Source organism: Mycobacterium sp. E3339, assembly GCF_001666915.1.
Classification (GTDB): Bacteria; Actinomycetota; Actinomycetes; order Mycobacteriales; family Mycobacteriaceae; genus Mycobacterium.
Window position 1 is genome coordinate 1 of record NZ_LZIZ01000244.1, and the last position, 57,671, is coordinate 57,671.

Genomic DNA, 57,671 nt, shown 5'->3' on the forward strand with positions numbered 1-57,671 from the left:
CGAATTGGCCTACCACTACTTCGAATGCGCGTGGGCGGGCAACGCGGCAAAGGCGGTCGAATACTGCCGGCGCGCGGCCGACCAGGCGATGGCGCGCCTCGCCTACGAAGGCGCCGCCGACCTTTACGACCGCGCGCTGCACGCGCTGGAAGAGATCGACGACGAGCTGCCCGACCGCGACGAACAGGTTGCCGCGCTGCTGATCACGCGCTGCGAAGCCCTGCTGGCCGCCGGCGACGTGACTTCGGCGGCCAACGCCGTCACCCAATTACAAACGGACACAGTCGGTTCACCCCACCTTGCGGCCTGGGCGACATGCTTCGACGGCCAACTCTCGATGCTGATCCATCCGGAACGACTCGACGAGGTCGAGGCGGCGGTTGGCGCCGCCGCCGACAAACTGGCGGAACTGGGCGACGCGGCCGGAGAAGCCAAGGCGCACACCGTTCGTGCCGGATGCCTCGCCCGGCTCGGGCGAATCGGCGACTGCGAGATCGCCCTCGACGAGGCCCTCACGGCCGCGCGGCGCGCGCGTGAACACCGCCGGGTGAACGCGGTGCTGGCTAACGCACCCCTGGCCGCGTTGTGGGGCCCGAACCCCGTACCGCGCGCGGGCGGCCGGTGTCTGGACGTGGTGCGGCTGCTCCGGATCACCACCGACTCGCCGGCGGTCGAGGCGACGTCGACGCGCTGCCAGGCGGTGCTGGAGGCTTTCCGGGGACGGGCCGCGGCCGCGCGACGAATGATCGACTCGGCCCGTCGCACCGTGAGCGAGCTCGGGCTGCGCCATGCCCTGATGGAGGTCGAGCAGTTCGCCGGGATCGTGGAGTTGGTCGTAGACGAGCCGCCGGCGGCCGAGCCCCATTTGCGCAAGGCCTACAACGGCTTTCGCCGCATGGGCCTCGACGCCGACACCGCCGAAACCGCGGCGCTGCTGGGCCGCACGTGCCTCGCGCTCGGCAACGATGACGAGGCGGCCGAATTGTGCGCCGAGAGTGAGCGTCTCGCCGGCCACGCGCTGAAGGCGTCGATCGCCTGGCGCACGCTTCGGGCGCGGCTGCTGTCGCGGCGGGGCGATCACGACGCCGCACGGCGGGTCGCCGAGGAGGCCGTGGCGCTGGCCGAGCGCACCGACGCGTTGGTGGATCACGGCGACGCGTGCCTTTCGCTGGCAACGGTTTTGAGCGCGGTCGGCGACGTTGCGGGTGCGCGGGCCGCCGCCGAGCGCGCCGTCGAGTTGTACGAACGGAAAGGTGCCGGCGCGCTGGCGGAGAGGGCGCGGTTGGTTCTGGGGGCCGGACCACCCGCCGAGGCGGCTCGGTCCGAACCCGCGGTTGTCGAGCCCGAAAATGCTTGCGTGCGAGTGGGTCAACGCGTGATGGCCGCCGTCGATAGCGGGGCCTGGGAGGAGTTCGAGCAGCTTTTTGCACCGGATGCGCGTCTCGAGAGCCGCCGGAAGATCGTGGGTTTCACACCGACCGACCTTCCGCCGGACTGGGTGCATCAGAACAGGCTCAATCTCGAGATGACCGGCATGCGCGTCACCGCACAGGTTCTCGCGGTGCGGGGCGATAACCTGGCGCTCAGTCGGTTGGTGTCGGGCACTTCCGACGCGAGCCCTGGGGCGCCGCGCGACGAATTGCTCCAGGTCTACGGGATCAACGAGTCGGGTCTGATCGCGCTGCAGATATGGTTCGACGTCGACGACCTCGACGCAGCAATGGCCGAGCTTGACGCCCAATTCGAGGCGAAGGCCCCGATTCCGCGGCGATTGGAAAACACGGCAACGCGCGTATTCGAGGACGAGTGGAAGCACTTCGCGGCCCGCGACTGGCGCGCCATGGCTGAACTCGTGGCCGATGACTATGTCGGCATAGATCACCGACGGGTCGTCAGTGCCGAGACACAACACAGTCGCGATGAGGTGGTCAGAGACTTGCAGGCGGCCGCCGAAGTCGGTTTCACGATCTCGATGGTGGGAGCCGTCGCGATCCGCGGCAACCGACTTGTGCTCGCCCGCGTTCGCGCTTCCGGCCGCGACCCCGGGGCCATTGAAAACGACGCCCTCAACGTCGTCGAGATCGACGACGACAACCGGATCGCAAACGTCGTCACGTTCGACCTCGAAGACATCGAGTCCGCGGTCAACGAGCTCGACGCGCGCTTTGTTGCCGGTGAAGGCGCCGCGTACGCCCGCACGTGGTCGGTAGTAACCGGGGCTCTCACGGCCCACAATCGACGCGAACTGCCGGCCGCAACACCGGATGCGGTGACTATCGACCACCGTCGGGTGGCGACATTTGCGCCCGGTGAGGGTCTGGAATACATCCGTGCAGGCTGGGATCTCGACCAACAGCTCGACATCTATGTCGAAACAGAGCATCGCCTCAACGACCGCGGCGCCGTTTTCACGTGGGCGGGACATGGAACGTCACGCGACGGCTTCACGGCGGAATGGCGCGGGGTCGACCTGATGCTGGTCGACGACGAAATGATCAGTCGAGTAGAGGTTTTCGAAGAGACGGACCTCGACGCCGCGATCGAAAAGTTCGACAAGCTCAGTCGGTCTGCACCACGGCTGGAAAACGCCGCCAGCCAAACCTACGAGCGCCTGATGCGTTTGTTGGCGGCCCACGACTGGGACGCTATCACCGCAATAGTGGCCGACGATTTGTTCTACAACGACCGCAGGCGCGTGGTGAACGCCGGTTTGCGACATGGGCGCCGTGCGGGGATCGAAGACGTGCGGGCGTTGGTCGACGTCGGCTTCTCGCTGACGATCGTCCAGGTTCCAGCGACCCGGGGCGCGTTCCTCGCGCTCTTGCGTATGCGCGCGTCGGGCAGCGACCCCGAGACGATCCAAAACGACGCCTTCAATATCATCGAGGTCGACGCTGAAGGGCGGATCGCGGCGGTCATTGTGTTGGACCTCGAGGACTTCGACGCCGCCATCGCAGAGCTCGACGCGCGCTACCTCGCAGGCGAAGCCGCCGCCCAGGGGAACGTCTTGCGGTCCGTAATGGACACGATTGGGGAGCTCAATCGTCACGAGCCGGGACCGATGCTTGGGCGACTTGCGTTCACCGATCATCGACGCGTCCCGTTTGGGTCGGCGGAACACTACGGGCGAGCGATCCAGGAGCTATGGACACTTGTGCCCGACGCCCGTTATTGGATGAAGGCCATACATGCGCTCGAGGCCCACGGTCTCGTCGCCACCCTCGTCATCGAAGGCACCGACGCACACGGGAACGAATTGCAGTGGGGTCGAACCTTTTTGTTCCTTTCCGACGGTCCCCGGGTGGAGGTTTACGAAGAAGACGATGTCGACGCCGCGCTTGCTAGCTTCGACCAGCTGAGCCAACCGGCATTGGAGCTCGAGAATGCGGCAAGCCAAATGCACAAGCGCCTGGAATCCGTCTTTGCGGCCCGTGATTGGGACACGATGTCCGCCGTTATGGCCGACGAAATCCGCCTTGACGACCGTCGCCGAACGGTGAATTCCGGTATACGAGAGGGCCGTGCGGCCATTCTTGAAGAGATGTCGGCAACGGTCCGGATCGGCGTCAAGACCATGACGTCTGATGTCATCGCCGTCCGAGGTGACCGCCTGGCACTGTGCCGTAGCCAAACCTGGGGTCGCGACACGGGGCCGGAGGCATTCCACACCGATGTCTTCGACGTCTTCGAGCTCAACGCCGCCGGGAAGGTGTCGGCGCGAATCGTGTTTGACCTTGACGACTTTGACGCCGCCATTGCGGAGCTCGACGCGCGCTATCTCGCCGGCGACGCGGCCGCCCACGCACACACCTGGTCCCTGCTCACCGAGGCCTTCGCGGTGCTGAACCGGCGGGAAATCCCGCCCGTGACGCCAGACTGGACGAGCATCGACCACCGACGACTCGCCTCAATCGGTTCGGGTGATCTGGGCGCATATTTGGTTGCTAGCTGGGAACTCTCGCCACAGTCCCGAATCTACATGGCGGCCGTGCACCGGTTGAGCAACCTTGGTGCGGTGGTTACACACGTGGCCATTGGCACCTCGCCGGAGGGTTTCGACGCGGAGTGGCAGGTCGTTGACGTTGTAATGTTTGACGGCGACCGGATCAGCCGCACAGAGCTTTTCGACGAAACCGACGTCGATGCCGCGATCGCGCGGTTCGAACAATTGCACTCTAAGGCGGCACGGCTCGCAAATGCGGCCAGCCAAGCGGACCAACAATTCTGGGTCTGCTTCGCAGCCCGCAACTGGACTGCCATGGCAGAGTTGCTCACCAGCGACGTGCGCACGGAAGATCGCCGGCGAATCGTGAACGCGGGGGTCTTGCACGGCCGAGAAGTCCATATCGAAAACATGCGCGCCCTCGCCCAAATCGGTGCATACATCACGTCAGTCGGCATCGCGACCCGCGGGAAGCGGCTCACCCTTCGTCATATTCGGTCCGCGAACCAGGACCTGCGTCACGGAGAGTTTGGCAGCGAACTGCTGTACCTCATCGAGGTCAATGCGGAAGATCAGATAGCGGCGGGGGTCTTCTTCGACCCCGACGACTTTGACGCCGCAATCGCCGAACTCGACGCGCGGTACCTCGCCAGCGAAGCGGCGGCACACGCGCAGATCTGGTCGGCCATCACGCGCAGCTTTGAATCGATCAATCGGCGCGAAATGCCCGCGACGACATCGGATTGGGTGAACATCGACCACCGGCGCGGTACGTCGATAGCACCCGGTGAAATGGCTGCGTTGATGGGCGCCGCATGGAGTTCGGAGTCTGATCTGAGGTGCTTCATCGAATGGGTGCACCGTCTGAACGATCGCGGTGTCGTCATCACGCACGTCGCACATGAGACCTCGCGAGAAGGATTCCACGCCGAATGGCGGGTGATCAGCGTGATCACGGTCGAGGGCGACCTGATCAACCGCACCGAAGTATTCGACGAGGCAAGCCTGGCCGCCGCGATCGCGAGGTTCGATCAGCTGAACCGACCCACGCCCCGGTTGGAGAACGCGGCTAGCCGCGTCGGTAAGCGGTACCTGGCCCGCTTCGCGGCGGCCGATTGGGACGCCATGGCCGAGATGCTGGCCGAAGACTTCACCAACGACGATCGCCGTCGGGTGGTGGGCTCGGGAATCCAACAGGGTCGCGATGCCCAAATCGCGGACATGCAGACGGTCGGCGACCTGTGGACGCGAAACGTGACGCCGATTGTAATGGCGATACGCGGAGAGCGCCTTGCGCTCATGCGTCTGTGCTTTGCGGACCAGAAGCAAGGGCCGGATGCGTTCCTCACGGAGGCGCTCGGGGTCCTTGAGATCAATGCCGACGACCGAATCGTCGCGGCCGTCTTCTTCGACGACGTCACGGCCGCCTTCGAGGAGCTCGAAACTCGCTATCTCGCCGGTGAGGCGGCCGCCCATGCCAGCGCGTGGTCGGTGATCACCGCGATTTACCGGATGTTCAACCACCATGAACTGCCCACGGCGGATTGGGCGATCGTCGACCACCGGCGGGGCACGCCATTCGCGTCCGGCGAGCTGACCCCGGCTCTGCAGAACTTCTTCGATCTCACGCCGGAATTCCGGGTCGACATCGAAACAGTGCACCGACTCGACACCGTCGGAGCAGTGGTCACCATCGATTCGCAAGGATCGTCACACGACGGCCTGGCCGTCGAGTGGCGCATGATTCAACTTCTCACCGTTGAAGGAGATCGACTCACCCGGTGTGAACTCTTCGACGAGACAGACTTGGACGCCGCGATCGAGAGATTCGAACAACTTCACCGTCCGACGGTGCGGCGGGAGAATAAGGCGACACGAGTTGCTGACCGCTTCTTCGCAAATGTCCAGGCCCGCGATTGGACAGCGATAGCCCAGACCATGGCCGACGACGCCTGCGTCGACGATCGCCGTCGCGTGGTTAATGGCGGGCGTTGGGATGGTCGCGATGTCGTGATCGCAAATATCCGCGCGATCGGCGTAGGTGGGGCCAACATCGCATGGTCCGTGATCGCGATCCGCGGTGAGCGCCTGGCCCTGACCCGTATCAGTTCCTCCAACCTCGGCCTGACGCATGGAGAGTTCGAGAACGCAATGCTCGGCATCGCAGAGATCGATGCTGACGACCGAATGAAGGCTCAGGTCCTGTTCGACGCCCACGACGTCGAGGCGGCTTTTGCCGAGCTCGAGGCGCGGTACATCGTCGGAGAGGCAGCTGGGTCTTCCCGCGCTTGGTCGGTCATCGCAGAGGCGTATGCCGCGGTCAATCGTGGCGAGCTACCGTCGACGACGCCGGACTGGACCAACATCGACCACCGACGGGGAATAGCGTTCCCACCGGGCAATTTGGAGGCGTACCTCGAAGCCTCACGGGACCTGCTCGCTCCGGGGCTCAACGCCTACATCGAAATCGTGCATCGGTTGACTGACATCGGTGCGGTAGTCACTCGGATGATAGAAGGGACGTCGAGCGACGGCTTCCAGGCCGAGTGGCGAGAGATCGGCATCTCAATTGTCGAGGGTGATTTGATCAGCCGCTCCGAGATCTTCGATGAAACCGACCTCGACGCCGCACTCGCCCGGTTCGAAGAACTGCAACCGCGGGCGCGGCGCCTGGACAATGCGGCAACCCAAGTGAGTGAACGGTTTTGGAGCTCCCTAAAGACGCGAGATTGGGCAGCGATGGCCGAGATACTCGCCGAGAACGTCGTATCGCATGACAACCGCCGGGTTGTCAACTCCGGTGAACTGCGCGGGCGAGATCTGAACCTCGCAAACGTGCGGGCCGTCGCCGAGGTCGGTTTCGAGGGTGTTGACTCGACCCTCCTCGCGATTCGTGGGCAACGGCTTGCCCTCTTCCGCATTCGGTCCTCCGCCCACGGGCTCGAGCCCGGTGAGATCAGTGCGGACATGATCGGCGTCGTGGAGATCGACGGGGACAACCGGATGATCGTTCACTCCATATTCGACGCCGACGACTTCGACGCCGCTTTCGCGGAACTCGAAGCCCGGTACATCGCCGGCGAAGCGGCTACCCATGCGCGCGTGTGGTCGCTGGTCACGCAAGGACACGCCCAATTCAATCGGCACGAGCCTCCCGCAATGACGCCGGACGTGGTTTACGTCGACCACCGTCGGGGCGTGACAATCGAGGGTGCCGACCTTGCCGCATCCGTTCGCGCCGGGTGGGACCTTCTCCCGCAGGTGCACGCCTACGTAGAAACCGTGCATCGAGTGACCGAATTGGGGGCCGTCGCAACCCAAGTGGTCACAGCGACCTCAAAAGAGGGCTTCGACGCCGAGTGGCAGATGATCACCATTTTCACCTTCGAAGGCGACCGGCTCAGCCGATACGAAGTCTTTGACGAGACGGAGCTCGAAGCCGCACTCGCCCGCTTCGACGAGCTCAGCCGGCAGACTCGGCGGCTTGAGAACAAAGCAACCCGTGCGGAAGACCGCTTCTTTGCGTACTACAAGGCTCGCGACTGGGCGGCGCTCGCCGATACCCTGACCGCGGCCAGTGTCATCGAGAATCGAGTGCGCGTAGTTAACACTGGGCTCTGGAAGGGGCGCGATGTCGTGATCGCGAACTTGCAGGCCCTGGCCGATGCCGTGGCGAACGCTACGTCGGCAGTGGTGGCGGTCCGCGGGGAACGCCTCGGCCTCAGTCTCCTGCGTTATCCGAACAGCGATTCCCGGTACGGGGAGTTTGACTCTGAACAGCTCATCATCACTGAGCTCGGCGCCTCCGATAGGATTGCGGCGCAAATCGTATTTGATCCCGGCGAAATCGACGCCGCCTTTGTCGAACTCGAAAGTCGTTACCTCGCAGGCGAAGCGGCCGACCACGCGCACACTTGGTCGCTGATGGTCGAGGCCTATGCCACCCTCAACCGGCACGAGATACCCACTATCTCAACGGACTTCGTCAACATGGACCACCGACGCGGGATCACGTTCGAACCAGGCAACATCGTCAGGTACGTCCAGGCCACCTGGGAGATCGCGCCCGACCTCAAAATGTATATCGAGACGGTGCATCGGCTGACGAACGTCGGAGCGGTCATTACGCACAGCGGATATGGGACCTCTCACGAGGGTTTCGACGCGGAGTGGCGCGAGACCATTTTGTACACGTTCAACGACGGCCTGATGAACCGCTGCGAGATGTTCGACGAAGAAGACCTCGACGCCGCGCTCGCGCGCTTCGAGGAGCTGCAACCCGATGCTCGGCGGCTGGAAAACGCGGCAACCCTTGCCGATCAACAGTTCTGGGGGTACATCGCGGCAGGTGACTGGACCGCCCTGGGGACTATCCTGGCTGATGACGTGGCCAATGACGACCGCCGGCGGACCGTGAACGCCGGCATTCGGCGAGGTCGAGATTCCGATGTCGCCAACATGCGAAGCCTTTCCGAGATCGGGGTCACCCACGTCACATCGACCGTCATTGCGACCCGCGGCGAACGACTTCTCCTCAGACGTACGCGATTCTCTCTGGACGAAGGGCCCGAAGACTTCAACGTCGAGCTGCTCTGCGTCGTCGAACTCGACGCCGCAAATCGGATTGCGACCCGCGTCCTGTTCGACCCCGATGACATGGACGCCGCCTTCGAAGAACTCGATGCGCGGTACCTCGCCGGTGAGGCGGCCGCCCACGGGCGGACGTGGGAGATCATCGCGGGTTCTTATGCTTCGATGAACCGGCGCGAGCTGTTTCCGACGACACCGGATTGGGTGAACGTCGATCACCGACGACCCGGGATGTTCGAGGAAGGTGGCCTAAACGCATCCCTGCGTTCGCTGTGGCAGTTGACCTCAGACCTGACCTTCCGGATAGTGGCCGTGCATCGCTTGACTGATGCGGGCATGGTTTGCTCCCATGTGGCCCAGGGTGTTTCACACGACGGCTTTGACGCCGAGTGGCGAGGGATTGAGGTCCAGACCATCGAGGGTGATCGGATTAATCGCTGCGAAATCTTCGACCAAGACGACCTCGACACTGCGCTGGCGCGGTTCGACGAGATCACCGCGGCCAGGCCCGTCGGTGACTGATACAGTCCCGCAACAACAACCGCTCTATCTCTTGGCGGACAGCCAGCTGCTCTTCTGGAGACGGCGGGACCGGCTGATCCTCGATGCAGCCCTCGATGGACTATCCTGCGGCACAACGGTTACCGCGGCCTACATCGGTGCCTCCAACGGAGATCGTCCGGAGTACTACGAAATCTTCGAGGCGGCGATGGATGCCGTCGGCATCACCGACCGGCGCATGATCACCTCGTCATTCGGCCCGCAAGACCGCGCCTACCTCGAGAACGCCGCGTTGATCGTCCTCGCTGGCGGCGACGTGCGTCTCGGCTGGAACACCATCGAAAAGACGGGGATGAAGGAGGTGATTCTGGACCGGCACGCCAAAGGGGCAGTCCTGGTGGGCATTTCGGCCGGAGCGGTCCAGCTCGGACGCTACGCAATTGTCGATCCGCCGGAATCCGCCGTGCCCGAGCGGCTCGATGGGTTCGACCTCGTCCCCATGGCCATCGACGTGCACGACGAGCGGGCCGGGTGGGGACGGCTGTCGCGGACCATTGAACACCTGAACGGGGCGGCCGCCGGGCTCGGCATCCCGTCCGGCGGCGGCGTCATCGCTCACGCGGACGGCACCATCGAGCCACTGCGCCGTCCCGCGCGCAAATTCGTCTTCGACGGCGCTAGCGTCGTGGCCTCAACCGAGCCCGCCGCCTAGGCGGTCACCGATCATCGCCGTCTCGGGCGGTGCGCCGCCAGCACGTCGGCGTTGGCCAACGACTGGGCCTCAGCGGCCAGCGTCGAAGCCCTGTTGGCGTACGCAATCGCGTCGGCGGCGTTGCTTGCCTCATGGGCGTGCGCCGCCGCCAAATGCCCTTTGGCTTCCTCTAATCGGGCCTGCGCCTTGGCGCCGATGCTCTGGCGATGGCTGGCGACGTAGTCGGAGATCTGGCGCATTCTGGCATCCGCGGTGCCCAAGGCCTGCGCCAACGACTGCCCCTCAATACTCCCCTGCCCAGCGCTGACCGCGGTGCGCCGGCGCTGCCGGCGCGCCACATACAACAGGAAAAGTGCCGCGACGACGACCACGGCGACACCGACGATGACGATCGGCAGCCACGGCCGCTTCGATGAGCTTGCCGGCTCAGGCAAGTTCGCCGATTTGTCCAGCCCGTCGGCCGCGGCGACGGCGGCACCCGCCCAATTTTTCGTGGCCACCGCGGGGTCAATTTTGCTGCGCTGCAGGTCGCTTAATTCGGTTGCGGTGAGACTGCGTGGCGGCACGGTGAACGTGTACAGCTTGGTGTTGGTGGCCACGGCGAGCAGCGCGTCGTGGTCGCCCAGCCGGCTTTCGCTACGGGTGCGTTCGGCCCAGTTATCGGGCTTATATCGGTTGAAGTTATCGACGTAGACGACCCACAGCCAAATGCGCTGATCGTGGTAGAGCCGCTCGATCGCCGAGCTGACCGCGGCCCGGTCTGAGGCGGTCAGCGCCCCGGTGTTGTCGGTGATGTGATCCGCGAGCTTGGACGGGGGTTGCGCGGCGGCGGGGTTCGCCACCGGCAGCCCCACCGCGAGGATCGTCAGAATCACACCGACCAGGCGAACGACGCGCATACCGGTAATTTAGCCGTGATTCACGCATGCGGAGTGACGAGGAACTTTTCTCCGGTGGCTCGCTTGAGGTATGCGTTGAACGCCTCGGGTTTGAGCATGCCCGCGAGCGATACCTCGCGGGTATAGCTACTCGCGAACGTCGTGGTGAGCTCCGCGGCGACCCGGGCACGCAGCCGGCGGATCGTCTCGGCGCCCGCGCTCTGCAGAAACGGGGTGAGCAGCCACCCGCCCACACCCCAAGCCATTCCGAAGTTTCTGTTGAGCACGGTGGGGCCGGTGTCGAGGGCGCCGTAGATGTACACCTGCTTGTGAACGCTCGACCCGTAGCGCGAGTACTGGGCCGCGGTCGAATTGGCCGCCTCCTCCATGCCATTGAGGATCTGGCTCGCCAGCGTTCCGCCACCCGTGGCGTCGAACGCGAGCGTGGCCGATGTCGCCTTGAGCGCCTCGACGAGATCGGTCGCGAACGACGGCGACGTCGAGTTGAGCACATGGGTCGCGCCGAGAGACTTCAGCAGCTCTTCTTGTTCGGGCTTGCGGACGATGTTGACCAGCGGTATCCCGTCCTGCTGGCACAGCTTGACCAGCATCTGGCCGAGGTTCGAGGCCGCGGCGGTGTGCACGAGAGCGGAATGCCCTTCGCGACGCATGGTTTCGGTCATGCCCAGCGCCGTCATCGGGTTGACGAAGGACGACGCCCCGTCCCGGGCCGTAGCACCATCGGGCAGCACTAGACAGGCGGATGCGTCGACCGCTCGGTATTGCGAATACATCGCGCCGCCCGCGATTGCCACCGTCTTTCCAACCAACGCCTGGGCGGCTTCGGACGACCCCGCGGCCACCACCGTGCCCGCGCCCTCGTTGCCGACGGGAAGCGACTTGTCCAGGCGAGCCGACAGCCCCTTGAGGCTGGCATCGCCGACAGGCGCGGTGACGACGGGACGCTCCGGTGTGCCCGCGACCGTCGCCTTGGTCATGTCCGCCCCGGCAATCAGCAGGCCCAGGTCCGACGGGTTGATGGGCGAGGCTTCCACACGCACCACCACCTCGTTGGCACCGGGGGCTGGTACCGGCACCTCGTGCAGCGAGAGTTCGAGCGTGCCCTCCGACGTCACCAACGAACGCAGTTCCAGGGCGGTGTCGGGCAGATCTGCGGACATGGGCTCTTCCTCGTTCCTGTCAGGGGCTTCTGTCGTCCTCAACGTCACACCCGGCTACACATCTTCCGCCGCGGCGTCGAGGTAAAACCAGCGGCCGGCGCGGCGCTCGAAGCGGCTGCGCTCGTGCAGAGCGCCCATGCGGCCGCCCGACTCGAACCGGGCCGCGAACTCCACCTCGCCAGAATCGTCGTTCGGGCCGCCGGCGACGACGTCAAGCACGTCGAGGCCGGTCCAGGTGATGTTGGGGTCGACGGCCACGTCGGCCGGCCGGGTGCGCGGGTGCCAGGTGCGAAACAGGTAGTCGGCGTTGCGGTGCGCGAACGCCGAATACCTCGACCGCATCAATTCCTCGGCCGTTCGGGCCTGGACCTCGCCATCGTGCAGCGGTCCGCAACACGCGGGATAGTCGTCGCCACTGCCGCAGGGACACGGTTCGTTCATGTCACGAGTCGGCGCGCCACCGCAGCGGCACATGAACCGGGTACCAACCGTCGAAGATTTGGCTCGGAGCAGGACTGTAGGGTCTGGGATGCCACGCCTTGGGGACGTCCCCGGCGTCCCAGTCGAACCAGAAGAACGGGACCTCGGCAAGCCACACTTCGAAAAACAGGCTCAGCAGGTCGCGGACGAGGTGCGACGCCGGGCACCGGTGCGGTCCTCCCCCGAAGCTCCAATTCCGTTGCGGTCCATCCAATTTGAAGGCGTGGCCCGACATTTCATCGGCCTCGTCGCGGTGAACGAGTCCGACGCACAGATGAACGGGGGTGCCGGCCGGAATGGTCGTTTCGCCGATCGTCACGCTGCGACTCGTGATTCGTGAAACGGTCTTGGCGCCGCCATCCAACCGCAGCAACTCCTCGATGAAGCTGCGTAGCTTATCGGGGTTTTCGCGTAGCTCCCGCTGAAGCGTGGGCCTCCGCGCCAGCACCGCCAGTCCGGCCTTCATCGCGAACGACGCGAAGATCAAACCGCGCAGCACCGACCCGATCATTCCGAGCACTTCTTCGTCGGTGAGCGCTTCGCCGGCGAGGCGGCTGATCACATCGGCGCCACCGCGCGGCTTACGGCGGCCGGCGCCCACCAGCTGCGGGCTGAGCGCTTCGAGACTGACGTCCGCCGGCAGCCCAGAAATCGCGAAGAACGCCGCGCGCCAGGCAAAGTCAGCGGCATTGGCGCCGTCGCAGTGGTCCAGTTGCGTCACGACGTCGCGGATGCCGTTTTCGATGATTGCGCGCACGGGCTTGAGCATTTCCCGCGAATTGCCCGGATTGAACAGCAGGTCGACCATGATTTTGCGGTACGGCCCGAACGGCGGATTGCCGGGCATCAGTTCGCTTTGGCGGCTGGCGAATAACTCGCCATCACGGACCGCGGCCAGGACGTCGTCCCGCCGCCACAACACGTAGGTGCCGTCCGGCTCCCGCAGTACCCTTTGACCCGTCCGCTGCGCGGCGGCCAGCCACTCCCGGAAACCCGCTGCGGCAACCTCGTCGGACCGCATGACTTCCGCCGTGGCGGAGGCGGCCTCGCCCGCAGACTCGGTCACGGCGCACCACCCATACAGGTTAATTTAGCCGGAATCAGCTCTCACCGATCTGGAAGGTGAACTCGTGGCCGCAGATGCGAATGCGGTCACCGTCGGCCAGCGTCGCGCTGGTACGGATCCGCTGCTCCGCGACCTCGACTCCGTTGGCCGACTGGAGATCGGTGATCACGAAGCTGTTGCCGGTGTCGACGAGCACCGCGTGAAAGCGGCTCACGGTGTCGTCGTCGAGGACGATGTCGTTGTCAGCGAGGCGCCCGATCCTGGTGGCCGCCCCTCGCAGGGGGTAACGCCGTCCGGTGGCGTCACGCAGGTGGGCAACGGCGGACGCCCGGGCCTCGGTACGCCACTGGAACGTGCTGGCGGCACGCTTCGCGGTCGCGCGTGCCGCGTGCTTGACGTCCAGCGGCTCTTGGCTCAAAACCCTTTGGTGAAGGCTTCGCAACGTTGGGCCAGGGTCGATGCCGAGGTCCTCGGCGAGCGCACTCTTGAGCCGACCGTATGCGTCGAGTGCATCGTATTGGCGGTCCGCGACGTAGTAGCCGGTTATCAATTGCGCCCACAGCGGTTCTCGATAGGGGTGCTCGGCCACCAGCGCCTCCAATTCGGGAATTATGGAGTGTGTTCGCCCGCAAGCGATTTCGGCTTCGGCCCGCGCCGTCAGGGTCACCAACCTGTCCTCCGCGAGGGCGGCCGCGAATGGCCCGACGAACTCGAAGTCGCGCAGATCTTCGAGAACCGGTCCGCGCCACTCGGCCAGCGCGTCCGATAGGTGGCCGCTGGCCTGTTCGAACCGGCCTGCGGCGGCGGCCTGGATCCCCGCCTTCTGTGCGGTTGCGAAGCGGCCGAGGTCGCAGTCCGCATCGGGCACGTTGAGCCGATATCCCGGTGGGGCACTGACCAGAACGTCCGCCGGATCCACCCCGGCGCCGCTCACCAGTCGGCGGAGCCTGGACACGTGCGCGTGCAGGCTCGCCCGGGCCTCGGGAGGCGGGCGCTCCTGCCACGCCGCGTCGATCAATGAGTCGATGGAGACGGTGCGGTTCCGGTTGATCAGCAGTGCCGCCAGCACCGCGCGCTGCTTGGCCGGTCCGAGCGGAAGGTCGGTGCCGTCGGCGCGCATCTGCAACGGCCCCAACACGCCAAACTGGAGAGCGTTCTGGGCCATCGCGGTGGCAATCCCTTCAGCCGGCGTTAAACCCCATTCTGGGGTGTGGTCTGCGCCGTCACCACAGGTAGACGCGCGCGCTGCTGCCCCCGACGCAGGTGATCCAGCTTTCCCCGGGGTGCTGCTGACAGTGCATGAGGAAGTTCGATCCGTTGCACAGCGCTCCGGGCACCGTTTTGCAGTCGACAGCCCCCGGCGCGGAAACGGCGCGTGGCAGCGGGCTGGCATCGCCGTATTCGGCCCAATACGACGTCAGCACGCTGTTGGCGAAAAGGCATGAGGTTTCGGGTGTCCCGCGTCCGGCGCGGCTGCCGAAGCCGGTGGCCGTCGGCAACGAGAAGCCTTGGTCGCAGGACTGATGCAGGCTGCTCATGTCGGGCCCTGTGATCAATGGGGGCTGGACGGCGCGCGCGGGCGGGTCCTGTTGCTGGCCCGTCGGCGGGTGGACGAGAACACCGACGGCGACTGCGATTCCCGCGAGGATCAGGGCGGCCGCGGCCGCGATCACGGTCGGTAGCACCCAGCGCCGCCGGCGCCTTTCCGACCGGGGCTCGCGATGTTCGGCAGCGGCGAGCTGGTCCGTCGGGCCGCCGGAGGCCATGGTGGCGGCGGTGAACGGTCGCGTGCGGTCACCCTCGGCCGATGGGCTTCCCAACGCGCGCTGCGCGGCGCGGGCGAGGCCGCCCGCCGTCGCGTACCGGTCGTCGGGGTGCTTGGCCATCCCGCGGGCGACGACGTCGTCGAACGCCGGGGGAACGCGCCGATTCACCGCGCTCGGCCGGGGCGGCGGCAAGGCGAGATGCCCCGCCACCAGATGCTCGAGGCTGTCGCCGTCGAACGGAGCGTCCCCGGTCAGCGACTCGTACAACACGCACGCCAGCGAGTAGACGTCGACGGCGGGCGTGGCCACCTTGCCGTTAAATCGTTCGGGCGCCATGTAATTCAACGTGCCGATCTGGGTGCCGACCGTGGTCAGCCGGGGATCGGCCGTGGTCTGCGCGATTCCGAAGTCGACGAGATACACGAAATCCGCGGGCGTGACGAGGATGTTCTGCGGCTTGACGTCGCGGTGAATCAATCCTTCGGCGTGTGCGGCGTCGAGCGCGTCGGCGACCTGGCTGACGATGGCCACCGCCCGTGCGGGCGCCAGCGGCCCCTCCGCGATGAGGTCGAAGAGCGTCTGTCCCTGCACCAAACGCATGTCGATGTAGAGGTTGCCGTCGATCTCCCCCCAGTCGTGGATGGGAATGACATGCGGTTCTTGCAGCATCGCCGCCGCCTGGGACTCCCGCTGGAATCTGGTCCGGAAGGTGGTGTTGGCTGAGAGCTCTTCGGCGAGCACCTTGAGAGCGACGGTCCGCCTCTTGCCGGTGTCGTAGGCCTCGTAGACCACCCCGCCGCCGCCCTTGCCGATCCGGCGGGTGATGTCGTATTTGCCGAACGTCGTGCCGACGCGCGAGTCCACCGCCATCGCCCTCGATTCCTCGGGTACCGACGCAGTATCTCCCCTGCCGGCCGAGCGACGCACCTGTTTGCCGCAAAGCCGTCGCGAGTGGTTCGGCGGCCCCGCAAGGTTCGCGCAAGAAACACGCAAGGCGTCCGCCGCAACCTTTCCGTGACCGGGCATCGAGGCCCAGCGCAACGACAAACTCTCCTACCGAAGGAACCGAAGATGGCAACACTGTCACACCCCCGGAGTCGGCGCACCGGGCTCCGCCGCAAGCTGGCGTCCGCCCTGGTAGCCATGATTGCGGGCTCGGCAACAATCAGCCTGGCGACTACGGCCCACGCCGAGCCCGAGGCGATGGCGGCGCACGGCGTCGAGGCGCCGCTATCGGCCGTCCCATGGTCACAGGTCGGCCCGGGCTGGTTGCTCGCCATGTGGAGCCCCGCCCCCGGGCTGCACCCCGGCGAGTCCGCTCCCCCCGGCGCCCCGTCGTGGCAGACGGCCGTCACGACTCTGTACCTGGTCGACCCGGCGGGTGGCCGCTACCCGATCACCACCTTCCCGCCACCCGGTAACGGTCCGAGCCCGGACCTGATCGACTGGTCGGGCGACGGCACCCGCGCCTTGTTTTCCACCGGGGGGAAGGCCGGGACCGTCATCACGGAGGTCGACCTGCGCAGCGGCACCAAAACGTCGTTCACGGTCGACGGCACCCACCCCTCGGTTCGCTATACGCGTCCCGACGGCAAAGCGCTGCTGTTGTACCGGGCCATGGCCTCGCAGACCCGCTCACTCGAACGAGTGGACCTCGCCGGCAACCACCAGCTGACGTACCCGATCGGGCAGGACTTCGAGGGTTATCTGTCCACGCCGGACGGCACCCAACTAGTGGTGGGCACGGCCTCGGGCGTGGCCCTGATGGGCAACGACGGGGCGGCCGGCAGGGCCCTGCCAATCGCCGGTGATAAGGACTGCACGCCGATGCGGTGGTGGGACCCGGACTCGACGGTCGCGCTCACCCGCTGCGCGTCGCGGCTGTGGCTGGTGCCCATCGACGGCGGCGCCCCGACCGCCCTCACCGCGCCGACCAACGGCAAAGGTCCCGATTACGGCGACCTGAACGCCTGGCAACTCCCGGCCGGGACGTTTGTGCAGGCAGCGGGCGCGTGCGGGGTGATCTATCTCGCCAAGCTCAACGGCGACGGAACGACGGCACCCGTCGCGGTGGCGGGCGTGAAGGGCCGCAGCGTCGTCGTGGTCGGCGTCAACGGTGGCGACCTCAACCTGCAAGGGAGGGCTGGATGCGGAAGCGGCCAGTCGCTGATCGACTACAACCCCGCGGCCGGGACCTCAACCGTTCTGCTCGGGCCGACGGTCAACGGCGGCGGCGTCATCAGCGCGGTGCCCTACCCGGGCCAGCGGTGAGGGCACCTGGCATGACGAAAGTTGCTCGGGGCCACAGACGCACCGCGTCGATCGCTCTCGCGGTCGGGATCGCCACGGCCGCAGTGGTATCCGGCGGATGCTCCACAACGATCCCCGGGGCGCCCGTGGCCGCCAGCGCCGCTCACGCGGTGACCTATGGCCCGCAAGTCGAGCTGCCGTTCGGTAAGTTGATCAACCACCTCGCCGGCGTGGCGGTGGACGCCGCGGACAACGTGTACGTGCTCGACTTGCACTACGGGCAGGTGTGGGAGATGCCCGCGGGCACCAATCACCCAGCGCCGCTGCCGTTCCGGGATCTCGGTCAGGCCCTGCACGCGGCGATCGACGCTGCCGGCAACCTCTACGTCACCGACGGTCACCACAAGCGGGTGCTCAAGCTGACGCCCGGCAGCGCGACGCCCACCGTCCTGCCGTTCACGGGTCTCGACGTGATCGTGGGCCTCGCGGTGGACACCGCCGGCACCGTCTACGTCAGCGACTCGGGCACCCAGCAGGTGCTGCGCCTGGCGCAGGGGTCAAGTATTCCGACCGCCTTGCCGCTCAACGGCATTCATCCCGGCGGCGTGGCGGTGGATGCCAAAGGCGACGTCTACGTCGTCGATTCCGGCGGTAAGCGCGTGCTGCGGCTGGCACCCGGCGCCGATAGCCCGAGCGTGCTGCCGTTCACCGACCTCCAGCTGCCCGGCGATGTGGCGGTGGACAGGGGCGGAAACGTCTACGTCACCGACTTCAGCGCCAACCGGGTACTGAAGTTGAATAGAGGCGCGAGCGCCCCGACGGTGCTACCGTTCCACAACCTCAAGAACCCCGGCAGTGTGGCGGTCGACAGCGGAGGCAACGTGTACCTCAACGACAGCTCCCACTTCCGCATCCTCAAGCTGCCGGCCCGATGATGGTCACCGTGAGGGGTGTGCTGGCCGGGATTGCGGCCGCGGCGTTGATCGGTGGCGCGGCGGGGTGCGGCATGTCAAGCGTCGTCCGACAGACCACGACGACCACGACATCTGTTGAGCTGCAAGGGCGGAGCGCGTGCACCGATCTCGACGGAACCGTGGGTCCCGACGGGATCTGCCATGTGCGAAGTGCCACGCCCACCTACACGATCGAGATGAGCTTTCCCATCGACTACCCGGAGATGGATTCGGTGGCCGCATTCCTCAAACGCAACCGCGATGACTTCATTGACTGGGTCACCCAGGTGGGACCGGGCCAGAAGCGGGGCCGGCCATACCTCTACGCCGTCACCGCGAAGGCGTTTCGTTCGGGGCCGCCGGGCTCCGGCACCCAGAGCCTGGTGCTCACGATCGACAATGACACCGGCCTGGCCCACGAGGGCCACCCGAACACCACGTTCCGGGCGTTCAACTTCGATCTCGCCAAGCGCGTCCCGATCACCTTCGACACCTTGTTCAAGCCCGGGACGAAACCGCTCGAGGCGCTCGACCCGATCGTCCGACGCGAGTTGGATGCGCCGGATGCCGAACTCGACGAGGAGACCTACCAGAATTTCGCGATCACGAACGACGCGGTGATCTTCTTCTTCGGCCAAGACCAGGTGGTGCACGACAACGCCGGGCCCCACCAAGTCACGGTGCCCCGCAGCGATCTGGCGTCGCTACTGGCGTAAGCCGTTCCGGCGGAAGGGGTTCCGCTTCAAGAAATTTCCCGCGTTGGGCGCGACGTTGGCCGACCACCCCTGCGCGGGGAGGCGGTCTTGGCAGCCGGGCCGGCTAGATTATGAAGCAGCTGGGCGCACCGGGCGTGCAGCTGGTGGCGCATCCCGAGGCGGCCAGGGGGGTGAGCGCGATGACCAGGGCGATGAAAATTTTGCCGAGACCAGACATGACGTACTCCGCTCTGTCGAGACTGTGCCCGAGGCGCTCCTCAGCGTACGCGCGTGTCTATTCCGTCAAGTCTTTTTGCGCGACTTCTGTTGAATCAGGAAATGGTGATGAGCCAAACGACGCTACACACCCTGGTCATCGCCCACGGAAGTTCGTTAAAACGCAGTGCTGCCCGACGGCTTGAACACGAAGCCATGCTGACCGTGCGAGGTATCGAGGCATGCCACCAGGTGGTCGGCGCCCACCGCGCACGTGGCGTCGCGGTAGGTGAGTTTCTGTCCCGCATTCAGCAGCAGTCCGCGCGTGTAGGGCGCGCCGCAGTTGTCGCCCGTCTTGTTGATGACGTATGCCGGACCTGAACCCGGGCTTGCCTTGGCGACCGCGCAAGGGTTTGCGTCGGGCATGTCTCCCAGGCAGTTGATGTCTTGCGAGTGCCAAGCCGGTACTGGCTCTGCGGCCTCGAACCAGCATTGAATGTTGTAGGGAGTCGAAAAGTGCGCGTACTGAAGGCCTCTCGACGGGGCTTCGATGTAATTCTCGGCCGGTACCGGAGCGAAACCGCCGAGGTCCGGAAAGTCGCCCGGCTGCGCAGCGGCATGCTTCGGTGTCGTACAGGCAAGGCACGTCAACGCGCAAACGACGGATAGCATCTGCGTGGCCAAGCGGGTGACGGCGCGCATCTGTACCTCCTCAACTTCCCGGCGTGACGGTGAACGTGGTCGTGTAGGTGTGCGGATCGTAAACCCCGTCACCGAAGGTGCTTACCCTCATCGACACCACCTCTTTGCCGTCGATCTCCTGGATGCCCGTGATCGACGGGCCATACACCTGCGGCAGCGTCTGCGGGCTCACCAAAGCGGTTGTCGGTGCGGTCAATAGGCCCCGCGCGTCGCTGGCCACGGCGCCTTGGAGCGGCAGCGTGACCGGACGCCCTTGGGCGTTGACGGTCTCGCCCGCGCCGACGGCCATGAACCCACCTTTCGGGAGTGCGACGATCTGGCTTTCACGATTTCCGTTCATTCCACCCTTGAACGTCCCCATCGACTCTAGAGGCGATTTACCCCACGCCGGGTTCTGGCCGACGGGAGCGGACTGCCAAAGCCCGCGTTGTCCGTTGGCGTCGTTTCCCATGATTATCATTCGCCCCGACTGCGGGTCATATGCGCCGCTGGCCTGCGAAATACCTTTCAGGGTGTACAGCGGGGTGTCGGGATGGGCCAAATCCACCACAACCGTGTCGGGGGCGGTGTAGTGCTCGTTCTTCTGGCCGTCCGGTGTTTGGTACGGCACGATGGCATAGAACCCATAGTGTTCACCGTTGGGCCCCGTCGCCGTCCCCGTCGGGAGTGGTCGATATCCGTCAGGAACCGGCAATGGGTTTTTGCCGTCATAGACGCCCGGCACGTGGATATGCGGATACCCGTCCTTCCCGTCGCCGCCCAGCGCGATGCCCGTGCCCGGAATCGTCACATCGAGGTCGTCCTGCTGGCCGCTGTTGACGCCTTCCATCAGGGGTGGAGTGGCCGGCCCGTCAATACGCGGCCCCTTGCCGCCTCCCGTATTCATGGGCGCCGGACCGAAGCTTTCATGCGCGTCGTCAGCCCAGATTCCAGCCGGATCGTAGCCATCTTTGGCGAGCGATGCCTCACCCGCATGAAGCGAGCTGGCATAGATGCCTCGAATCAAACGCATCTGCACCAGGGCGTCGCGAACATCGTCCGCCTCGTCCGCCTTCGCATCTTCAATCAATGTCAGCAACGCGTGACGGCTCTTCTCGTCGAGGTTGCCGTCCTGCAGATCCTTCTGTGCCGCGACGACGATCTTGTCGAGCAGCTCCAGTTGGCGGTTCAGCGTGGCGATCTCGGCCGAACCTCGTTGCTGCGCCTCGGCCAACGCCGCGGCGATGTTCTCCAGGTCCGACCCGATCTTGGGCAATTGCAGAGACTGTGACCCGAGGGCTTGCGACACGCGTTGCACTTCGGCGGAGTCGTTGATGGGATGGTCGCCATCCTGATGGTTCCAGGCCGCGTCGAAACGCTTCTTCGCCTGATCGAATGTTTCGCTTGCCTCAGCGGTACATCGGCCGGCGTCGTGGAACGCTTGCGCGAGGTTATTGATCTGCAGCGGGCTACCCGCTTGCAACGTTCGATTGATCTCCCAGGGGTCACCCCCCGCTTGGGCGATCAGCCCCGCAATATCGAGCATCTCCCCTTGATAACACCCTTCGGGCCACCGGCGCGTGCACGTCGAGAAGTTGGTCGATCCGTGGGTGCTCACTGCATTCGCGAAGCGGCGAGAAGGAAGTTGTAGGGCGGGCGGGGCTCGAACCCGCGACCAACGGATTATGAGTCCGCGGCTCTAACCAACTGAGCTACCGCCCCTGGGGATGTTCCGTAGGAAACCGTAGCCCAAAGCGTGGTCATCGTCCGCCGGGCATGCGGAGCCCGCCGCACTCGAAGGAGCGGCGGCGGGCATTCAGGGCATCAGGGCATCAGATTGGGGCCGGCTGCCCGGGGGCTTGCCGCGCGGCTTGGTCCTTGAGGCGGGGGATCAGGTCCGGCGCGTAGACGTAGATCGCCGACTCGACCTCCCACTCGGCCTGCTTCTGGTCCATCGGCGTGGTCCTGGTGATCATGTTGATCAATTCCTGGGCCTCGCCAAACTGATTCGGGTTGGACCGCACCTGGCTGGCGAACCAGCGTCCCTCGGCGGCCTCGCTGCAATCGTTGAAATCGGCGTTGTGCACCATCTTGTTCTGCGCCAGCAGCTTGATGTACTGGTCGTCGGCCGGGCTCATGTTGCACGATGCCGATGCGTGCGGCGCCGACATTACGGCACCCCCCACCATCGCCGCCCCCAGCGCAACGCCGGCGGCCCCCACCGCCAGTGCTTGCGCGCGCGATCGCGTGCTCCTCACTTTCACGTCCCCCTTATCGTGGAATTTGCCAATTTCCTTTCGCGCCGAACACCGGGTACCACCGGCAACGAGCGTGACAAACGACTCGTTCGTCAAACAATCGATGAACGGCAGTCAACGAAAACGCCAGTGCGAGTTGGATATCCGATCAGCGGGCTAGCGGTAAGCGCAATGGCCCAACACCGGCGCTCAGTGCTGCCGGTGCCGTACTCCACAGTTAGCTGGCGGGCCTACTCCGACGGCCAGTTCGCGTGCGCGGCCTGGTCCTTGATCTTGGGGATCATGTCCGGCGCGTAGACGTAGATGGCCGACTCGACCTCCCACTCGGCCTGGGCCTGGTTCATCGACGTCGTGTTGGTGATCATGTTGACCAGCTCTTGGGCCTCACCGAACGGGTTGGGGTGGTTGCGCACCTGGTCGGCGAACCAACGCCCCTCGGCAGCCTCGGTGCAATCGCTGAAGTCGGCGTTGTGCACCATCTTGTTCTGTGCGAGCAGCTGGATGTACTGGTCGTCCTTCGGGCTGAGATTGCAGGACGCCGACGCTTGGGGCGCGGACAGCACCGCCCCGCCGAGCATCGAGGCCCCCAACGCGACGCCGGCGGCACAGACCGAGGACACTCGCGTGCGCAAACGTGAGCGGGTGGTCGTCATCTCCGGTCCTCCCTCTGCGTGTGAGCGGTGGGCTCTCCGACGCAAATCAAGCTGTGATGTGGCGACAGCTAGCCGTCAAATCAGGCGTCGCTGCCAGCTGAGATCACCGGCACATATGAGTTCACATATGAGTTTCGGCGTCGGGCATAAATTTAGCCAGTGCCAGCGGCCTGAGCGGGGAACTTTTGTTTGCGTGATCGTGTACGAATGGTTAACATTCGCTACTTCGTACCGGCCGCAAGAGCCCGGCGGATGCACGCGGGCCGACCGTGCCTGCCACCGTGAATAGCCTCATGACCAGTGAATAAGCACCCCGGCCCAACGACCACGTCGGCCGCAGATGACTCTTAGCTGAAGACGGTCTGCCCGTCGGCGTCGAGCAGATAGCGCTCGGTGCCCTGCTCGACCCGGGCCGCGTCGGCGCCCAGCGCGACGGCGACTTTGTTGCTTGCATTCCGCATGATGTCAAAGGTGAGCTCGACGGCCTCGGCATCGGAGAACCGGGAGCGCACCTCGGCGGCATCGTCGACGGCGAGGTGCGCAGGGGTCCAAATTAGCCCATCGGCGTAGCGCAGCGCTGCTTTAGCGCGGTCGTCGAGCACACTCGACGACTCGAAGCGCTCGATCTCGTCGTACAGCGTTTCCGAACCGCCGGCATCCAGCGCGGTGCTCTCCCGCAGCGACTTGCACAGCCGGCAGTTGTGCTGAACCGCCCCGCGCAGCCGGACCAGCTCGGCGGTGACCGGGTCGAGCGCCCGCATGCGCGCCACCGCGGGCAGGAAGTCGTTGAACACCGGACCCGACGGCTCGGTGACGCCGTCCCACGCGACGACGCCGTCGACCCAGCCCAGGTACTCCGAGCCGACGCCGAGCGCTTCCAGCCCGGCCCGCACCCGCGGAACGAAGTCGGCGATATACATTCCGACCACCACGCCGAAGGCGGCCTCCCCCAGCTGCTTGACCAGGCGGGATCGCAGGTCGCCGGTGATTGCCGAGACGTCGGCGCTGAACTGTTCGGCGAACTCGGCGACCACGACTTCCGCGTCCGATTCGGGCGCGCCGACCTCGACGGGGCTGGGCAGCGGCGGCAGCGACAGCGTCTCCGCACACACCCGCCGGATCAGTCCCGCGATGCGGGCGGCCGCCGGGTCACCCGGAAACAGGGCCACCAACCGCGTGAGCTGATCCTTCCGAACCGAAACCGGAGCCGCCATTCGTCACACGCTAGAACGCGGCCCGCCCCGCGGCAATCGCCTATTGCGCCTGGCTCACCGACGACATATAGAAGTCCGGTATCCGCAGCGACGGCATTGCCGACCGGGTGGCCCAGTCCGCCCACTCCCGCGGCAGCGTCTTCTCGCTCACCCCGGCCTCGGTGGCCCGCCGCAGCAGGTCCAGCGGGCTCTCGTTGAACCGGAAGTTGTTGACCGCCGCGGTCACCTCGCCGTCCTCGATGAGGTAGACGCCGTCGCGGGTCAGCCCGGTGAGCAGCAGCGTGGTGGGGTCGACCTCGCGGATGTACCACAGCGTGGTCAGCAGCAGGCCGCGTTCGGTGGCCGCGATCATGTCGGCCAGGTCGACGGAGCCACCGGTCATCACCAGGTTGTCGGCGGCCACCGCCACCTGGGCGTCGAATTTGGCGGCAGTGGCCCGCGGATAGGCCAGCGCGTTGATCACGCCGTTGCGGATCCAGTCCACCTGGCCGATCTCCATGCCGTTGTCGAAGACCGACACCGTTTCCGACGAGCTGCTCACGGCGACGAACGGTGTGCATGCCAGGCCGGGCGCCATCGGATCGGAGAACAGCGTCAACGGCAACTCGGTGAGCTTCTCCCCCACCCGGGTCCCGCCGCCGGGCGCCGAGAACGCGGTGCGGCCCTCCCTCGCGCCACGGCCGGCCATCGACCACGCCAGGTAGAGCATCATGTCGGCCACCGTCGATGGCGGCATGATCGTCTCGTAGCGGCCGGCGGGCAACTCCACGCTGCGTTCGGCCCAGCCGAGCCGCATCGACAGCTCCTCGAGCAGCGAATCCATTGGCACACCGGCGAAGTCGGGCGTGCCGATGCCCGCCCAGGCGCTCGCGTCGCCGCGCTTGCCGTTGATCTCCACCGCCCCGGCGGGCTGGGTGTAGCGGCGCCGCACGCCGGTGGACGACGCCAAGAACGTGGTCGAAACGCTATGGTGCGCAAAGCCATACAGCCGGTCGGTGCCGCGAAAGCCCCGGCTGAGGGAGTCGGCGACCTCGGCGAACACCAGCGGCCCGGTGCCCGGCACGGGTGCGTTCCAGTCCGCGGGCACGCCGGTGTCGGCCAGCAGCGGCGCGGCGTCACCGGCCTCGGGCGCCGAGCGGGCCGCCTCCTGGGACGCCGCCACCAGCTCGGGGATCACCCGCGGATCTACCTCCGCCGAGACCATGGTGCCGATGCGCGCGGTGGAGCCCTGACGGACGACGGAGATCACGGTGATGCTGCGGTTGACCGCAACACCGTTGGTGGTCATCGAATTACCCGCCCAGCGCAGCGTCGCCTCCGCCTTGTCGGTGACGAGCACCATGGTCTCGCTGGCGCCGCCGAGCTTGGCGGCCTCGTCCAGAACCAGGTTGACCACGTGCTGCGGGGTGATCATCGGCCACCCTCGGCGCGGGTGTTGAGCACGTTGACGCCGCGGAACAGCGCCGACGGGCAGCCGTGGCTGACCGGGGCGATCTGGCCGGGCTGGGCCTTGCCGCAGTTGAACGCGCCACCCAGCCGCCAGGTCGACGGCCCGCCCACGGCCTCCATCGAGTTCCAGAAATCGGTCGTCGTGGCCTGATACGCGACATCCCGCAATTGGCCCTCCAATTCGCCGTCGCGGATGCGGAAGAACCGCTGACCGGTGAACTGAAAGTTGTAGCGCTGCATGTCGATCGACCATGACTTGTCGCCGATGATGTAAATGCCGTCCTCGACGCGGCCGATCAGGTCGGCGGTGCTGACGTCCTCCTTCGCGGGTTGCAGCGACACGTTCGCCATCCGCTGGATCGGCACGTGATGCGGCGAGTCGGCATACGAGCACCCGTTCGAGCGCGGCTGACCCAGGCGCGGGGCGAATACCCGGTCGAGTTGATAGCCGACGAATATCCCGTCGCGCACCAGATCCCAGCTTTGGGCGGCGACCCCCTCGTCGTCGTAACCGATGGTGGCCAGCCCGTGCGCGACGGTGCGGTCCGCGGTCACGTTCATCACCGGGGAGCCGTACCGCATGGTGCCGAGTTTGTCCGGGGTGGCGAACGACGTTCCGGCGTAGGCGGCCTCGTAGCCGATGGCGCGGTCGTATTCGGTTGCGTGGCCAATGGATTCGTGAATCGTCAGCCACAGGTTGGTGGGATCGATCACCAGGTCCATGCGCCCGGCGGAAACGCTGGGCGCCTTGACCTTTTCGGCCAGCAGCGACGGCAGCTGCGCCAGCTCGTCGGTCCAGTTCCAGATGTCGTCGCCGGACAAAACCTCCCAGCCGCGCCCCATCGGGGGCGCCAGCGTCCGCATCGAGTCGAAGCTGCCCGCCTCGGCGTCGACGGTCACCGCCTCCAGCGACGGCTGCACCCGCACCCGCTGCTGGGTGATCGACGACCCGAAGGTGTCGGCGTAGAAGGTCTGCTCCTTGACGGCCGTGAGCACGGCCGAGACGTGGTCGACGCCGTCGGAACTGAGCAGCCGACCGGAGTACTCCTCGAGTAGGGCGATCTTGTCGGTGGCCGGGATGGTGAAGGGGTCGATGCGGTACTCCGACACCCAGGTGGCCTCGGCGTACACGGGTTCGGGCGCCAACTCGACGCGCTCACGGTTGAGCGTGGCCAGGGTGGTGGCCACCTGCACGGCGTGACGGGCGGTCTCGGCGGCCACGGCGGGCGCCAGCTCCGCGTGCGAGGCGAATCCCCACGTGCCGTCCACGATCACCCGCACCGCCAAGCCGATCTCGCGAGTGACCACCGACGTCTCCAGCTCACCGTCGCGCAGCTGCACGATCTCGGTCACGATGCGGTGAATCCGCAGGTCGGCGTAGCTGGCGCCGGACGCGGTGGCCGACGACAGCGCGGCGTCGGCCAGCGCCTCGCGCGGCAGGTTGAGGAAGTCGGCATCGATCCCCCGGTTCGCTGTCACGAGTCCACCGTAACGGCCGTTCACCCCAAACCCCGGCGGCGCCCGCTTTAATTACCAGCATGGCCAGCGGCGTCCTGAGGAGACAGCCTCGTTCCACCGCGCTGGGCTACGCCCTGCTGGCGCCCAGCCTGTTCGGTGTGGTCGCCTTCTTGCTGCTGCCCATCCTGGTGGTGATCTGGCTGAGCCTGTACCGCTGGGACCTGCTGGGCCCGTTGCGGTATGTGGGCCTGGCCAACTGGCGCTCCGTGTTGACGGACCACACCTTCGCCAACTCGCTGATCGTCACGGCCCTCTTCGTGGCGATCGTGGTGCCGGCGCAGACGGTGCTGGGCCTGCTGGCCGCGTCCATGCTCGCGCGCCGGCTGCCCGGCACCGGCCTGTTTCGCACCGTCTACGTGCTGCCGTGGATCTGCGCGCCGCTGGCGATCGCCGTGCTCTGGCGCTGGATTCTGGCGCCCACCGACGGGGCCGTGAGCGCCGTGTTGGGGCACAGCATCGAATGGCTGTCGGACCCCAGTTTCGCCCTGCCGCTGGTTTCCGCCGTCGTGGTGTGGACCAATGTCGGCTACGTCTCGCTGTCGTTCTTGGCGGGCCTGCTGGCGATCCCCGATGACATTCACGCCGCCGCGCGCACCGACGGCGCCACTGGGTGGCAACGGTTCTGGCGCATCACGCTGCCGATGCTGCGCCCGACCACGTTCTTCGTTTTGGTGACCGGAATCGTCAGCACCGCACAGGTTTTCGACATGGTCTACGCGCTGACCGGCGGCGGGCCCGGCGGCAGCACCGACCTGGTGGCACACCGCATCTACGCCGAGGCGTTCGGCTCGGCGGCGATCGGGCGCGCGTCGGTGATGGCGGTGGTGCTGTTCGTCATCCTGATCGGCGTCACGATGGTGCAGCAGGCGTATTTCCGGCGGCGGATCAGCTATGACCTCACCTAGCCGGCTTCTCGTCTACGCCGGACTCATCCTCGGCGCGCTGATCACCCTGGTGCCGTTCGCCCTTGGCCTGTTGACGTCGTTCACTTCGGCGCACCAGTTCGCCACCGGCACGCCACTGCAGCTGCCGCGGCCCTTCACGTTGGCCAACTACACGGATCTGGGCGGGGCCGGCTTCGGCCGGGCCGCGGCGGTGACCGCCTTGATGACGGCGGTGATCCTGGTGGGCCAGTTGACCTTTTCGGTGCTGGCCGGATACGCGTTCGCGCGCCTGGATTTCCCCGGGCGCGACGCGCTGTTCTGGGTGTACGTCGCGACGTTGATGGTGCCGGGCACGGTCACGGTGGTTCCGTTGTATCTGATGATGGCCCAGCTCGGCCTGCGCAACACGTTCTGGGCGTTGGTGCTGCCGTTCGTGTTCGGCTCGCCGTACGCGATCTTCTTGCTGCGCGAGCACTTCCGCCTCATCCCGAACGACTTGGTCAACGCCGCCCACCTGGATGGGGCGAACACCCTGGACGTGATCGTGCACGTGGTGATCCCGTCCAGCCGGCCGGTGCTCGCGGCCTTGACGCTGATTACCGTTGTCTCACAGTGGAATAACTTCATGTGGCCGCTGGTGATCACCAGCGGCCACAAGTGGCGGGTGCTCACGGTCGCGACGGCCGATTTGCAGTCGCGGTTCAACTCCCAGTGGACGCTGGTGATGGCCGCGACGACCATCGCCATCGTCCCGCTGATCGCGCTGTTCGTGTTCTTCCAGCGGCACATCGTCTCGTCGATCGTCGTCTCGGGGCTCAAGTGAACCGTTCACGCGTCGAGATTGCGCTCAGGGCTGTAATTTTCGCCGCTTCACGACCACCGCGGCAATCTGGGCGCACAGCATGAACCCGCCCCGCTTTTCGACGCTGATGGCCGGCGCGCTCGCGTTGGTCGCGATGCTCTTGGGTGCGACGGCGGTGCTGCTCGACTATTCCGGCCAGCCCCCCGGCGGCAAAATCGTGGTGACGGTGCGGGTCTGGGCCGAGCAGATCGCCACGGCGTACCGGCAGTCGTTCGAGGCGTTCAATCGCACGCATCCCGGAATCGCGGTGCACACCAGCGTCGTCGCGTACGCGACGTACTTCGACACGCTGCGCACCGATGTGGCCGGCGGCAGCGCCGACGACATCTTCTGGCTGTCCAACGCCTACCTGGCCCCATACGCCGACAGCGGCCGGCTGATGGACATCGGCACGGCCCTACCGCCCGGCTCCGCCGGGGCGTGGGATTCGGCGGTCGTGGACCAGTTCACGCGCGGGGGCGCGCTGTGGGGCGTTCCCCAACTGACCGATGCCGGAATCGCGGTGTTCTACAACGCCGACCTGCTCGCGGCGGCCGGTGTCGACGCCGCCGAGCTGAACGGATTGCGGTGGAGCGCCGATGGCGGCGACACGCTGCGCCCGATGCTCGCCCGGCTCACCGTGGACGCCGACGGCCATCCCGCAAACAGCGCGGGTTTCGACGCCGGACGGGTGCGGCAGTGGGGCTACAACGCCGCCAATGACCCGCAGGGGATATACCTGAACTACATCGGCTCGGCCGGTGGCGTCTTCCAGCAGGGTGACAAGTTCGCGTTCGACAATCCCGGTGCGGTGCAGGCCTTCCGGTACCTCGTCGGCCTGATCAACGCCGACCACGTCGCGCCGCCGGCATCCGACACCAACGACAACGGCGACTTCTCCCGCAATCAATTTCTGGCCGGCAGGATGGCACTGTTCCAGTCCGGCACCTACAACCTGGCGCCGGTGGCCCGCGATGCCCGCTTCCACTGGGGCGTCGCGCTGATGCCGGCGGGCCCGGCTGGCCGGGTGAGCGTCACCAATGGTATTGCCGCGGTTGGCAATGCCGCGACGAAGCATCCCGATGCGGTGCGCCAGGTCCTGGCCTGGATGGGCAGCAAAGAGGGCAACGAGTTCCTGGGTCGTGCCGGTGCGGCCATCCCGGCCGTGCTGTCGGCGCAGCCGGTGTACTTCGAGTTCTGGTCGGCCAGGGGCGTGGACGTCACACCCTTCTTCGCCGTGCTCAACGGCCCGCGCATCGCTGCGCCCGGCGGCGCCGGTTTCGCGGCCGGCAGCGACGCCATGCGGCCTTATTTCGATGAGATGTTCTTGGGTCGTGGCGATGTCGCGGTGACCCTCAAGAAGGCGCAGGCGGCCGCCAACGCCGCGGCGCAGCGTTAGCCGGGCAGCACCAGCACCGGCACAGGGCTCGCCCGGATGATCTTGGCGCTGCGGGAACCGAGGAATACCCGCCGGATGTCGCCGCGCGGCCGAGTGCCCAACGCCAGGATCTCACCCTCCTGCCAATCGGCCTTCGCCAGCGCCTCTTTCCAGCTGCATCCGGTAACCACTTGCAGCGCAACGTCTTCGCTCACGACGCCGTCGGTCTTCAGCTCCTCGAGGATGCCTTGCGCCTGGGACGCCCAGGCCTGCAGCACCTGATCCTCGACCTCGAGCCCGACCTCCGGCGGATACATCGTCTTGCCGCGCACCGCGAAGGTGATCACGCGCATCGGCACGCCGAAGCTTTGACCGAATTCGAAGCAGCGCCTCACCACGTCGACGGCGTCCGGCGTGGCCGAGTAGGCGCAGGTGAGCCGGCTCAATTTGCCTTGGGGCGCACGGTATTTGCGGGGGCTGATCGCGACCGGCACGGTCGAGGCGTGCAGCAGCCAGTCGGCGGTGGAGCCGATCAGGACTTGGCCGCGGCCACCGCTGGGCAGGGAACCCAGCACAAGCAGGTCGGCGTCGAGTTCGTGGATGACCTCGAGGAGTCCCCCGGAGACCGATCCGTGCGCGCGGTGCAGGTAGGTGACCTCGACGCCGTCGGCCAGACCGTCGAGGAAGCGGGCGGCCTCGGTGGCCGACTCCGCCGCCAAGCTGTCCGCCCACTGCTCGTACTCGGCGTCGACGCGGGCGAGCGACGGCGTCAGCCATGGCTTGGGCACGATGGTCGCCACGGTCAGCGAGGTGCCGCGGGTGCGCGCGATGAGCACCCCCAGATGCAATCCCGAAAGCCCGACCTTGCCGGCCCGGTATCCGACGACGACGGTCATGGGGCGTCCCGCTGAAGCGTTTCGCCATTGAGCGCGCTGTGGTGGCGGCCCCAGGCGAAGTAGAAGATCAACGCCACCGAGATCCAGGCGGCGAACGCGATCCAGGTGTACCAGTGCAGGCTGAACAGGATGTATCCGCACGCGAGCACCGAAAGGGCCGGTGTGACAGGGTAACCCGGCACTTTGAACGCCCGCGGCAGGTCGGGTTCGCGCACCCGGAGAATGATCACCCCGACGGATACGACGATGAACGCCGTCAGGGTGCCGATGGACACCATGTCAGTCAGCTTGTCGAGCGGCACGAATGCGGCCAGGCTCCCCGCGGCCACCCCGACGATCACTGTGTTGCTCACCGGGGTCATGGTCCGCACATTCACCGTGGCAAATCGCGACGGCAGCAGCCCGTCGCGGCCCATGGCGAACAGGATCCGCGTCATGCCGTACATCGTGACCAGCGTGACCGAGAAGATCGAGATTACGGCGCCGGCGGCCAGAATCGTGCTGGCCCACCTGCCGTGGGTGACGTTGTCGAGGATCGTGGCCAGGCCCGCCTCTTGCTGGGCAGCGAAGTCGCGCCACGACTGGGTGCCTAGCGCGGCAAGCGCGACGAGGACGTACACAGTGGTCACCGTCGCCAGCGCCGCGAGGATGGCGCGCGGCATCGTCTTCTGCGGGTCCTTGACCTCGTCACCCGCCGTCGACACCGCGTCCAGGCCGATGTAGGAGAAGAAGATGGTGCCGGCCGCCGACCCGATGCCGGCGACGCCGAACGGGGCGAAGTCCTTGAGCCGGTCGAGGTCGAAGGCCGTGAACGCGAGGATGACGAACATGATCAGCACGCCGAGCTTGGTGAGCACCATGATGGTGTTGACCTTGGCCGACTCGCTTGCGCCGCGGACCAGCAGCAGCGCGCACATCACGATCAGGACGATCGCCGGTAAGTTCACCACGCCGGGTTCCGAGTCCCAGGGCGCCGCCGACAGCGCGTGCGGCAGTTGGAATCCGAAGACGTTGTGCAGCAACTTGTTCAGGTATCCGCTCCAGGTGACCGAGACGGCGGCCGTGGACACCCCGTACTCCAGCAGCAGGCACGCCGCGACGCCCATCGCGACGGCCTCGCCCAGCGTGGTGTACGCGTACGAATAGGCCGACCCCGAAACCGGTACCGCCGCGGCCAATTCGGCGTAGCAGATAGCCGCCAGCCCAGCGGCGACGCCGGCGATCAAGAACGAGATGATCACCCCGGGCCCGGCCTCGGGCACCGCCTGGGACATGACGAAGAAGATCCCGGTGCCGATCGTCGAGCCGACGCCGAACATGGTCAGTTGGAAGGTGCCGATACTGCGCTTGAGGTGGTCGGCGGCCCCGCGTGCCGCGTGCGCGCCGACAACGGGACGACGCCGCAGCATCTGCTCCGGCAGGCTGATCGAGCTGGCTGGCAAGTGCGCCCCCTGTTGCTTGGATCAGCTGATTATGCGCATGTCTCCCGCAATGCCGCAGCGAACTGGTCAATCGCCCAATCGATCTCCTGCTCGCTGATCACCAGCGGCGGCGCGAACCGCAGGGTTGACCCGTGGGTGTCCTTGACCAACACGCCGCGATCGGCCAGTCGAAGGCTCATCTGCTTGCCCGTCCCGAGCGCGGGGTCGATGTCGACGCCCGCCCACAATCCCAGGCCACGCACCTCGACGACGCCGCGGCCCACGAGTTCACGCAGGCGCCCGTGCAGGTGCGCGCCCAATGTCGCCGAGCGGGCCTGGAACTCCCCGCGGGCCAGCATCTCAACCACGGTGGTGCCGATGGCGGCGGCCAGCGGGTTGCCCCCGAAGGTGGAGCCGTGCTCGCCGGGATGCAGCACGCCCAGGACCTCGTGGTCGGCGACCACCGCCGACAGCGGAACCACGCCGCCGCCGAGCGCCTTGCCGAGCAGGTAGACGTCCGGCACCACGCCCCAGTGGTCGCAGGCGAACGTGTGTCCCGTGCGCGCCAGACCGGACTGGATCTCGTCGGCAATCATCAGCACGTTGTGCTCGCTGCACAGCGCGCGAACGGTGGGTAGGTAGTCCGTGGGCGGGACGACGATCCCCGCCTCGCCCTGGATAGGCTCGAGCAGCACCGCGACGGTGTCGTCGTCGATCGCGCGGGCCAGCGCGGCGGCGTCACCGAACGGGACCGAGCGGAACCCGGGCGTGAAGGGTCCGAATCCGCCCCGCGCCGCGGGGTCGGAGGAGAAGCTGACGATGCTGATCGTGCGGCCATGGAAGTTGTTGTCGGCCACGATGATGTTCGCCCGACCGTCGGGGACGCCCTTGACGTCGGTGCCCCACTTGCGGGCGACCTTCAGGCCGCTCTCCACGGCCTCGGCGCCCGAGTTCATCGGCAGCACCAGGTCCTTGCCGCACAGCTGGGCCAGGGCTGCGCAGAACGGGCCGAGCGTGTCCGAATGGAACGCGCGGCTCACCAGCGTGACGGTGTCGAGCTGGGCGTGCGCCGCCGCGGTGATCTCGGGGTTGCGGTGGCCGAAGTTGACCGCCGAGTAGGCCGCCAGGAAGTCCAGGTACCGCCGGCCCTCCACGTCGGTGACCCAGGTACCCTCGGCGCTGGCCGCCACCACCGGCAACGGCGAATAGTTGTGCGCCGCATAGCGTTCGACCAACCCGATGGCGGCCTCGGTTCGGGTCGCGGCCCTGGCGTCGAGAATCGTCACTTAAAACACCTCCAATGTGCAGCACTTGACCGAACCGCCACCCTTGAGGAGTTCGGAGAGGTCGACGCCGATGGGTTCGAAGCCGGCCGCCCGCAGCTGAGCGGCGAAACCCATTGCGGCGGAGGGCAGGACGACGTGCCGACCGTCGGAGACGACGTTGAGGCCGAGCACGAATGCGTCGGCGCTGCCCACCACGATCGCGCCGGGGAACAGCGCCAGCAGTTGTTCCTGTGCGGCGGCGCTGAACGCCGGCGGGTACAACGCGATCGTCTGGTCGTCGAGGACGGCCAGCGCGGTGTCCAGGTGGTAGAAGCGCGGATCCACCAGCTCGAGTGAGACCACCGGCATCCGCAGCGCCGCGGAGATCTCCGCGTGGGCCCGCCGATCGGTGCGAAAGCCGTGGCCCGCCAACACCATTTCGCCGACCATCAGCAGGTCGCCCTGCCCCTCGTTGACATGACGAGTGGACACCGGCCGGTAGCCCAACGAGGCCATGAACTCGGCGTAGGCTTGCGCTTCGCCGGCCCGCTCGGCGAACCGGAATCTGGCCACGATCGCGACGTCTCCGGCGATGAATCCGCCGTTGGCGGCGTACACCATGTCGGGCAGCCCGGCGACGGGCTCGACGACCTCCACCCGGTGACCCAGCCGAAGGTAGGTCGCGCGCAACGATTCCCATTGAGCCTGCGCGAGACCGACGTCGACGGGCGTGGAGATGTCCATCCACGGGTTGATCGCGTATTCGACCGCGAAGAACGCCGGCGGTGTCATCGCATACCGGCGGGCGGAGGGCGTGCGGGCCTGCGTCGGGGCGGGTACCGCGATGTGCTGGTCCGTCATAAATCAACGGTATTTGCCACTCTTGGCACAATCAATCGTTGTCTATTGCGTGTCTAGTCGCGATTTATTGCGGTAAAGTGGCTTGTGTATCGATTTGTTGCGCTCAGACGGGAGACGCCTCATGGAGCGGCTCGACGAGACCGACGCCCGCATCCTCGCCGAACTGACCGAGCATGCGCGTGCCACGTTCGCCGAAATCGGCGAGCGGGTGAATCTGTCTGCGCCGGCGGTCAAGCGCCGCGTCGACCGGATGCTCGAGGCCGGCGTCATCAAGGGTTTCACCACGGTCGTCGACCGCAACGCGCTCGGCTGGAACACGGAGGCCTACGTGCAGGTGTTCTGCCACGGCACGATCGCGCCCGATCGGCTGCGGGCGGCGTGGGTGGACATGCCGGAGGTGGTCAGCGCGGCGACCGTGACCGGCACATCGGATGCGATCCTGCACGTGCTGGCCCGCGACATGAGTCACCTGGAGACGGCGCTCGAGCGCATCCGGTCGAGCGCCGACATCGAGCGCAGCGAAAGCATCGTGGTGCTGTCGAACCTGATCGACCGGATGCGAACCTGAAGCTATCGACCGAAGGCCGCCGTCAGCATGCGTTTGATCCTCGACGGCCCGGGCGTCGCGGGTCGGCGAGATGCGTACGGCCAGGGCCGGTTCCGCTCGGGAACGGAATCGGCGCGGGCGTGCTTGAGCCGCGTCCGCAGGTGCTGACGCAGGGCATGGAGGTCCGGATCGGTCCACCGGTTGATCGCTTCGATCGAGTCGTCCGTCAGGTCGTACAGCTCCCATTGGTCGTCGAGGGGGGACGTCCGATACGCCTCGCCGCCAAGCCCGTTGGCCGCCAGTTGCCGGACGCCCGGTTCCGTCCAGGTACTCGGATCGTCGAAGGTGCGGACCAGCTTCCACAGATGGCCGGCGCCACCGGAAACCGTCGGCTCGTCGACGCGGATCACCAGACCCTCGAAGTTGGTGGCGGTGTGGGCCGGGACCCGGATGCGCAGGGGCGCGGGCGGATTGACCGTCCGCTTCAGCCGGCGGGCCAATCCCGAAGCGCCGCTGTCCCCTTCGAGCATGTTGTCCCGGGTCATCAGGTAGACGGCGCGGGCCTCGTCGGCCGGGGCACCGTCGACGATCGGCATGAGGTCACGCCCGGGGAGTCCATGCACTTCCGAGAACGACTCGGCCAGCACGGCGGCCGTCGCCGCGACGTCGACGCCCGCGGCGGCCAACAGGGTGGGGACCACGTCGACGTGTGAGGTCGGCGCCGTGACGATCCGTGGCCGCGTCGAGCGCTCGCCGACGCGCGCGATGACGAAGGGCACGCGGGTGGCCTCGTCGTACAGGTTGAACCATTTCTGGTGGAGCCCCCCATGCGCGCCCAGCAGATCGCCGTGGTCGGCCGTGCGCACCAATACCGCGTCGCCCGAACCACTCTCGGTGACGGCCCGCCTGACCCGATCGATCGGTCCGTCCACCTCGGCGTGCAGCCGGTAGTACAGGTCGCGGTAGCGCTGCGCATCGCGCCGGTAGGTTCGCTCGATCGCCGCCGCGGGACCGTAGCCGGAGTAGTAGGCCTCGCGGAAGGCGATCTGCGCCGCCGGTTTCCCCGACAGGTCCTCGTTCGCGGTGGGCGCGGCGGGAACCGCGGGTGGATCGAGCGGCGAGGGCTTGACTGGGCCCCGCCGCGACCAGGTTGGGAACAGCACGATGTCGTGAGGATTGACGAAGCTGGCCACCAGGAGGAAGGGCCGCAGGGCGGCCGGGTCGCCGTCGCGGCGGCGGGCGTAGCGGTCGGTGAGCCACGCGACCACCCGGTCGGCGATCAGCGGGTCGCGGCGGATGCCGGCGTCGGCGAGTGCCGCCCCGTGCGGCTCCGGGCCGACCCAACCGGAGAACCCGTATGGCCCCAGCGGGTCTGCGTCCAGGTAGCGCCGCACCGCGGCGGCGTCGACGACACCGTTCTCGTCATTGGTGGCCAGCGGCCGAGAAGTCTGCGGGTCGATGAGGTCGGCGTGCGAGATGTGCCACTTGCCGTCGTAGTGGGTGTCGTATCCGGCCGCGCGGAACCAGTTGCCGAGCGTGGGGACCTCGCCCTGGCGGAGCCAGCGCATGCGCGAATCGTCGGCCGTCTTGCCGATGCCGTCGGTTTGGGTGACGCCGTGCACGTCGGGGTAGTGCCCGGTGAAAATCGTTGGGCGGCTTGGCACGCAGGCCAGCGAGCCGGTGTAGTGCCGGGTGAAACTGACGCCGTGGTCGTCGAACCACTTGCGACCGGTCAGCGTCCGGTCGCGCCAGGCGAGCACGTCGGGAGCCTCGTACGGCGGCACCGCGCGTTCCTCGTCGGTCATGATGACGATGACGTCGGGGCGATCAGACACGGGCATGCTCCAATCGATTCGCGAGCCCGGCGAGCAGCACCGCGGACTGCCGTGCCAGGACGCGGCACAAAAGCCGCTCGGCCAGCCTTTGCGTTGGGCGCGGCCCGATTTCGACGGTGCTGGTCAGCGTCACCAGGGTGTCCGCGGCGGCCGGTTCCAGCGTCCAGCGGTTGGCCACCCGGCGCAGGCGGCTGGGCAAGCCCTCGATGTCATAGCCCAGGCCGCGGGGCGGGTCGAACTCAGTGATGCGCTCGACGAGGGCGTCGCGCTTGACCTGCACTCGCCGGGTGGTGCCGAGCGGGTTCCCGTCCGGTCCGGAATACAGGATGCACGAGTGGTCGACGTTGCCGGCCCAGGAACTGATGGACCCGAAGTCCGCGAGCGTTTCCCAGATGTCGCCGATGCGCGCCGCGATGGTGCGGGTCCGGTGAATGTCGGCCACCCGCTCACGCTACGCGACGGGCTAGCGAGTGAGGTGGAATATGGTCTCGATCGCCACCGCCGCGGCGCTGACCGCGATGGTCACCGCGAGCGTGGCCCAGTCCCCCAGTTTCGGCCGCGCCGGAGCGGCCGAGAGTTGACCGATGCCGCCGCGAGCGGTGATCGCGTCGCCCATCTCATCGGCGCGGCGCAGCGTCACCACGATGGCGGCGGCCACCAAATCGATCGAGTTGCCCGCCGTCTGCCGCACCCGCGCCTTACGCGTCGGCGGCATGTGGTTGGGCCGCAACCGCCGGGCGGCGTAGAGCACCTGGAACTCGTCGATCAGCAGCGGGAAGGCGCGCAGCGCCAGAGCCAGGGCCACCGCCCACTCGTCAACGGGAATCCGCATCCACTTGAAGGGCCGGCCCAAAACCGCCAAGGCCGGGGCGATTTCGGCGACATTGGTGGTCCACGAAACCATCGCGCCCAGGCCGAGCAACACGATGGACAGTGCGGTGATCCGCAAGAAATTCAACGCCCCGCCCAGCCACACATGGACCCCGCCGATCGACACCATTGGGCTGCCGCCCGCCAGCGCGGCGGTTACAAAACCCAGCGCCATGAGGATCCACAGCCACCGCGGAATCGACGGCAGCGCACCGCGGGGGATGTGACCGATCCAGACGGCCGCCGCCACGAGCGCCGCCACCGACCCGATCGTCACCCAACCCGGATACAGGGTCAGCAACACCGAAACCCCAAATACCACAAGGAGTTTGGTGCCGGCCCACAGGTCATGAATGGCCGACCCGCCGGGCACGGGAACCAACAGCACCACCGGGCGAGAAGTGCGCCGCTTCTGCGCCGGCGCGGAGGCGGAGGTCGTTGTCACGCCACACCCCCGGCCGCGGCGGGGGCCGACACCGCCTGCAACGCCCCGTTCTGCAGGTGCAGGGTCCGGGTGCACACGGCTTCCAAGCCGACGAAGTCGTGCGAGATGACGACCACGGTCAGATCCCGGTAGCGGCGCAGATCGGCCAGCAGGCGCAGCAGCCCCCGCTGGCTGTCGACGTCCAGCCCCGCCAGCGGCTCGTCGAGGATCAACACCCGAGGCGAACACGCCAGCAGCCCGGCCAGCACCACCCGCCGCATCTGGCCGCCGCTGAGCTGGTCGATGCGCCTCTTGGCCATCGCGGGCTCCAGTCCGACCGCGCCCAGGGCGGCGGCCACGCGGCGTTCGTCGTGATGCGAAAAGCCGGCCACCGAGGCAACTTCCAGCCCCACGTGGCTGCGCATCAGCTGGAGCCTCGCCGTCTGAAACGACAACGCCACCGCGCCGACGTGATCGCGGATGGGCTCGCCGTCGATCAGGCAGGTACCGACGGTGGGGACCGTCAGACCGGCCATGACCCACGCCAGCGTCGACTTGCCGGAGCCGTTGCCGCCGTGAATCAAAATCCCGTCGCCCTGTTCGACGACGAAGCTGATATCGCGCAGCGCGGTCTTGGCCCACGGCGTGCCGGTGTTGTATTCGTGTGCCACGCCGACGATTTCGAGCACCGGCTTGGTGGTGCGGCGCCCGGCGTTGATGCCCGGCGACGGGGGCGGAGCCGTTTCGACCAGGCCGGTGTTGTCGGGGGAATCGCTGAGGTTGATCGTCCGGTCGGCCGACGCGGCCTCGTTGTCGAAGTGCGTGATGTGCACCAGGGCGGTGCGATGCCGATCGGGAAGGCCCGACAGCACTTTCAAGAGGACGTCACGGCCCTCTTGGTCGATCATGCTGGTGAACTCGTCAGCGATCAGCAGCGCGGGTTCCCGGGCCAGCGCCGCGGCCAGCGCGAGGCGCTGCAGTTCCCCGCCGGACAGGCCGCCGGTATCGCGCTCGGCGAAACCCTCCAGGCCCACTTCGCGCAACAAGCGGTCGGTATCGACCTCGGTGCCCGGCGGCAGCCCCCAGACCACGTCGTCGGCCACCCTGGTGCCCAACACCTGACTCTGCGGGTGCTGCAGAACGAGCGCCGTGCCGCCCAGCCTGCCCAGCCCCACCGCGCCCGGGCGCTGCACCGAACCCGACGTCGGTTCCTGGCCCGCCAGGATCAGCGTCAGCGTCGTCTTCCCGGACCCGTTGGCGCCGATGACGGCAACGTGTTCGCCGACCTGTAGTTCCAGGCTGACCTCACGCAGCGCGTCTTGCTTGGCGTGGGGGTAACGGAAGCGCACGTGGTCCAATCGCACCGGCACGGGACCGATCGCGGCGTCGGGGGCCTCGGCCGGGGCGTCGAGCTTGTGCACGTCCGGAACGTTGCCCATCCGATTCAGCAAGCGGGAAAGTGCCCACCAACCGATCAACGACGAGAACACCACCCCGTAGGTGACATACGCGAGCATCAGCCAGTGCCAGTGATGCAGTCCGAATTCGAAGCACCGCTTCACGTCGGCACCGAGCCACTGCAGGTCCACCCGGTTCAGGAAGGCGACGACACCGTCGACGTTGGCCGCCATCACCTCAAAAATCAGGTGGCGCAGCCGGTTCAGCACCATCAACGCGCCGACGGTCGCGGCGGCGACGGCGAGGCCGGCGATCAAGGACAAGGCGATCACCGTCGGGGTGCCCCGGCCCCTGCGCTTGACCCATCCGGTCAACCCGCCGATGTATGCGCAGTTGGCGACGGCGATGAAACTGCCCAGCCCGGAGATGAGGAACGCGATCATGCCGGCAGCAAACGTCGCGGCGAGCAGCACCCGAAGCCGGTAGCGGTAGGTCAGCAGCCCCATCGGAACCGTGCCGAGCAGCGCCAATCCCTGTGCGAACGGGACCACCCCCGCGATGATGGCGATGGCCGCGCAGAGCGCCCCCATGACCGAGGCCTGCGCCAATTCGGCCGGCTGTAGAGGTCCACCCCGATGGCGCGACCGAACGGGGCGGCGGGCATTCACTTCACCGATTGTGCCAGGCGGCAGCGCAAAGTCGGGTCGTCCGCTCCGCGGCTTCCGACCCGCCCGGCCCGGCCGCCGCTCGTCTCACATAGCAAAGCTATGGAACGATGGGTGGCATGGACAGAGTTGTCGAGACCGCAAACGTCGAGGCTCAACAGCTGGGGGCGGATCTGCTGGGCGTGGTGGCGCGGCTCAACCGGCTGGCCACCCAGCGAATCCAGATGCCGTTGCCCGCCGCGCAGGCCAGGCTGCTCGCCACGATCGAAGCCCACGGAGAGGCCCGAATCGGGGACCTCGCATCCGTTGATCACTGCTCGCAGCCGACCATGACCACGCAGGTGCGCCGGCTCGAGGACGCCGGCCTGGTCACCCGGACCGTCGACCCCGGGGACGCCCGCGCGGTCCGGATCCGGATCACCCCCCAGGGCAAGCGCATGCTCAACGCGGTGCGCGCCGACCGCGCGGCCGCGATCGAACCGCAGCTGGCGTTGCTCGAGCCAAGGGACCGCCAGGTGCTCACCGACGCGGTGGAGGTGCTGCGGCGGCTGCTCGAGAACGCGTCGCCGGCGGCCCGGCGCAACGCGCCCTGACAAGCACGCCCCCGGTGCATGGACGGCGGCCGGCGGGTAGACACTAAGCCGAGCTGACCGGCGTGACGAAAGGTGGCGGCCAATGCGGACCGAGGGTTCCGCTTTCAGAGCCTCCCCGTTGACCGTATGGGTCGGGTCGATGAGATTCGATTTCGCGCCCGGCCGCGACGTGATCGTCGGCTACGGACCGGGCTGCGACATCGCGCTCGAGCGCCTCGGCCCGGTCGCCTCGCCGCCGCCCGCGCCCCGCCCGGAGGTGGTGCTGCGATTCGCCGGCGCCCACTGGGTGGCCATCGACCTGAGCCACAACGGCATATTCGTCGACGGAGCGCGGGCGTCCACGGTGACCATTCGCGACGGCCAGGCGATCGGCATCGGTGATCCGCAGCGCGGTCCCCGGCTGACGTTCCAACTCGGTCAGCCAGCCGGCCCGCCCGGCCAGGCGCCGCGCCCGGCGCCCCGGCCCGCCGCCGCTTATCCCCCGCCCCGTCCGGTCGCGCCGCACGATCCGGGTCCGCCGGCTCCGACCCAGCGCGACACCCAGCGCATGCCCGCGCTCCCGCAGCAACCGCCGGCGCCCGAGCGCCCGGCCCACCCGGACCCGGCGCCGCCCATTCCGCCACCCGCCGCGGCGGAGGCGCCGGCGAAGGGTCCGAGCTTGATCGAGCGGATGGTCACCTCCAAGCTGCGCGTCCCGGGACCGTCTCCGCGCACCGCGGAACCGAACGCCACCTATCGCCTGCCGCTGGACGCCGAGGCCCGCACCGTCGGGGTGACCGCATATCAGCTCGGGCTCGCCGTCGACGGGCGCGAGACGCTGTCGGGCATCTCGTTCGCGGCTCGCCCGGGCATCTTCACTGCCGTGGTCGGGCCGTCGGCCGCGCGCAATTCCGCGCTGCTCGGGCTGCTCGCCGGCACCAGGCAGCCCAGCTCGGGGCTCGTCGCCGTCGACGGCCACGACGTCCACGCCGAGCCGGAGTCCATGCGCGCCCGCATCGGCATCGTGTCGCCCGACGACCGGGTGCACCGGCAGCTCACGGTCGAACGGGCCCTGAGGTACGCCGCCGAAATGCGCCTGCCCCAGGATGTCTCGTCCGAGCAACGCGACCGCGTGGTCGGCCAAGTCCTCGAGGAACTCGAGCTGACGCCGCACCGGACCACCCGGATCGCCAAACTCTCGCCCGAGTTGCGCCGGTGCGCCGCGCTGGCGGTCGAGCTCGTCACCCGGCCGACGCTGCTCGTGGTCGACCAGCCGGGCGCCGGTCTCGATGCGGAGCAACAGCGTCACGTGATGGCGATGCTGCGACGCCAGGCCGACATCGGCTGCGTGGTCGTGGCCGCCGTCTCGCCGCCGACGTCCTTGGCGGATCTCGACCTGTGCGATCAGGTGCTGGTGCTCACCTCGGCCGGTGCGACGGCATTCCTCGGGCCACCCGCCCAAGTCGAATCCGCGTTCGGCACCGCCGACTGGTCGGCGGTGCTCGCACGGGTGAGCGCCGACCCCGAGGGGGCGCACCGCGCCTTTCGCGCCCGGCCACCGGAGCCGGCGCTGGCGGGCCCGCCCGAGGTCGCCGCGCCGTCGCCCGCCCCGGCCAAGGCCCCCACGAAACGGCAAATCCGGCTGCTGGCCCGCCGCGACGCCCGGCTGCTGTTCGCCGACCGCCTGTATTTCGTCTTCTTGGCGATTCTGCCGTTCGCGCTGGCGGGCCTGACCCTGCTGATCCCCGGCGATGCCGGCCTGGCCCGGCCCAAAGCCGGCGGCAGCCACCCGCACGAAGCCCTCGAGATTTTGGCCGCCCTCAACGTCGCCGCGGTGATCATCGGCACCGCGCTGACCATCCGCGCCGTCGTGCGCGAGCATCGCATCTTCCGGCGCGAGCAGGCTCTCGGCACGTCGACCGCGGCCTACCTGGCCGCGAAGATCCTGGTCCGCGGCCTGGCCGCGGCCATCCTGACGGCCATCCTGTTCGCCCTCGTCGTCGCCGAGAAGGGCGCCCCCGGGGGCGGGGCCGCGTTGCTGCGCAACGCCACGGTCGAGCTCTACGTCAGCATCGCGGTGACGGCCATCGTGTACGCGGTGATCGGGCTCGCGCTGTCGACACTGGGCAAGTCGCTCCGCGAAGTCCTGCCGCTGGTGCTGCCGGTGATCCTGGCCTCCGCGCTGCTCAACGGCAGCCTGGTTCAGCTGGCGAGTAAGTGGGGCTTCCAACAGATTTCCTGGTTCGTTCCCGCCCAGTGGGGCTTCGCCGCGTCGGCTTCCACGGTCAACCTGCGCAGGGTCGACCCGCTGGCCGCCAACTCCGAGGTGTGGACCCACTACAGCGGGTGGTGGGTATTCGACATGACGATGCTCGTGCTGTTCGGCGTCGCGGCGGCCGGCCTTGCGCTCTACCGGCTGCGGCCCCGGGATCATCACATCGCGAGCAACAGAAACTGAGTGATCTGGCTCGGTGAAAAGTTGTTGTCGCTGACCAGCACCACCGACTGGCGACCGTCGGGCAGCTTCGGTCCCAGCGTGATGCCCTCGACATTGTCCAGCGGCGAAAGCCCCGGTGTGGCCGACAGGTCCAGCGCGAGCGTCTTACTCATCGGGGTGACGGCGGCGTCCTGCATCGACGGGATGGCCGAAACGTCGGTCGCGGCGCCGATCTCGGCCCGGTAGATCCGCACGGTCGGCGGGGTGGCCGCGGCGCGTTCGATCACCAGAAACGTGGTGTCGGACAGCGCCACCAGATCGGAGACGCCGTTGAGTTCGGCGGGCGGGACGGGCGGCTCCATCGGGTAGGCGTACTGGGCGGTGGGCGTGCCGGTGGCGACGTCGAACTTGGTGATCCGGGTCAGCACGCGGTGACCGTCGCCCCCGGTCGGGCCGTCGTTGTAACCCGGGTCCTCCATCGCCGCGAACAACGTGCGGCCGTCGGGCGTCAGCGCCAGGCCCTCCAGCGCCTTGTCCCGGCGCGGGCCCTTGTTCTGCGCGGACATCGCCAGGTTGGCCGGCAAGGTGAACTCGCCGAGATAGGCACCGTCGAGCGCGGCGGTCCGGATCCAGGGGTCGAGCAACACCGGCCCGTCCGTGAGCCGCTCGCCCTCGGAGGACCAGTACAGCCGCTGTCGCGCCGGGTCGAACGCGATGCCCTCGGGATCGGGCGGGACCACCGGTGGCGCGGCATCCAACGTGAGCGGCCGGAACGGCTGACCGGAACGGTCCAGCAGGGCGTGGGTGCCGGTGAAGGTGACCCTGTCAATTCCCCTGTCCGACAGGGACAACTGCACGGTGTAGAACCGGGCGGGGTTCTTCTTCGAGCGGTCATCGCTGATGACGTAGTAGAGCTGGCGGCCGGGGTCATAGCTCAGCGCCGACAGCCCGCCGATGATCGTTCCGTCGAAGGCCTCATCGAACGGAACCTGCGCCTGACCGATATAGGTCAGCATCGGCCGCGGTGATGCCGCCGGGGCGGGCGGGTGCGCCGGCGCGCAGCCGGCGAGCGCCAGGGCGAGTAACGCGCACGCCGCGCTAAGGCGAAGACCCATAGCGGAGAAGGTATCGCCGAGCCCGCGCTCGCGGCGAAAACGGCGCGCGACCACGCACCGGATGCGCGCTGGGCGTGAAGGCCAATTGGCATCAGGTCGTTATTCCCGCCGCGCGAAGCGCAGGATACGGTCGGGTTATGGCGTCAGACACCACCACCATTGCCGACCAGCTCCGCAACGCCCTCGACGGGCGTTGGCGTGACACCAGGAACCAGCTGCGCTCCACCATGAGCGAGGACCTCTTCCGGCCGCACTACACACCGAACACGGTGATCGCCCGTACCAAGGTGGCCGAGCAGATGAGGATCATGGCCGCGTTCGGTGCGGCCGCCGACAACTTCCGTAAGGAGCACGGCGGCACCGGCGACATCGGCGCCGCGATCACGATGATCGAGATGCTCGCGATGTCCGATCTGTCGCTGATGGTCAAGGCCGGGGTTCAGTGGGGCCTGTTCGGCGGCGCCGTCGAAAACCTGGGCACCGAGCGCCACCACGAGGCGTACGTGAAGAAGATCATCAGCCTGGAGCTGCGGGGCTGCTTCGCGATGACGGAGACGGGGCACGGCAGCGACGTTCAGTCGCTGGAGACCACCGCGACGTACGACCCCGCGACGGAGGAGTTCATCATCCACTCCCCCACGCCGACCGCCCGAAAGGACTACATCGGCGGGGCGGCCGAAACGGCCACCATGGCAGCGGTATTCGCGCAACTGATCACGACCGAGGACGGCAAGCCCGTCCAGCACGGCGTGCACTGCCTGATGGTGCCGATCCGCGACGCCGACGGCAACGACCTGCCCGGGGTGACGACGTCGGACTGTGAATACAAGGGCGGCCTGCCCGGCGTGGACAACGGGCGCATCGTGTTCGACCACGTGCGCGTGCCCCGCGTGAACCTGCTCAACAAGTACGGCGATGTGGCGCCGGACGGCACCTACAGCTCGCCGATCGAGAACCCGAACCGCCGGTTCTTCACCATGCTGGGCACGCTGGTCCGTGGGCGGATCACGGTCGGCGGCAGCGCGGGCGCCGCCGCCCGCGTCGCGCTCGACATCGCCACGCGATACGCCTTGCAGCGCAAGCAATTCAGCGCGCCCGACGACGAGTCCGAGGTGCTGATCATGGACTACCTGGTGCATCAGCGCCGGCTGTTTCCCTTGATCGCAAAGTCATACGCGTTGCAGTTCGCCCAGAACGAACTGGTCAGCAAGTGCCATGACATCCAGACCGCGGACGCGGTCGACGCCGACGAGCAGCGCGAGCTGGAATCGCGCGCCGCCGGACTGAAGGCGGCCAACACCTGGCACGCGTCCCGGGCGATCCAGGAGGCGCGCGAGGCGTGCGGCGGCGCCGGCTACATGGCCGAGAACCGGCTGATCGCCCTGCGCGGGGACACCGACGTGTTCACCACGTTCGAAGGCGACAACCATGTGCTGACGCAGTTGGTGGCCAAGGAACTGCTGACGGCCTACGCCGATGACATCCGCAGCATGAGCCCGGTCGAGTGGGTGCGCTTCGCCGCCAACACCGTTGGTGAGCGCGTCGTCAAACGCACTGCGGCGGAAGCGATTATCCAAACGATTGTGGACGCCCGACAGGACAGCGAGGAAGAGGGCAGCCTGTTCAACCGCGGCACCCAGATCAAGATGTTCGAGGATCGCGAGGAATATCTGCTGGCGTCGGTCGCGCGGCGGCTGCAGGCCAAGTCCAAGGAGATGTCGGAATTCGACGCGTTCAACTCGGTGCAGGATCACGTGCTGCACGCCGCGGGCGCGCACATCGACCGCGTGGTGCTCGAAGCGTTCGTCGCCGGCATCGATGCGTGTCCCCACGAGGAAACCCGGGAATTACTAGGGGTTTTGTGCGACCTGTATGCGCTGTCGGTCATCGAAGACGACAAGGCGTGGTACATCGAACATCGGTACCTGTCCACCGAGCGGGCCAAAGCCGTCACCCGCGGCATCAACGATCGGTGCCGCGCGCTGCGGCCGCACGCGCAAACGCTGGTCGACGGCTTCGGAATTCCGGAGCAGCTGCGTTACGCCGAGATGCTGCACCCGGAGAACTTGACCGAGTCGGTCACCAGCTGACGGAACGGTCATTGATTCGGGATCTTGCCGAGCGGCTTTAGCTTGCCGTCGGGGCCGATCTCGAATTTCACCGTACCGATCCCGGTGGGGCAGCACGGCTGATCGTTGCCCTTCAACCATTGGTACTGAACGGTGATGGCGTCATCGGAGGGCGGCAACACGGTGATGTACGGCTTGGGATTTGGAGTGGGTGTGCCCAGTGCCGTGTTGTGATCGAAGAACAGCAACTGCTGGCCGGTGGTTTCGCTCGCGATGGTCGGGATGATCTGCACCCAGTACAGGCGGCACTTCTTCGCATGTCCCCGAGCGATTTCCACCCACATGGTGCCGGGAATTGTGATGGGCACCGACGCGATCGCCCGCTGCACGGTGTCGGGCGTCGGCCCGTCGGAGTCCTTGCACTTGTCCGGTGGAGCCGCCGGCGCGGCGGGTTGCTTCCCGCCGCAACCGGCGGCCAGCAGAATCAGCGCAATCACAATCAGCTGACGCACTCGGTGAGCTTAGCGAAGGCTGTGAATGTGCCGTTTGTTTGGTTCCAGACGCTGTTCTGGCGGGCGTCGCGCGGGGGCGCCCGGGTAGCCTAAAGCGGGCCGACGGGTCGACGACGACCCGCGCTGAGCAGGGCATTTGTGGCTCTCTTCAGAGTTCACGCACGCGCTTCGTCCGGTGAGAGGAAGCCGTAAAGCGGGGGAAACTCCGGATACCAAGTGCCGAAACATCAACGTCGCACCATTTCACGTAGGCCCGTTGCGCTCAAAGGAAGGGAAGTGCGTGACCAGGGAGTCCATGGCGTCCACCAACGATGCCGTGAACACCGTGTGCGCGTACTGCGGCGTCGGTTGTGGGATGGTGTTGCAGGTCACAACCGATTCCGAGAGCGGCCGGCGTCACATCACCAAGTCCGTTGGGAACAAAGAACATCCGGCCAACTTCGGCCGGCTGTGCACCAAGGGTGCCACCACTTCGGACCTGCTCAGCGCGCCGGGGCGGATGGAATCGGCATACGTTCGCGCCGATCGCGGCGAGCCCATCGAGGCCGTCGAGATGGACCGCGCGATCACTGCTTGCGCGAACCGGTTACGCGCGATCATCGATGAGCACGGCCCGGATTCCTTTGCGATGTACGTGTCCGGGCAGATGTCCATCGAGGCGCAGTACCTGGCGAACAAGCTGACCAAGGGCTTCATCGGCACCAACCAGATCGAGTCGAACTCGCGGTTGTGCATGGCCAGCGCCAGTTCCGGCTACAAGCTCTCGCTGGGTGCGGACGGTCCGCCCGGCTCCTACGAAGACTTCGAGCACGCCGACGTCTTTTTCGTCATCGGCGCCAACATGGCCGACTGCCATCCCATTCTGTTCTTGCGGATGATGGAGCGCGTCAAGGCCGGGGCGAAGCTGATCGTGGTGGACCCGCGCCGCACCGCCACCGCGGAAAAGGCCGACCTGTTCCTGCAGATCGCCCCCGGGTCCGATCTGGCGTTGCTCAACGGGCTGTTGCACCTGATCGTCGAGAACGGGCACACCGATCCCGAATTCATCGCCGAGTGCACCGAGGGCTGGGAGGCGATGCCGGGCTTCCTGGCGCAGTACACCCCCGACACGGTCAGCGAAATCACCGGGATCCCCGCGGAAGACATTTGCACGGCGGCCGAAATGATCGGCGCGGCAGACAATTTCGTGAGCTGCTGGACCATGGGCCTCAACCAGAGCACCCACGGCACCTGGAACACCAACGCCCTCTGCAACCTGCACCTGGCGACCGGCGCGATCTGCAAACCCGGCAGCGGCCCCTTCTCGCTCACCGGCCAGCCCAACGCGATGGGCGGCCGCGAAATGGGTTACCTGGGGCCGGGATTGCCCGGGCAGCGTTCGGTCCTGTCCGCGGACGACCGCGCCTTCACCGAAGACCAGTGGGGCATCCCCCGTGGCACACTGCGTGCCGAAGTCGGCAGCGGCACCGTCGACATGTTCTCCCGGCTGGCGGACGGGGAGATCAAGGCGTGCTGGATCGTCTGCACCAATCCTGTTGCCTCCGTTGCGAACCGGAGGACGGTGCTGGCCGGTCTCGAACGCGCCGAGTTGGTCGTCACCCAGGACGCGTTCCTCGACACGGAGACCAACGAATACGCCGACATCCTGCTGCCGGCCGCCCTGTGGTCGGAGGCCGAGGGGGTGATGGTCAATTCCGAGCGCAACATGACGCTGCTACAGCCGGCGATCGCGGCACCAGGCGACGCAATGCCCGACTGGCAGATCATCGCCCGGATCGCTTGCGAGATGGGCTTTTCGGACGCTTTCAGCTACAGCTGCGCCGAGGAAGTCTTCGACGAGATCAAGCGGTTCTCGAACCCGAACACCGGGTACGACCTGCGGGGGGTCAGCTACCAGCGGCTGCGCCGGGGCCCGCTGCAGTGGCCGTGCCCGCCCGGGGGCACCGGTGACCGCAATCCCATTCGCTATCTCAACGACGGCGTCAGCCAGGCCCGGCTGGTCCGCGAGGACGGCAGCGCGCCGCGGTTGGCGTTCCCCACCGCGAACGGTCGCGCGCAGTTCTTCGCCCGTCCGCACCTGCCGCCCGACGAAATGCCCGACGCCGACTTCCCGGTCGTGTTGAACACCGGCCGCCTGCCGCACCAGTGGCACACGATGACCAAGACCGGCAAGGTGGCCAAGCTGAACAAGCTCAACCCCGGCCCGTTCGTCGAGATCCACCCCGATGACGCCGCGCGGCTGGAGATCACCGACGGCGACGCGATCGAAATCGCCTCCCGGCGTGGCCGCGCCGTCCTGCCCGCCGCGATCAGCGACCGGGTGCGCCCCGGCAACTGCTTCGCCCCGTTCCACTGGAACGACGTCTTCGGCGAATACCTCGCCATCAACGCCGTCACCAACGATGCGGTGGACCCGATCTCGAACCAACCGGAATTCAAGGCCTGCGCCGTCGCGCTGGCGAAAGTCGTTGTCCCCGCACCGGACCCGGGCGTCAAACCAGAGCCACCGGGCGCCGGCGCACCGGATCCAGCGGCCACGGAGGTAACGGAAATCAGCGTGTCACACGTCGATGCCCTCGCCGACTTGCTCGGCGTGGCAACGAGACCCGTGCCGGAATTCGACGAGCCCGGCCGCTCCTACCTTGCCGGGATGTTGACCGCACTTCGGTCGGACGCCGGTAGACGGACGGCCGGGGTGCCGACCCTGCCGCGCAGCGCCCCCTTCGATTCCGACACCCGGCTGTGGGTGGACGGCCTGCTCGCCGGCCTTTTCTCACGCAACGATGCGCCCGGGCCAAAGCCGGCCCCGGCGGTCAAGGAAGCGACGCGCAAGCCCGCCGACCGGGCGCCCATCGTGCTGCTGTGGGCATCACAGACCGGGAACGCCGAAGAGCTCGCCGCGGATGTCGCGGCGCGACTGCGCGAGGCCGGCTTGCCGGTGGCGTTGCACGCCATGGACGACTTCCCCGCCGCCGAATTGAGCACGACGCGGGAACTGCTGCTCATCACCAGCACGACCGGCGACGGTGACCCGCCGGACAACGGCACCGGCTTGTGGCGCGCGTTGACGTCCGACGGGGCACCCAGGTTCACCGACACCCGGTATGCCGTGCTGGCCCTGGGCGATTCGAACTACGACGACTTCTGCGGTCACGGACGCGTCCTGGACGCCCGCCTCGCCGAGCTGGGCGCGACCCGCATCACCGCCCGCGCCGACTGTGAACCCGACTACGACGGCCCCGCGGCCAAGTGGACGGGCGACGTCATTGCGGCACTGACCCGCACACCCACGTCGGTCGGCCACGACGGCATAGCTCCGGCGCCGGCGCGGGCTTCCGCGGTCACCGCGTCGTCGCGGCCCGGTCAGCCGAACACCTACAGCAAGAAGCATCCGCTGATCACGGGGATGGTCCGTAACACCGTGCTGAGCCGGCCGAAGTCCGCGAAAGACGTGCGGCACTTGGTTTTCAGCCTGCCGGAAGAAGCCGTCACCTATGAGGCCGGCGACGCGCTCGGGGTGTGGCCGCGCAACAGCGACCAGTTGGTGGACGAATGGTTGTCGGTCACCGGCCTGGACGGGCAGACCCCGGTCGAGGTCGGTGAGCACGGTCTGATGTCGTTGCGCTCGGCGCTCACCGAGCGCATCGAGATCGCCCACATCAGCCGAGACCTGGTGCGGTTCGTGCAGGAGCGCACCGGCGATGCGAAACTGGCGGAGCTGCTGAAGCCGGAAAACAAACGCGCGCTGGCGGATTGGTCGTGGGGGCGGCAGTCCATCGACCTGCTGGCCGAGCTGCCGGTCTGGGCGTCGGCCCACGAGTGGTTGCGGGTCCTCAAACGCCTTCAGCCGCGGTTGTACTCGATCTCGTCGAGCCCCAAAGCGTGCCCGGGAGAGGTTCACCTGACGGTCTCACCGGTGCGCTACAACTTCCAAGGCGTCCCGCGCCGCGGGGTGTGTTCGACCTACCTCGCCGACCGCTCCCCCGGCGATCGGGTGGCCGTCTACCTGCAGTCGTCGAGCAACTTTCGGCCTCCCCGGGATTCGGAGACGCCGATGGTGATGATCGGCCCGGGCACCGGGATCGCGCCCTTCCGCGCTTTTCTGCAGGAGCGGCGGGCGCTGGGCCACACCGGAGGAAACTGGCTGTTCTTCGGTGAGCAACACGCCGCGACCGACTTCTACTACCGCGACGAGCTCGAGCAGATGCGCACCGACGGATTCCTCACCGAGTTGGACCTCGCCTTCTCCCGCGACCAGCGGCAGAAGGTCTACGTCCAGCACCTGATGCGTCAGCGCGGCGCCCAGCTGTGGCGCTGGCTGCAGGACGGCGCGCAGCTCTACGTCTGCGGCACGGCCGACCCCATGGCCAAGGACGTCGACCGCGCGCTCTGCGATATCGCGGCCGAACACGGCAACCTCGATCCCGACGCCGCCAAGGATTACGTCCGGTCGTTGAGCGCCGACAAGCGCTATCACCGTGACGTCTACTAGACCGCCGGTGTCGCCCGACTCGTAATAATCCGGAAACATCACGCATCTGCCGCTGAAACAACCTCGCTGCACCATTCACTCAATTGGTTGCTCCGAGGAGGGACGTAGGCGTGGCTCTGGATTTCGAGGGGCCCATCGAGGACACCGCGCGGGCCATCTGCCCGCTGCAGTGCCGGCTGCGGCGCGCCGCAGAAGACGACCAGCTCGGCGACCGGGTTGATTGGGCCGGGTTGCCGATCAACCTGGACTTCGCGTTCTCACCCCAACAACGCGACAAGGTCTACGCCCAGCACCTGATGCGCAAACGCGGCACCCAGCTTCGGCGGCGCATGCAGGACAGGGGCCAATGGTGCGCCTGCGAATCCGCGGCCGACGGTCGACGCGGGGTGCAGGACGCCGACTCGACGCCCGGTCGGTAGTCACCTAGGGGCTTGCGGGTCCGGCAATAGAAATCATCGGGGTTGCAATCCGCCCCGCATCTGTTGGCCGGGTAGTTTGCCGGAACCGATCGCCGCGGTTTGCGTTTCGTGGGCTGCTGAACGGCGGTTACTTCCCACCGCAGTGGACATCCCGAGTTCCTGACTGTCAACCGGTAGCCCGGGACCAAGCCGTCGCAGCTAGGCCGCGGCGGTTTGCTGGCCGTTACGTTGAAGAAGTCGGGGTCGGCGTGCGCGACAAGAGCGGTGTGGGAAATCGATGGTGGACGTGTCAATTATCGAAACCTCGGGGTTGGGCGACCGCAGCTATCTGGTGAGCGACGGTGAGGTTGCGGTAGTCATCGACCCTCAACGGGACATCGACCGGGTGCTGGAGCTTGCCGGCGACCTGCGCATCACGCACGTGTTGGAGACCCACATCCACAACGACTACGTGACCGGCGGCCTGGCACTCGCGGAAGCGACCGGCGCCCATTACGTCCTCCCCGCCGGCGAGGATCTCAACTTTGAACACCACCCCGTCCGCGACGGCGATCGGATCGACACCGGAGCGCTCCATCTCGAGGTTCTGTTCACCCCCGGACACACACATCACCACGTCAGCTACGCGCTCCGCGACCATTCCGGCCAGCCCGTCGGGGTGTTCACGGGAGGCTCCATGCTGTTCGGCAGCACCGGACGGACCGATCTGGCCGGTGCGGAGCACGCCGCGGAACTGGCTCGGCTGCAATACCATTCGGTCCGCCGAATCGCCGACGCACTGCCCGCGACGACGGCCGTCTACCCCACGCACGGCTTCGGCAGCTTTTGTTCGGCCGCTCCCACCGACGGCGACGAGTCCACGATCGGCGACGAGCGCCAAACGAACCCGGCGTTGACCCAGGACGAGCAGGACTACGTCGACGAGCTGCTGGCCGAACTGGCGGCCTACCCCGCGTACTACGCGCACATGGGCGTGATCAACAGGGAAGGTCCCCGGGCACCGGACCTGTCCCCTCCCCAACCGGTGGACCCCGGCGAACTACGCGCCCGCATCGACGACGGGCAATGGGTCGTCGATTTGCGCAATCGAACCGCGTTCGCGGCCGGACATCTGGCGGGCAGCTACGGGTTCGAGCTGTCCGGCTCCTTCGTCAACTACTTCGGCTGGCTTTACGCCTGGGGCGCGCCGTTGACCTTGATCGGTGAGGACGCGCAACAGGTTGCCGACGCCCAGCGCGAACTGTCCCGCATCGGAATCGACCGGCTGACCGGCAGCGCCACCGGTGACATTCGCGCACTCGCCGACGGAATTGAGCCGCGAAGCTACCGCGTCGCGGACTTCGAGGAGCTGGTCGATGCGCTCGACGATGCGCGCGTCCTGGTCCTTGATGTTCGCCAAGCCGGCGAGTTCGCCGGCGGCCACGTGCGCGACGCGATCAATATCGCCTTGCATGAACTGCCAGAACGCCTCGACGAGCTTCCACACGAACGCCAAGTATGGATCCACTGCGCGAGCGGCTACCGGGCATCGATCGCCGCCGCGCTCCTCGACCGCGAGCACCGTGACGTCGTGCTCGTCGACGACGACTACGGCAACGCCGAAAAGCTCGGGATAACCACCCCCTGACACCGATCAGCACCGGGAGTAAAACCATGAACGCACCGACTACCGACGCGATCAGCTCGATCGAGCTGCGGAAGCTCATCGAGTCGCCTAAATCACCACGCGTCGTTGATGTTCGGACCCCGGCGGAATTCGAGACCGCACACATCGCGGGGTCCCTCAATGTGCCGCTCGACGTGCTCGAGCGGCACGGCGCCGAGGTCGCCCAGCGCCTGCGCGACGACGACGTCGTGTTGGTGTGCCGTTCGGGGCAACGCTCGACGAAGGCTCAAGCGCTGCTGCGCAACGCCGGGCTCGACAGCGGGCGGGTGCTCGAAAACGGCATCACCGACTGGGAGGGCAAGGGTTTCGAGGTAGACCAGGGCGCGCAACGATGGGAGCTGGAGCGTCAGGTCCGGCTCGTCGCCGGGTCAGTGGTGCTGTCGTCCATTATCGGCAGCGTCGCGGTCCCTCGGCTCAAGTGGGTGGCGGCCGCCATCGGGGGTAGCTTGACATACGCCGCTCTGAGCAACACCTGCGCCATGGCCACGGCGCTGTCCAAACTGCCTTACAACCGCGGGGCGGCCTCCGACGTGACCACGGTGCTGTCGCAGCTCGACCGGTGACCCGGGTCTAAAGACGATGACTGTCCGGTCGAAGCGCACCGATGTCGGTCAGGTCGCCGGCCCGACCGAACAGATGGCCCTGCGCCAGGCCGCACCCGGCCGCGCACACCGTCTCGGCCTGCTCGGAGGTTTCGATTCCTTCGGCAATGACGGTCAGGCCGAGGGCTTCACAGAGGCCGATCACTGAGCGATACAGCGTCAGGTTCCGTCCGGGCTCGACACCCGTAGCCAGCCCGCGGTCGAGTTTCACCATCTGCACCGGCAACGAGTGCAAGTACGTCAACGAGTTGTAGCCCCCGCCGAAATCGTCCAAGGCCACTCTGATCCCCAGGTCGTTCAAGCGTCTGATGGCCACCGCCGCATCGGCGAGGTCCACGATGGGGACCGTCTCCGTGATCTCCAGGACGACTCGTCGCGGCTGCAGCCCATACCGGGAAAGCGTGCGGCTGATGACCCGTTCAAAGTCCACGCTGCCCAACCGTGCCGCGCCGATGTTGATGTGAATGTCCAAGTCGAGGCCGGACGATTGGATTTGCTTGCAGGCCCGGTCGAGTACCACGGCATCGAATTCTGCCCCCATGCCATGGGCCTCGGCCAAAGAGACGAAGGTCTGGGGAGCAATCTGTATGCCGCTGGGTGTGGTCCAGCGGGCAAGCGCCTCGACCGCCACCGGCGTTCCCTCCGGGAGCTTGACGATGGGCTGAAATTTCAGCCGAAACCCTTCGGGGACACCGCCTTTGGCCTGCCGGAGCGCCGTCGGAAAATCTTCGGACACGCTGAACGCCGGCCGGTACACCACCGCGGTGTCCTTGCCCAACCGCTTGCCGGTGTACATCGAGGTGTCGGCCTGCCTGAGCAGATCGTCGGAGGTCGGAGGCGGGCCGTCACCGCCGGGACTGACCAGGCCCATGCTGGCGCGCACCCGCACCGACGTGCCGTGCACCGAGAACGGGTTGCGAAGCGCTACCCGCAGCTGGTCGGCGACGAGTTCGGGCGCCTGCACGACACCCGTGATGAGGATGGCGAACTCGTCACCGCCGATACGAGCCAGCGTGTCGTCGGCACGGAGGCAACTCCGCAGCCGCGCGCTGATCGCGCAAAGGAGTTCGTCGCCGGCGGCGTGTCCGAATCGGTCGTTGACCTCTTTGAAATCGTCGATGTCGACGAAGATCAGCACGAACGGCCCGTCGCGGATCGCGTCGTCGAGCCGTTGCGCCAACAACAATCGATTGGGCAAGTCGGTCAACGGGTCGTGGTAAGCCTGATAGGCGAGGCGGCGTTTGGTGTCGATGAGCTGTTCGGTGAGCATCCGCTGCACGCGCATCGCCACTAGGTACCGGGTCGCGACGAGCAAGGCCATCGCGACGTAAGTGCCGATGAAGACGGGGTCGACCCGTTGTCCGATGAGCTGGTGGAAGCTGATGAGCGCCGTGCTGCCCATGAAACCCACGTAGGGCAGGGTGAGCTGCGCCCAGTTCGTCGGCTGTTCTTCGTCGTGCGCGGGACGCGCCCGCGGCGGGAAATCCAGCACGCTCAACGCGATGAACAGCGGAGCGATGACGAAGCCGGTGCCGACCCACAAGTCGAGCTGGGCCACGGCGACGCTACGCAGGTAGGCCAGCAGCCGATCCGATGACGTCAGGGTGATCACCGCGGCGGCGAGCAGCATGTAATTCACGCGGTAAGGCAGATACGGCGGATACCACATCGCCACCAGAACGGCGCTCACGACCACGACGAGTTCGACTGCCGCGATGCCGGCAACGACCGCGGTGTTGGTCGACCGCGGCAGCGCGGCGCCGTGCATGGCCCCCAACCGGGCGACGTAGACCAGGTGGAAGAACGCCAGCGCCGCCAACATTCCATCGAGGCCCGCGGTGATGAGGCTCTGCCGGCCAAGCAGCCACGTTCGCGCCTGCCCGCGAACGGCGGACCCCACCAGCACCAGCATCGCGACGGCGAACAGCAGCCCGGCAACGAAATAACCGGCGATCGCCGACGGCGGCGCGGTCGCGCCGCTACCGGCTGTACGGACCCGCTGCGACAGGGCCTCAGCGGTGAGGAAAACGGCGATGGCCACCAGCAGGATCACCCGCCACCACCGCGCCGGCCCGGTCACCCGCCGAACGACGAGCAACCCCGCGAGCAGCGCCACCACGCACAACGTCGCTTCGAGAACGAACTGCACCCGCAGCGCCGGTTGCAGTCCCCACAGCCCGAGCGCGTTGAATGCCGCCGCGGCAAGGACGAGGGCAGACAGCCCGAAACACACGCGGGGACTCAAAAAACGCAACGCGCCCCCAATCCCCCGATACGACCTGTCGATCTTGACAGAACAGGGCAAAGCCGCGGGCCGTTATCGCTTACGCCGGCAAACGCCCGGGGTGGCCGGTCACCGACGGTACGGTCCGCGCGGCACGATCAGGTTGGGTTGAGCGCGTGACCGTGAACGCCACCGGCGCCGACCTGCGCGTCTTGCACCTCGACGGCGACGGCCTGGATCGCGTTGCCGCCATAGCCGAACCGATTCCATTCGGGTCGGTCGGGTTGCGTGTTGCCCGCCTCGTCGGTCGCCCGTGCCCGCAGCGTCGTCGACCCGCGAAGGTCGCAGTGCGTGAACAACTCCCACCACTGCCAGCTGTGTCGGCGGCGCTCCCCGACGAGTCGGGCGGCCTGCCACGGACCGTCGCCGATGCGCACCTCCACCCGGTCGATGGGTGCCGCCCCCGACCAGGCCACGCCGCGAACGACGATATCCCCTGCGGTTACCGGGGCACCGTCGGCAGGCTGGACGATCAACGCGCGGACGCGTTGCAGGCGGATCGGTTCCCGGATGATGCCGCCGTCGCGTTCCCACTCGTAGTGATATCGCTGCGTTTGGAAGAAGGCCTCGAAAGCGTGGTCGATGACATCGATCTCGGTCAGCCACTTGACTGAAGCGACCGAATACCAGCCGGGCACGATCAACCGGACGGGACGACCATGCTGCAACGGCAGCGGTTCACCGTTCATCGCATAGGCGACGAGCGCGCCGGAGTCGCGGGCGTCCCGCACCGACAAGGCGCGCTCGAACCGCACCGGCGCCGTCGCGCCGTCCATCGGACCTGAGTCGGCACCGCGGAACACGACATCGTGGGCGCCCGCGGACAGTCCCGCCCTGTTCAGGACATCAACCAGCGGGACGCCGGTCCATTCGGCGGTGCTCGCCGCCCCGGATTGCCATTGCTCACCGTCGACCGGCGGATCGAAGTGGGCGCGACCGTTGCCGGCGCATTCCAGCGTCGCGAGCAGTGATTGTCTCGGCAAGTTGTGGAGATCGTGCAGGGAAAGGCACAGGGGCCGCTCAACCAACCCGGTGACCGTCAACTGATACAGCTGCGGATCCAGCACCGGCGTCGGGAAGTGGTTGCGAACGTAGAAGTGGGCGGTGGGCATCACAACACCCCCGACCAGCGCGGGGAGCGACGTCTCGCAATTGAGCGGATCCTCGCGGTGCACGACCAATCCGGGCTCGGCGCCATGGCTTACGATCGGTAG

Annotated in this window: 40 protein-coding genes, 1 tRNA gene and 3 pseudogenes (1 of these 44 running past the window's edge); 18 read left to right on the plus strand and 26 right to left on the minus strand. The window is 67.1% G+C overall.

Features of this window, described 5'->3' with window-relative positions; all coding sequences use genetic code 11:
- Together A5702_RS26790 and A5702_RS26530 are read left to right on the plus strand one after the other, a co-directional pair.
- Positions 1 to 9,055, plus strand: a 9,055-nt coding sequence (locus A5702_RS26790; RefSeq protein ID WP_068223913.1) for a tetratricopeptide repeat protein, incomplete at its 5' end; no start/stop codon positions are given.
- Positions 9,048 to 9,746 carry a Type 1 glutamine amidotransferase-like domain-containing protein gene (locus tag A5702_RS26530; RefSeq protein ID WP_068223917.1) on the plus strand — a complete coding sequence of 233 codons (699 nt, stop codon included), beginning with the start codon at positions 9,048 to 9,050 and terminating at the stop codon, positions 9,744 to 9,746. The genes A5702_RS26790 and A5702_RS26530, both read left to right, overlap by 8 nt.
- Positions 9,747 to 9,757: 11 nt before the next feature.
- On the opposite strand, the gene A5702_RS22665 is transcribed toward A5702_RS26530, so the two are convergent.
- The 6 genes from A5702_RS22665 to A5702_RS22690 all read right to left on the minus strand — a co-directional run bounded on the left by A5702_RS22665 (position 9,758) and on the right by A5702_RS22690 (position 15,987).
- Entirely contained in the window at positions 9,758 to 10,645 is an 888-nt protein-coding gene (locus A5702_RS22665) for a TPM domain-containing protein (protein ID WP_068223920.1), read from the minus strand.
- Between the two features lie 20 nt (positions 10,646 to 10,665).
- Entirely contained in the window at positions 10,666 to 11,805 is a 1,140-nt protein-coding gene (locus A5702_RS22670) for a zinc-binding dehydrogenase (protein WP_068223922.1), read from the minus strand.
- Positions 11,806 to 11,859: 54 nt separating this feature from the next.
- Entirely contained in the window at positions 11,860 to 12,246 is a 387-nt protein-coding gene (locus A5702_RS22675) for a YchJ family protein (RefSeq protein ID WP_068223926.1), read from the minus strand.
- A gap of 1 nt (position 12,247) precedes the next feature.
- Positions 12,248 to 13,132: a cytochrome P450 gene (locus tag A5702_RS22680; RefSeq protein ID WP_197506668.1), complete on the minus strand. Its 885-nt coding sequence runs from the start codon at positions 13,130 to 13,132 to the stop codon at positions 12,248 to 12,250.
- A gap of 253 nt (positions 13,133 to 13,385) precedes the next feature.
- Positions 13,386 to 14,516: a BTAD domain-containing putative transcriptional regulator gene (locus A5702_RS22685; protein ID WP_068223931.1), complete on the minus strand. Its 1,131-nt coding sequence runs from the start codon at positions 14,514 to 14,516 to the stop codon at positions 13,386 to 13,388.
- A 58-nt stretch (positions 14,517 to 14,574) separates the two neighbouring features.
- Positions 14,575 to 15,987, minus strand: a complete 1,413-nt coding sequence (locus tag A5702_RS22690) for a serine/threonine-protein kinase (RefSeq protein ID WP_068223934.1) — start codon at positions 15,985 to 15,987, stop codon at positions 14,575 to 14,577.
- A 201-nt stretch (positions 15,988 to 16,188) separates the two neighbouring features.
- On the opposite strand from A5702_RS22690, the gene A5702_RS22695 reads away from it, so the two are divergent.
- From A5702_RS22695 to A5702_RS22705, 3 genes are all read left to right on the plus strand, one after another.
- Entirely contained in the window at positions 16,189 to 17,388 is a 1,200-nt protein-coding gene (locus A5702_RS22695; RefSeq protein ID WP_231965156.1) for a hypothetical protein, read from the plus strand.
- Positions 17,389 to 17,513: 125 nt separating this feature from the next.
- Positions 17,514 to 18,302, plus strand: a complete 789-nt coding sequence (locus A5702_RS22700; RefSeq protein ID WP_068223940.1) for an NHL repeat-containing protein — start codon at positions 17,514 to 17,516, stop codon at positions 18,300 to 18,302.
- Positions 18,299 to 19,036, plus strand: a complete 738-nt coding sequence (locus A5702_RS22705; protein WP_231965157.1) for an esterase — start codon at positions 18,299 to 18,301, stop codon at positions 19,034 to 19,036. The genes A5702_RS22700 and A5702_RS22705 overlap by 4 nt, the downstream gene beginning before the upstream one ends.
- A 372-nt stretch (positions 19,037 to 19,408) precedes the next feature.
- On the opposite strand, the gene A5702_RS22710 is transcribed toward A5702_RS22705, so the two are convergent.
- From A5702_RS22710 to A5702_RS22745, 8 genes are all read right to left on the minus strand, one after another.
- A complete protein-coding gene (locus A5702_RS22710; RefSeq protein ID WP_068223944.1) occupies positions 19,409 to 19,933 on the minus strand; it encodes a hypothetical protein in 525 nt (174 codons plus the stop codon).
- A 10-nt stretch (positions 19,934 to 19,943) separates the two neighbouring features.
- Positions 19,944 to 21,458 (minus strand): hypothetical protein, encoded by a 1,515-nt coding sequence (locus A5702_RS22715; RefSeq protein ID WP_068223947.1) that lies wholly within the window; start codon positions 21,456 to 21,458, stop codon positions 19,944 to 19,946.
- 102 nt (positions 21,459 to 21,560) lie between these two features.
- A tRNA-Ile gene (locus tag A5702_RS22720) sits at positions 21,561 to 21,634 on the minus strand.
- 110 nt (positions 21,635 to 21,744) lie between these two features.
- Positions 21,745 to 22,134 (minus strand): DUF732 domain-containing protein, encoded by a 390-nt coding sequence (locus tag A5702_RS22725; protein WP_067817822.1) that lies wholly within the window; start codon positions 22,132 to 22,134, stop codon positions 21,745 to 21,747.
- Positions 22,135 to 22,400: 266 nt separating this feature from the next.
- Positions 22,401 to 22,823, minus strand: coding sequence for a DUF732 domain-containing protein (locus tag A5702_RS22730; protein ID WP_055400064.1), 423 nt, complete (start codon positions 22,821 to 22,823; stop codon positions 22,401 to 22,403).
- Between the two features lie 347 nt (positions 22,824 to 23,170).
- Positions 23,171 to 24,037 (minus strand): carboxymuconolactone decarboxylase family protein, encoded by an 867-nt coding sequence (locus A5702_RS22735; RefSeq protein ID WP_068223950.1) that lies wholly within the window; start codon positions 24,035 to 24,037, stop codon positions 23,171 to 23,173.
- A gap of 40 nt (positions 24,038 to 24,077) precedes the next feature.
- Positions 24,078 to 25,451, minus strand: coding sequence for a metallopeptidase TldD-related protein (locus tag A5702_RS22740; RefSeq protein ID WP_068223953.1), 1,374 nt, complete (start codon positions 25,449 to 25,451; stop codon positions 24,078 to 24,080).
- On the minus strand, positions 25,448 to 26,965 hold the full coding sequence (locus A5702_RS22745) for a TldD/PmbA family protein (RefSeq protein WP_068224020.1): 1,518 nt from the start codon (positions 26,963 to 26,965) through the stop codon (positions 25,448 to 25,450). The genes A5702_RS22740 and A5702_RS22745 overlap by 4 nt, the downstream gene beginning before the upstream one ends.
- 74 nt (positions 26,966 to 27,039) lie before the next feature.
- Between A5702_RS22745 and A5702_RS22750 the strand changes: the two genes are divergently transcribed.
- The 3 genes from A5702_RS22750 to A5702_RS22760 all read left to right on the plus strand — a co-directional run bounded on the left by A5702_RS22750 (position 27,040) and on the right by A5702_RS22760 (position 30,128).
- A complete protein-coding gene (locus A5702_RS22750; RefSeq protein ID WP_156669723.1) occupies positions 27,040 to 27,909 on the plus strand; it encodes a carbohydrate ABC transporter permease in 870 nt (289 codons plus the stop codon).
- Positions 27,896 to 28,711 carry a carbohydrate ABC transporter permease gene (locus tag A5702_RS22755; protein WP_068223958.1) on the plus strand — a complete coding sequence of 272 codons (816 nt, stop codon included), beginning with the start codon at positions 27,896 to 27,898 and terminating at the stop codon, positions 28,709 to 28,711. Before A5702_RS22750 ends, A5702_RS22755 begins: the two co-directional genes overlap by 14 nt.
- Positions 28,712 to 28,790: 79 nt before the next feature.
- The gene (locus A5702_RS22760; RefSeq protein ID WP_068223961.1) at positions 28,791 to 30,128 is read left to right on the plus strand and encodes a sugar ABC transporter substrate-binding protein; all 1,338 of its coding nucleotides are present in this window, start codon (positions 28,791 to 28,793) and stop codon (positions 30,126 to 30,128) included.
- On the opposite strand, the gene A5702_RS22765 is transcribed toward A5702_RS22760, so the two are convergent.
- Genes A5702_RS22765 through ddaH form a run of 4 tightly spaced genes read right to left on the minus strand, consistent with a single transcriptional unit; the run spans position 30,125 to position 34,550 of the window.
- The gene (locus A5702_RS22765) at positions 30,125 to 31,003 is read right to left on the minus strand and encodes a universal stress protein (RefSeq protein ID WP_068223964.1); all 879 of its coding nucleotides are present in this window, start codon (positions 31,001 to 31,003) and stop codon (positions 30,125 to 30,127) included. The two genes, A5702_RS22760 and A5702_RS22765, sit on opposite strands and share 4 nt — an antisense overlap.
- Positions 31,000 to 32,445 (minus strand): amino acid permease, encoded by a 1,446-nt coding sequence (locus A5702_RS22770; protein ID WP_068223966.1) that lies wholly within the window; start codon positions 32,443 to 32,445, stop codon positions 31,000 to 31,002. Before A5702_RS22770 ends, A5702_RS22765 begins: the two co-directional genes overlap by 4 nt.
- 29 nt (positions 32,446 to 32,474) lie before the next feature.
- Positions 32,475 to 33,710 (minus strand): ornithine--oxo-acid transaminase, encoded by a 1,236-nt coding sequence (gene rocD, locus A5702_RS22775; protein WP_068223968.1) that lies wholly within the window; start codon positions 33,708 to 33,710, stop codon positions 32,475 to 32,477.
- Positions 33,711 to 34,550: a dimethylargininase gene (gene ddaH / locus A5702_RS22780; protein ID WP_068223971.1), complete on the minus strand. Its 840-nt coding sequence runs from the start codon at positions 34,548 to 34,550 to the stop codon at positions 33,711 to 33,713.
- Positions 34,551 to 34,671: 121 nt separating this feature from the next.
- On the opposite strand from ddaH, the gene A5702_RS22785 reads away from it, so the two are divergent.
- Positions 34,672 to 35,118, plus strand: a complete 447-nt coding sequence (locus tag A5702_RS22785) for an Lrp/AsnC family transcriptional regulator (RefSeq protein WP_055404973.1) — start codon at positions 34,672 to 34,674, stop codon at positions 35,116 to 35,118.
- A 2-nt stretch (positions 35,119 to 35,120) separates the two neighbouring features.
- Here A5702_RS22785 and A5702_RS22790 read toward each other — a convergent pair whose 3' ends face one another.
- Genes A5702_RS22790 through A5702_RS22805 form a run of 4 tightly spaced genes read right to left on the minus strand, consistent with a single transcriptional unit; the run spans position 35,121 to position 40,292 of the window.
- Positions 35,121 to 36,932: a sulfatase-like hydrolase/transferase gene (locus tag A5702_RS22790; RefSeq protein ID WP_156669721.1), complete on the minus strand. Its 1,812-nt coding sequence runs from the start codon at positions 36,930 to 36,932 to the stop codon at positions 35,121 to 35,123.
- Positions 36,925 to 37,374 (minus strand): SRPBCC family protein, encoded by a 450-nt coding sequence (locus A5702_RS22795; protein WP_068223977.1) that lies wholly within the window; start codon positions 37,372 to 37,374, stop codon positions 36,925 to 36,927. The genes A5702_RS22790 and A5702_RS22795 overlap by 8 nt, the downstream gene beginning before the upstream one ends.
- Before the next feature lie 21 nt (positions 37,375 to 37,395).
- Positions 37,396 to 38,247, minus strand: coding sequence for a CbiQ family ECF transporter T component (locus A5702_RS22800; protein WP_055404694.1), 852 nt, complete (start codon positions 38,245 to 38,247; stop codon positions 37,396 to 37,398).
- The gene (locus A5702_RS22805; protein ID WP_369817967.1) at positions 38,244 to 40,292 is read right to left on the minus strand and encodes an ATP-binding cassette domain-containing protein; all 2,049 of its coding nucleotides are present in this window, start codon (positions 40,290 to 40,292) and stop codon (positions 38,244 to 38,246) included. The genes A5702_RS22800 and A5702_RS22805 overlap by 4 nt, the downstream gene beginning before the upstream one ends.
- A 116-nt stretch (positions 40,293 to 40,408) precedes the next feature.
- On the opposite strand from A5702_RS22805, the gene A5702_RS22810 reads away from it, so the two are divergent.
- On the plus strand, positions 40,409 to 40,882 hold the full coding sequence (locus tag A5702_RS22810) for a MarR family winged helix-turn-helix transcriptional regulator (protein ID WP_055404692.1): 474 nt from the start codon (positions 40,409 to 40,411) through the stop codon (positions 40,880 to 40,882).
- An 82-nt stretch (positions 40,883 to 40,964) separates the two neighbouring features.
- A complete protein-coding gene (locus tag A5702_RS22815; protein ID WP_068223982.1) occupies positions 40,965 to 43,319 on the plus strand; it encodes an ATP-binding cassette domain-containing protein in 2,355 nt (784 codons plus the stop codon).
- On the opposite strand, the gene A5702_RS22820 is transcribed toward A5702_RS22815, so the two are convergent.
- Positions 43,295 to 44,413, minus strand: coding sequence for an esterase-like activity of phytase family protein (locus A5702_RS22820; protein WP_068223985.1), 1,119 nt, complete (start codon positions 44,411 to 44,413; stop codon positions 43,295 to 43,297). The genes A5702_RS22815 and A5702_RS22820 overlap by 25 nt on opposite strands.
- A 137-nt stretch (positions 44,414 to 44,550) precedes the next feature.
- Between A5702_RS22820 and A5702_RS22825 the strand changes: the two genes are divergently transcribed.
- Positions 44,551 to 46,503 (plus strand): acyl-CoA dehydrogenase, encoded by a 1,953-nt coding sequence (locus A5702_RS22825; protein ID WP_055404689.1) that lies wholly within the window; start codon positions 44,551 to 44,553, stop codon positions 46,501 to 46,503.
- Positions 46,504 to 46,511: 8 nt separating this feature from the next.
- Here the strand turns inward: A5702_RS22825 and A5702_RS22830 are convergent, their stop codons facing one another.
- A complete protein-coding gene (locus tag A5702_RS22830; protein WP_068224022.1) occupies positions 46,512 to 46,979 on the minus strand; it encodes an LppP/LprE family lipoprotein in 468 nt (155 codons plus the stop codon).
- 310 nt (positions 46,980 to 47,289) lie between these two features.
- Between A5702_RS22830 and A5702_RS27170 the strand changes: the two are divergent.
- The 6 genes and pseudogenes from A5702_RS27170 to A5702_RS22850 form a co-directional block, all read left to right on the plus strand.
- Positions 47,290 to 47,460, plus strand: a pseudogene (locus tag A5702_RS27170) (hypothetical protein); the annotation flags it as partial.
- Positions 47,461 to 47,547: 87 nt separating this feature from the next.
- Positions 47,548 to 48,762, plus strand: a pseudogene (locus A5702_RS27070) (molybdopterin-dependent oxidoreductase); the annotation flags it as partial.
- 360 nt (positions 48,763 to 49,122) lie between these two features.
- Positions 49,123 to 51,486, plus strand: a pseudogene (locus A5702_RS27075) (molybdopterin dinucleotide binding domain-containing protein); the annotation flags it as partial.
- 110 nt (positions 51,487 to 51,596) lie between these two features.
- Complete coding sequence (locus tag A5702_RS22840; protein WP_156669722.1) at positions 51,597 to 51,905, plus strand: hypothetical protein; 309 nt, start codon at positions 51,597 to 51,599, stop codon at positions 51,903 to 51,905.
- 280 nt (positions 51,906 to 52,185) lie between these two features.
- Positions 52,186 to 53,532 carry an MBL fold metallo-hydrolase gene (locus A5702_RS22845; protein WP_068223991.1) on the plus strand — a complete coding sequence of 449 codons (1,347 nt, stop codon included), beginning with the start codon at positions 52,186 to 52,188 and terminating at the stop codon, positions 53,530 to 53,532.
- A gap of 26 nt (positions 53,533 to 53,558) precedes the next feature.
- Complete coding sequence (locus A5702_RS22850) at positions 53,559 to 54,134, plus strand: rhodanese-like domain-containing protein (protein ID WP_068223994.1); 576 nt, start codon at positions 53,559 to 53,561, stop codon at positions 54,132 to 54,134.
- Between the two features lie 7 nt (positions 54,135 to 54,141).
- Here the strand turns inward: A5702_RS22850 and A5702_RS22855 are convergent, their stop codons facing one another.
- Both A5702_RS22855 and A5702_RS26005 read right to left on the minus strand, forming a co-directional pair.
- Entirely contained in the window at positions 54,142 to 56,406 is a 2,265-nt protein-coding gene (locus tag A5702_RS22855; RefSeq protein WP_231965160.1) for a bifunctional diguanylate cyclase/phosphodiesterase, read from the minus strand.
- 149 nt (positions 56,407 to 56,555) lie between these two features.
- A protein-coding gene (locus A5702_RS26005; RefSeq protein WP_082956167.1) for a molybdopterin-dependent oxidoreductase crosses the window boundary here: on the minus strand, positions 56,556 to 57,671 show its 3' portion. 654 nt of this gene lie beyond the right edge of the window; only the last 1,116 of its 1,770 coding nucleotides appear in the window; its start codon lies beyond the right edge, outside the window; its stop codon occupies positions 56,556 to 56,558.

What these genes read in the sequence shown, in the direction of transcription:
- A5702_RS22815 (WP_068223982.1), top strand. Translation starts at nt 40,965, where the DNA reads ATGCGGACCGAGGGTTCCGCTTTCAGAGCCTCCCCGTTGACCGTATGG.
- A5702_RS22715 (WP_068223947.1), bottom strand. Translation starts at nt 21,458, where the DNA reads ATGCTCGATATTGCGGGGCTGATCGCCCAAGCGGGGGGTGACCCCTGG.
- A5702_RS22675 (WP_068223926.1), bottom strand. Translation starts at nt 12,246, where the DNA reads ATGAACGAACCGTGTCCCTGCGGCAGTGGCGACGACTATCCCGCGTGT.
- ddaH (WP_068223971.1), bottom strand. Translation starts at nt 34,550, where the DNA reads ATGACGGACCAGCACATCGCGGTACCCGCCCCGACGCAGGCCCGCACG.
- A5702_RS22810 (WP_055404692.1), top strand. Translation starts at nt 40,409, where the DNA reads ATGGACAGAGTTGTCGAGACCGCAAACGTCGAGGCTCAACAGCTGGGG.
- A5702_RS22705 (WP_231965157.1), top strand. Translation starts at nt 18,299, where the DNA reads ATGATGGTCACCGTGAGGGGTGTGCTGGCCGGGATTGCGGCCGCGGCG.
- A5702_RS22825 (WP_055404689.1), top strand. Translation starts at nt 44,551, where the DNA reads ATGGCGTCAGACACCACCACCATTGCCGACCAGCTCCGCAACGCCCTC.
- A5702_RS22735 (WP_068223950.1), bottom strand. Translation starts at nt 24,037, where the DNA reads ATGGCGGCTCCGGTTTCGGTTCGGAAGGATCAGCTCACGCGGTTGGTG.
- A5702_RS22765 (WP_068223964.1), bottom strand. Translation starts at nt 31,003, where the DNA reads ATGACCGTCGTCGTCGGATACCGGGCCGGCAAGGTCGGGCTTTCGGGA.
- A5702_RS22685 (WP_068223931.1), bottom strand. Translation starts at nt 14,516, where the DNA reads ATGGCCCAGAACGCTCTCCAGTTTGGCGTGTTGGGGCCGTTGCAGATG.
- A5702_RS22695 (WP_231965156.1), top strand. Translation starts at nt 16,189, where the DNA reads ATGGCAACACTGTCACACCCCCGGAGTCGGCGCACCGGGCTCCGCCGC.
- A5702_RS22730 (WP_055400064.1), bottom strand. Translation starts at nt 22,823, where the DNA reads ATGACGACCACCCGCTCACGTTTGCGCACGCGAGTGTCCTCGGTCTGT.
- A5702_RS22785 (WP_055404973.1), top strand. Translation starts at nt 34,672, where the DNA reads ATGGAGCGGCTCGACGAGACCGACGCCCGCATCCTCGCCGAACTGACC.
- A5702_RS22690 (WP_068223934.1), bottom strand. Translation starts at nt 15,987, where the DNA reads ATGGCGGTGGACTCGCGCGTCGGCACGACGTTCGGCAAATACGACATC.
- A5702_RS22820 (WP_068223985.1), bottom strand. Translation starts at nt 44,413, where the DNA reads ATGGGTCTTCGCCTTAGCGCGGCGTGCGCGTTACTCGCCCTGGCGCTC.
- A5702_RS22670 (WP_068223922.1), bottom strand. Translation starts at nt 11,805, where the DNA reads ATGTCCGCAGATCTGCCCGACACCGCCCTGGAACTGCGTTCGTTGGTG.
- A5702_RS22710 (WP_068223944.1), bottom strand. Translation starts at nt 19,933, where the DNA reads ATGCGCGCCGTCACCCGCTTGGCCACGCAGATGCTATCCGTCGTTTGC.
- A5702_RS22665 (WP_068223920.1), bottom strand. Translation starts at nt 10,645, where the DNA reads ATGCGCGTCGTTCGCCTGGTCGGTGTGATTCTGACGATCCTCGCGGTG.
- A5702_RS22740 (WP_068223953.1), bottom strand. Translation starts at nt 25,451, where the DNA reads ATGATCACCCCGCAGCACGTGGTCAACCTGGTTCTGGACGAGGCCGCC.
- A5702_RS22755 (WP_068223958.1), top strand. Translation starts at nt 27,896, where the DNA reads ATGACCTCACCTAGCCGGCTTCTCGTCTACGCCGGACTCATCCTCGGC.
- A5702_RS22680 (WP_197506668.1), bottom strand. Translation starts at nt 13,132, where the DNA reads ATGCCCGGCAATCCGCCGTTCGGGCCGTACCGCAAAATCATGGTCGAC.
- A5702_RS22760 (WP_068223961.1), top strand. Translation starts at nt 28,791, where the DNA reads ATGAACCCGCCCCGCTTTTCGACGCTGATGGCCGGCGCGCTCGCGTTG.
- A5702_RS22850 (WP_068223994.1), top strand. Translation starts at nt 53,559, where the DNA reads ATGAACGCACCGACTACCGACGCGATCAGCTCGATCGAGCTGCGGAAG.